55 protein-coding genes and 2 rRNA genes (1 of these 57 running past the window's edge) are annotated in these 56,621 nt (G+C 55.4%); 33 read left to right on the top strand and 24 right to left on the bottom strand.

The features are described from left to right. The first annotated feature begins 117 nt into the window (after positions 1-117). Positions 118-1,083: a polysaccharide deacetylase family protein gene (locus AC6I8V_RS19775; protein WP_497843861.1), complete on the top strand. Its 966-nt coding sequence runs from the start codon at positions 118-120 to the stop codon at positions 1,081-1,083. Here AC6I8V_RS19775 and AC6I8V_RS19780 read toward each other — a convergent pair. After that, positions 1,064-2,095 carry a glycosyltransferase family 9 protein gene (locus AC6I8V_RS19780; protein WP_497843862.1) on the bottom strand — a complete coding sequence of 344 codons (1,032 nt, stop codon included), beginning with the start codon at positions 2,093-2,095 and terminating at the stop codon, positions 1,064-1,066. The genes AC6I8V_RS19775 and AC6I8V_RS19780 overlap by 20 nt on opposite strands. Before the next feature lie 173 nt (positions 2,096-2,268). Between AC6I8V_RS19780 and AC6I8V_RS19785 the strand changes: the two genes are divergently transcribed. The 6 genes from AC6I8V_RS19785 (at position 2,269) to coaD (ending at position 8,159) form a co-directional block, all read left to right on the top strand. Further along, entirely contained in the window at positions 2,269-3,258 is a 990-nt protein-coding gene (locus tag AC6I8V_RS19785) for a glycosyltransferase (RefSeq protein WP_497843863.1), read from the top strand. 73 nt (positions 3,259-3,331) lie between these two features. Continuing rightward, positions 3,332-4,408: a putative lipopolysaccharide heptosyltransferase III gene (gene rfaQ, locus AC6I8V_RS19790; RefSeq protein ID WP_497843864.1), complete on the top strand. Its 1,077-nt coding sequence runs from the start codon at positions 3,332-3,334 to the stop codon at positions 4,406-4,408. Further along, positions 4,401-5,534 carry a glycosyltransferase family 4 protein gene (locus tag AC6I8V_RS19795; protein ID WP_497843865.1) on the top strand — a complete coding sequence of 378 codons (1,134 nt, stop codon included), beginning with the start codon at positions 4,401-4,403 and terminating at the stop codon, positions 5,532-5,534. Before rfaQ ends, AC6I8V_RS19795 begins: the two co-directional genes overlap by 8 nt. Before the next feature lie 92 nt (positions 5,535-5,626). Then, positions 5,627-6,901 carry a lipid IV(A) 3-deoxy-D-manno-octulosonic acid transferase gene (gene waaA, locus AC6I8V_RS19800; RefSeq protein ID WP_497843866.1) on the top strand — a complete coding sequence of 425 codons (1,275 nt, stop codon included), beginning with the start codon at positions 5,627-5,629 and terminating at the stop codon, positions 6,899-6,901. Beyond that, positions 6,901-7,677, top strand: a complete 777-nt coding sequence (locus AC6I8V_RS19805; RefSeq protein ID WP_497843867.1) for a glycosyltransferase family 2 protein — start codon at positions 6,901-6,903, stop codon at positions 7,675-7,677. Before waaA ends, AC6I8V_RS19805 begins: the two co-directional genes overlap by 1 nt. Then, complete coding sequence (gene coaD, locus AC6I8V_RS19810) at positions 7,674-8,159, top strand: pantetheine-phosphate adenylyltransferase (RefSeq protein WP_497843868.1); 486 nt, start codon at positions 7,674-7,676, stop codon at positions 8,157-8,159. The genes AC6I8V_RS19805 and coaD overlap by 4 nt, the downstream gene beginning before the upstream one ends. Here coaD and mutM read toward each other — a convergent pair. The 4 genes from mutM to radC form a co-directional block, all read right to left on the bottom strand. Continuing rightward, the gene (gene mutM, locus AC6I8V_RS19815) at positions 8,156-8,965 is read right to left on the bottom strand and encodes a bifunctional DNA-formamidopyrimidine glycosylase/DNA-(apurinic or apyrimidinic site) lyase (RefSeq protein ID WP_497843869.1); all 810 of its coding nucleotides are present in this window, start codon (positions 8,963-8,965) and stop codon (positions 8,156-8,158) included. The two genes, coaD and mutM, sit on opposite strands and share 4 nt — an antisense overlap. Before the next feature lie 69 nt (positions 8,966-9,034). Beyond that, a complete protein-coding gene (gene rpmG / locus AC6I8V_RS19820) occupies positions 9,035-9,202 on the bottom strand; it encodes a 50S ribosomal protein L33 (protein WP_001051798.1) in 168 nt (55 codons plus the stop codon). A gap of 11 nt (positions 9,203-9,213) precedes the next feature. Beyond that, positions 9,214-9,450 (bottom strand): 50S ribosomal protein L28, encoded by a 237-nt coding sequence (rpmB, locus tag AC6I8V_RS19825; protein ID WP_010616494.1) that lies wholly within the window; start codon positions 9,448-9,450, stop codon positions 9,214-9,216. A gap of 243 nt (positions 9,451-9,693) precedes the next feature. Beyond that, complete coding sequence (gene radC, locus AC6I8V_RS19830) at positions 9,694-10,350, bottom strand: RadC family protein (RefSeq protein ID WP_497843870.1); 657 nt, start codon at positions 10,348-10,350, stop codon at positions 9,694-9,696. A gap of 189 nt (positions 10,351-10,539) precedes the next feature. On the opposite strand from radC, the gene coaBC reads away from it, so the two are divergent. The 3 genes from coaBC (at position 10,540) to slmA (ending at position 12,910) form a co-directional block, all read left to right on the top strand. Then, the gene (gene coaBC, locus AC6I8V_RS19835; protein WP_497843871.1) at positions 10,540-11,760 is read left to right on the top strand and encodes a bifunctional phosphopantothenoylcysteine decarboxylase/phosphopantothenate--cysteine ligase CoaBC; all 1,221 of its coding nucleotides are present in this window, start codon (positions 10,540-10,542) and stop codon (positions 11,758-11,760) included. Then, positions 11,738-12,196 carry a dUTP diphosphatase gene (gene dut, locus AC6I8V_RS19840; RefSeq protein ID WP_497843872.1) on the top strand — a complete coding sequence of 153 codons (459 nt, stop codon included), beginning with the start codon at positions 11,738-11,740 and terminating at the stop codon, positions 12,194-12,196. Before coaBC ends, dut begins: the two co-directional genes overlap by 23 nt. Before the next feature lie 117 nt (positions 12,197-12,313). After that, on the top strand, positions 12,314-12,910 hold the full coding sequence (gene slmA / locus AC6I8V_RS19845) for a nucleoid occlusion factor SlmA (protein WP_497843873.1): 597 nt from the start codon (positions 12,314-12,316) through the stop codon (positions 12,908-12,910). Between the two features lie 80 nt (positions 12,911-12,990). Here the strand turns inward: slmA and pyrE are convergent, their stop codons facing one another. Further along, complete coding sequence (gene pyrE / locus AC6I8V_RS19850) at positions 12,991-13,632, bottom strand: orotate phosphoribosyltransferase (protein WP_497843874.1); 642 nt, start codon at positions 13,630-13,632, stop codon at positions 12,991-12,993. Between the two features lie 49 nt (positions 13,633-13,681). Further along, positions 13,682-14,398 (bottom strand): ribonuclease PH, encoded by a 717-nt coding sequence (gene rph, locus AC6I8V_RS19855; RefSeq protein ID WP_497843875.1) that lies wholly within the window; start codon positions 14,396-14,398, stop codon positions 13,682-13,684. Between the two features lie 145 nt (positions 14,399-14,543). Here rph and AC6I8V_RS19860 point away from each other — a divergent pair, with 145 nt between their 5' ends. Next, the gene (locus AC6I8V_RS19860; protein WP_497845891.1) at positions 14,544-15,728 is read left to right on the top strand and encodes a NupC/NupG family nucleoside CNT transporter; all 1,185 of its coding nucleotides are present in this window, start codon (positions 14,544-14,546) and stop codon (positions 15,726-15,728) included. A 32-nt stretch (positions 15,729-15,760) separates the two neighbouring features. On the opposite strand, the gene AC6I8V_RS19865 is transcribed toward AC6I8V_RS19860, so the two are convergent. Then, positions 15,761-16,204 (bottom strand): DUF3574 domain-containing protein, encoded by a 444-nt coding sequence (locus tag AC6I8V_RS19865; protein WP_497843876.1) that lies wholly within the window; start codon positions 16,202-16,204, stop codon positions 15,761-15,763. Positions 16,205-16,355: 151 nt separating this feature from the next. Between AC6I8V_RS19865 and AC6I8V_RS19870 the strand changes: the two genes are divergently transcribed. The 7 genes from AC6I8V_RS19870 (at position 16,356) to AC6I8V_RS19900 (ending at position 23,068) form a co-directional block, all read left to right on the top strand. Further along, positions 16,356-17,219, top strand: a complete 864-nt coding sequence (locus AC6I8V_RS19870; RefSeq protein WP_497843877.1) for a YicC/YloC family endoribonuclease — start codon at positions 16,356-16,358, stop codon at positions 17,217-17,219. A 412-nt stretch (positions 17,220-17,631) separates the two neighbouring features. Further along, positions 17,632-18,555 carry a kdo(2)-lipid IV(A) palmitoleoyltransferase gene (lpxP, locus tag AC6I8V_RS19875; protein ID WP_497843878.1) on the top strand — a complete coding sequence of 308 codons (924 nt, stop codon included), beginning with the start codon at positions 17,632-17,634 and terminating at the stop codon, positions 18,553-18,555. Between the two features lie 179 nt (positions 18,556-18,734). After that, the gene (locus AC6I8V_RS19880; RefSeq protein WP_497843879.1) at positions 18,735-20,156 is read left to right on the top strand and encodes an efflux transporter outer membrane subunit; all 1,422 of its coding nucleotides are present in this window, start codon (positions 18,735-18,737) and stop codon (positions 20,154-20,156) included. A gap of 149 nt (positions 20,157-20,305) precedes the next feature. Continuing rightward, complete coding sequence (locus tag AC6I8V_RS19885; RefSeq protein WP_497843880.1) at positions 20,306-20,701, top strand: polyketide cyclase; 396 nt, start codon at positions 20,306-20,308, stop codon at positions 20,699-20,701. A 436-nt stretch (positions 20,702-21,137) separates the two neighbouring features. Next, complete coding sequence (locus AC6I8V_RS19890; RefSeq protein WP_497843881.1) at positions 21,138-21,404, top strand: hypothetical protein; 267 nt, start codon at positions 21,138-21,140, stop codon at positions 21,402-21,404. A gap of 75 nt (positions 21,405-21,479) precedes the next feature. After that, complete coding sequence (locus tag AC6I8V_RS19895) at positions 21,480-22,124, top strand: oligosaccharide flippase family protein (protein ID WP_497843882.1); 645 nt, start codon at positions 21,480-21,482, stop codon at positions 22,122-22,124. A gap of 326 nt (positions 22,125-22,450) precedes the next feature. Then, a complete protein-coding gene (locus tag AC6I8V_RS19900) occupies positions 22,451-23,068 on the top strand; it encodes a trimeric intracellular cation channel family protein (protein WP_497843883.1) in 618 nt (205 codons plus the stop codon). Here the strand turns inward: AC6I8V_RS19900 and ligB are convergent. Continuing rightward, entirely contained in the window at positions 22,985-24,751 is a 1,767-nt protein-coding gene (ligB, locus tag AC6I8V_RS19905; protein WP_497843884.1) for an NAD-dependent DNA ligase LigB, read from the bottom strand. The two genes, AC6I8V_RS19900 and ligB, sit on opposite strands and share 84 nt — an antisense overlap. Positions 24,752-24,991: 240 nt before the next feature. Between ligB and gmk the strand changes: the two genes are divergently transcribed. Genes gmk through recG form a run of 5 tightly spaced genes read left to right on the top strand, consistent with a single transcriptional unit; the run spans position 24,992 to position 30,845 of the window. Beyond that, positions 24,992-25,615, top strand: a complete 624-nt coding sequence (gene gmk, locus AC6I8V_RS19910; protein ID WP_208716943.1) for a guanylate kinase — start codon at positions 24,992-24,994, stop codon at positions 25,613-25,615. A 54-nt stretch (positions 25,616-25,669) separates the two neighbouring features. Next, positions 25,670-25,945 (top strand): DNA-directed RNA polymerase subunit omega, encoded by a 276-nt coding sequence (gene rpoZ, locus AC6I8V_RS19915; protein WP_016191359.1) that lies wholly within the window; start codon positions 25,670-25,672, stop codon positions 25,943-25,945. A gap of 20 nt (positions 25,946-25,965) precedes the next feature. Further along, a complete protein-coding gene (gene spoT, locus AC6I8V_RS19920) occupies positions 25,966-28,071 on the top strand; it encodes a bifunctional GTP diphosphokinase/guanosine-3',5'-bis pyrophosphate 3'-pyrophosphohydrolase (RefSeq protein ID WP_497843885.1) in 2,106 nt (701 codons plus the stop codon). 3 nt (positions 28,072-28,074) lie between these two features. Continuing rightward, on the top strand, positions 28,075-28,770 hold the full coding sequence (gene trmH, locus AC6I8V_RS19925; protein WP_497843886.1) for a tRNA (guanosine(18)-2'-O)-methyltransferase TrmH: 696 nt from the start codon (positions 28,075-28,077) through the stop codon (positions 28,768-28,770). Next, positions 28,767-30,845, top strand: a complete 2,079-nt coding sequence (gene recG, locus AC6I8V_RS19930) for an ATP-dependent DNA helicase RecG (RefSeq protein WP_497843887.1) — start codon at positions 28,767-28,769, stop codon at positions 30,843-30,845. The genes trmH and recG overlap by 4 nt, the downstream gene beginning before the upstream one ends. Here the strand turns inward: recG and AC6I8V_RS19935 are convergent. After that, positions 30,842-31,327, bottom strand: coding sequence for a MarR family winged helix-turn-helix transcriptional regulator (locus AC6I8V_RS19935; protein WP_497843888.1), 486 nt, complete (start codon positions 31,325-31,327; stop codon positions 30,842-30,844). The two genes, recG and AC6I8V_RS19935, sit on opposite strands and share 4 nt — an antisense overlap. 70 nt (positions 31,328-31,397) lie before the next feature. Here AC6I8V_RS19935 and AC6I8V_RS19940 point away from each other — a divergent pair, with 70 nt between their 5' ends. The 3 genes from AC6I8V_RS19940 to AC6I8V_RS19950 all read left to right on the top strand — a co-directional run bounded on the left by AC6I8V_RS19940 (position 31,398) and on the right by AC6I8V_RS19950 (position 35,616). Further along, positions 31,398-32,333, top strand: coding sequence for a quinone oxidoreductase family protein (locus tag AC6I8V_RS19940; RefSeq protein ID WP_497843889.1), 936 nt, complete (start codon positions 31,398-31,400; stop codon positions 32,331-32,333). 92 nt (positions 32,334-32,425) lie between these two features. Next, a complete protein-coding gene (locus tag AC6I8V_RS19945; protein ID WP_497843890.1) occupies positions 32,426-33,814 on the top strand; it encodes a nucleobase:cation symporter-2 family protein in 1,389 nt (462 codons plus the stop codon). Between the two features lie 119 nt (positions 33,815-33,933). After that, on the top strand, positions 33,934-35,616 hold the full coding sequence (locus AC6I8V_RS19950) for an AsmA family protein (RefSeq protein ID WP_497843891.1): 1,683 nt from the start codon (positions 33,934-33,936) through the stop codon (positions 35,614-35,616). A gap of 37 nt (positions 35,617-35,653) precedes the next feature. Here the strand turns inward: AC6I8V_RS19950 and fabY are convergent, their stop codons facing one another. The 5 genes from fabY to typA form a co-directional block, all read right to left on the bottom strand. Then, positions 35,654-36,601, bottom strand: coding sequence for a fatty acid biosynthesis protein FabY (gene fabY, locus AC6I8V_RS19955; protein ID WP_497843892.1), 948 nt, complete (start codon positions 36,599-36,601; stop codon positions 35,654-35,656). Positions 36,602-36,660: 59 nt separating this feature from the next. After that, positions 36,661-37,098: a D-aminoacyl-tRNA deacylase gene (gene dtd, locus AC6I8V_RS19960; RefSeq protein WP_497843893.1), complete on the bottom strand. Its 438-nt coding sequence runs from the start codon at positions 37,096-37,098 to the stop codon at positions 36,661-36,663. After that, positions 37,095-37,961, bottom strand: a complete 867-nt coding sequence (locus tag AC6I8V_RS19965) for a virulence factor BrkB family protein (RefSeq protein WP_497845892.1) — start codon at positions 37,959-37,961, stop codon at positions 37,095-37,097. Before AC6I8V_RS19965 ends, dtd begins: the two co-directional genes overlap by 4 nt. A 6-nt stretch (positions 37,962-37,967) precedes the next feature. Then, positions 37,968-38,564, bottom strand: a complete 597-nt coding sequence (gene yihX / locus AC6I8V_RS19970; protein WP_497843894.1) for a glucose-1-phosphatase — start codon at positions 38,562-38,564, stop codon at positions 37,968-37,970. Between the two features lie 243 nt (positions 38,565-38,807). Continuing rightward, positions 38,808-40,628 carry a ribosome-dependent GTPase TypA gene (gene typA / locus AC6I8V_RS19975; protein WP_497843895.1) on the bottom strand — a complete coding sequence of 607 codons (1,821 nt, stop codon included), beginning with the start codon at positions 40,626-40,628 and terminating at the stop codon, positions 38,808-38,810. Between the two features lie 438 nt (positions 40,629-41,066). Here typA and glnA point away from each other — a divergent pair, with 438 nt between their 5' ends. The 4 genes from glnA to AC6I8V_RS19995 all read left to right on the top strand — a co-directional run bounded on the left by glnA (position 41,067) and on the right by AC6I8V_RS19995 (position 45,309). Further along, positions 41,067-42,476 (top strand): glutamate--ammonia ligase, encoded by a 1,410-nt coding sequence (gene glnA, locus AC6I8V_RS19980; RefSeq protein ID WP_084878041.1) that lies wholly within the window; start codon positions 41,067-41,069, stop codon positions 42,474-42,476. Positions 42,477-42,615: 139 nt separating this feature from the next. Next, positions 42,616-43,665 (top strand): nitrogen regulation protein NR(II), encoded by a 1,050-nt coding sequence (gene glnL / locus AC6I8V_RS19985; RefSeq protein WP_497843896.1) that lies wholly within the window; start codon positions 42,616-42,618, stop codon positions 43,663-43,665. Positions 43,666-43,672: 7 nt separating this feature from the next. Then, positions 43,673-45,082 carry a nitrogen regulation protein NR(I) gene (gene glnG, locus AC6I8V_RS19990; RefSeq protein ID WP_013511066.1) on the top strand — a complete coding sequence of 470 codons (1,410 nt, stop codon included), beginning with the start codon at positions 43,673-43,675 and terminating at the stop codon, positions 45,080-45,082. Between the two features lie 101 nt (positions 45,083-45,183). Further along, complete coding sequence (locus AC6I8V_RS19995) at positions 45,184-45,309, top strand: YshB family small membrane protein (RefSeq protein ID WP_497843897.1); 126 nt, start codon at positions 45,184-45,186, stop codon at positions 45,307-45,309. 31 nt (positions 45,310-45,340) lie between these two features. On the opposite strand, the gene hemN is transcribed toward AC6I8V_RS19995, so the two are convergent. Both hemN and yihI read right to left on the bottom strand, forming a co-directional pair. Continuing rightward, positions 45,341-46,714 carry an oxygen-independent coproporphyrinogen III oxidase gene (gene hemN / locus AC6I8V_RS20000; protein ID WP_497843898.1) on the bottom strand — a complete coding sequence of 458 codons (1,374 nt, stop codon included), beginning with the start codon at positions 46,712-46,714 and terminating at the stop codon, positions 45,341-45,343. 236 nt (positions 46,715-46,950) lie between these two features. After that, positions 46,951-47,469 carry a Der GTPase-activating protein YihI gene (gene yihI / locus AC6I8V_RS20005; RefSeq protein WP_497843899.1) on the bottom strand — a complete coding sequence of 173 codons (519 nt, stop codon included), beginning with the start codon at positions 47,467-47,469 and terminating at the stop codon, positions 46,951-46,953. Between the two features lie 638 nt (positions 47,470-48,107). Here yihI and yihA point away from each other — a divergent pair. After that, the gene (gene yihA / locus AC6I8V_RS20010; RefSeq protein WP_497843900.1) at positions 48,108-48,749 is read left to right on the top strand and encodes a ribosome biogenesis GTP-binding protein YihA/YsxC; all 642 of its coding nucleotides are present in this window, start codon (positions 48,108-48,110) and stop codon (positions 48,747-48,749) included. Between the two features lie 86 nt (positions 48,750-48,835). Here yihA and spfP read toward each other — a convergent pair whose 3' ends face one another. The 5 genes from spfP to AC6I8V_RS20035 all read right to left on the bottom strand — a co-directional run bounded on the left by spfP (position 48,836) and on the right by AC6I8V_RS20035 (position 54,283). Further along, positions 48,836-48,883, bottom strand: coding sequence for a small protein SpfP (gene spfP / locus AC6I8V_RS20015; RefSeq protein ID WP_071892919.1), 48 nt, complete (start codon positions 48,881-48,883; stop codon positions 48,836-48,838). Positions 48,884-49,159: 276 nt separating this feature from the next. Then, positions 49,160-51,946 (bottom strand): DNA polymerase I, encoded by a 2,787-nt coding sequence (gene polA, locus AC6I8V_RS20020; protein ID WP_497843901.1) that lies wholly within the window; start codon positions 51,944-51,946, stop codon positions 49,160-49,162. A 369-nt stretch (positions 51,947-52,315) separates the two neighbouring features. Then, entirely contained in the window at positions 52,316-52,945 is a 630-nt protein-coding gene (dsbA, locus tag AC6I8V_RS20025; RefSeq protein ID WP_497843902.1) for a thiol:disulfide interchange protein DsbA, read from the bottom strand. 29 nt (positions 52,946-52,974) lie between these two features. Further along, positions 52,975-53,961 (bottom strand): serine/threonine protein kinase, encoded by a 987-nt coding sequence (locus tag AC6I8V_RS20030; protein WP_497845893.1) that lies wholly within the window; start codon positions 53,959-53,961, stop codon positions 52,975-52,977. A gap of 46 nt (positions 53,962-54,007) precedes the next feature. After that, the gene (locus tag AC6I8V_RS20035; RefSeq protein ID WP_497843903.1) at positions 54,008-54,283 is read right to left on the bottom strand and encodes a YihD family protein; all 276 of its coding nucleotides are present in this window, start codon (positions 54,281-54,283) and stop codon (positions 54,008-54,010) included. A gap of 71 nt (positions 54,284-54,354) precedes the next feature. Here AC6I8V_RS20035 and mobA point away from each other — a divergent pair, with 71 nt between their 5' ends. After that, a complete protein-coding gene (gene mobA, locus AC6I8V_RS20040; RefSeq protein WP_497843904.1) occupies positions 54,355-54,930 on the top strand; it encodes a molybdenum cofactor guanylyltransferase MobA in 576 nt (191 codons plus the stop codon). Beyond that, positions 54,927-55,436: a molybdopterin-guanine dinucleotide biosynthesis protein MobB gene (gene mobB / locus AC6I8V_RS20045; protein WP_497843905.1), complete on the top strand. Its 510-nt coding sequence runs from the start codon at positions 54,927-54,929 to the stop codon at positions 55,434-55,436. The genes mobA and mobB overlap by 4 nt, the downstream gene beginning before the upstream one ends. Positions 55,437-55,505: 69 nt before the next feature. On the opposite strand, the gene rrf is transcribed toward mobB, so the two are convergent. Both rrf and AC6I8V_RS20055 read right to left on the bottom strand, forming a co-directional pair. Beyond that, positions 55,506-55,621, bottom strand: a 5S ribosomal RNA gene (gene rrf / locus AC6I8V_RS20050). Between the two features lie 103 nt (positions 55,622-55,724). Further along, positions 55,725-56,621: ribosomal RNA gene (locus AC6I8V_RS20055) — 23S ribosomal RNA — on the bottom strand; it runs 2,008 nt beyond the window's last position.

A 56,621-nucleotide genomic window follows, 5' to 3' on the forward strand; every position in this document is an offset into this window, starting at 1 on the left:
AAGCCAGGGATGCGCAGTAAATTACCGCTGGGTTAAGCGGCACCGGCACTTAAGACTTTGCCTGACCTTTTGAGCCAGAGTAGTATTGCCTCTTTTCAAGGCGTTCGGGAAGAAACTATGACGCAGCCTGCATTCCTCATCACCATTGACACTGAAGGCGATAACCTCTGGCGTAATCATCGCGAAATCACGACGCGAAATACCGCTTTTTTGCCGCGCTTCCAGTCTTTGTGCGAACGCTTTAGCCTGAAGCCGACCTGGTTAACCAACTACGAGATGGCAACCGATCCCGCTTATGTCGAGTTTGCGCGTGATGTCATTGCGCGTAATCAGGGCGAGGTAGGTATGCATCTGCACGCCTGGCACAGCCCGCCGGAAGCGCCGCTTACCGATGATGACTGGCGCTGGCAGCCGTACCTGATCGAGTTTCCGGACGATGTCCTGCGCGCCAAAGTGGCCTTTATGACGACTCTGCTGGAAGAAACCTTCCAGTGCAAAATGCGCAGCCATCGCGCTGGCCGCTGGGCATTTGACGAGCGTTATGCCGCCGCGTTAATCGAGCTGGGTTATCAGGTGGATTGCTCCGTCACACCTCGGGTCAACTGGCGCTTCAACCGGGGGGCGCCCCAGGGCAACGGCGGTACGGATTACACCGATTTTCCGCGCAGCGCGTACTTTATCGATCCGAACAATATTGCGCGCAGCGGAAATTCACCGCTGCTTGAGCTGCCGATGAGCATTCAATACAAATACTCGCCTTTCGTCAGCGCGCTCAAGCAGGGGATTTATAAGCTGCGCGGCAAACAACGCAGCCCTGCGGTGTACTGGTTGCGCCCCTCCGGCGGTAACCTGGCGAGCATGAAACGCGTTATCGAACAGTCGCTTGCTGAAGGCCATGACTACGTCGAGTTTATGCTGCACTCGTCGGAATTTATGCCGGATGGCAGTCCCACCTTCAAAAATGACAGCGATATCGAACGTCTGTACGACGATCTCGAGGGATTATTTAGCTGGGTAGCTCCGCGCTTCCTCGGCCAGACGCTGTCTGAATATCACGATAGTTTCAGACAACGACAGGCTTAAGCTGGAGTTGCTGCCAGGCCTGCCACACCGTCTCCGGCGAGATATCACTGCACTCGCCCGAGGCGGTCTGCATGATTTGGTACTCACCCGACCACGGATGCCAGAGTTGCGCATTGGTATCGCCAAAAAACACCACCTGCTTTTTATGCAATCCCGCGGCGATATGCATCTGCCCGCCATCACTGCATAGAATCTGTTCGCAACGGTCAAACCCGGCGATCAGTTCGCGGATCGATGCCGTGGCATAGCGCGCCACATGCGGTGAATTCACCTGCTGCATCAGCTCGTCAGCACGCGCCGCATCGCCCTGGTCGTTCGGGTCCAGTGCTCCCTGCGGCGACCAGAACAGCAGCACGCGCGCCTGTGGGTCGTTCAGCAACTGACGGATAAATGTCGCGTAAGCCGCCACCGGCCAGCGGCGTTTTGGGCTGCGGCTGCTGATATGCACGCCGTAAACCACGCCGGGAGTGCTGAACAGTTGCGCGACCCGCGCACTCGCCTGCGCACGCTCGGCATCGGAGAGATAGAGGTTAACCTGGGGCACCGCTGGGGCGTCGTTGGTCAGCGCGGAGAGATAAGAAAAGGTATGTTCCACCTGATGGTTGCCGTGGAAGTCCTCTTTGCGGAAAGGATGATCCAGCACGGCATCCGTCTGCGCGGCGCCGATAATATTATGCGCTCCCGCCATTTTCGCCAGACGCAGGCTATATTTGCATTCCACCGGATTCGCCAGAATGGTGGCGTCGAAGCGGGTTTTACGCAGCGCGAGCATAATCTTCACCCGCTGCCAGTACACCCCGAGCGTGGTTTCATTTTTACCGCGATGTTTGGCCTTTTTATAGACAAATAACCGATCGACATGCGGGTTGTTGCTCACCACATCCTCAGCAATTTTATTCACCAGCAGGGTCAGCTTCGCCTCGGGAAAGGCCTGTTTCAGACCTTCCAGCAGCGGCGTGGTGCATACCATATCGCCAATGTTATCGCGTCGGATCACTAAAATATTCTTCATGCTGCTGCCCAGGGTTAACTTATTTGTCCAAAAACCGGCCATGTCATGGTGTTTACGTGCCGAAAACACAGAAACTAACCATTTTTGACCATTAATGTGCAAAAAGTTCTAAATTTGCTCGTAATAATTAAAGTAAGGAATTTGTTAATTATTGATAAGAAAAAAACCGAACAATGTCGCTAAACACGCCTTTGCTGTCCGTCATCACCCCAATGTACAACGCTGGAGAGATGCTGGAATCCTTTATGCAATCGCTGCTGGCACAGACGCTGACCGCAATCGAGATCATCATTGTTGATGACGGTTCTACCGATGATTCCGGTCAGCATGCCGAGCGTTATGCGCAGCAGCATCCGCATATAAAGGTAATCCATCAACCCAATGGCGGCGTGTCGCGTGCGCGTAATGCCGGGCTGGCCGTGGCGCGTGGCAAATATGTCACCTTTCCCGACGCCGATGACACCATGAACCCGGTGATGTATCAGACGCTGGTCGAGATGGCGGAACGCGACAATCTCGATGCCGCACAGTGCAACGCCGAATGGTTTTTTAAAGCCAGTAAAACCATTAAGCCGCTGATTCCACTCGACCGCCTGACCAGCACCGGGGTACTGAGCGGCCCGGACTGGCTCAACACGGCGCTGAAAACCCATCGCTATATGCATGTGGTTTGGCTGGGTATCTATCGCCGTGAATTAATCGAACAGCAGCAACTCACCTTTGAACCCGGTCTGCACCATCAGGACATTCCCTGGACCACCGAATTCATGTTAAACGCTCAGCGTGTGCGTTATACCGATAAGGTGCTCTACCGCTATTACATGCACGACGCCTCGATCAGTAATCGCAAACGCAGCGGCGAGCGCAATGTGGTCTATCAACGCCATTACCTGAAAATTGCGCAAATGCTGGAAGAGATCAATGCCCGTTACCGGCATAAAGTGACAATCTATCCGGCGTTTCATTATCAGATCACGCGCGAAGCCCTGAGCGTCTGCCATAGCGTGCGTCGCGAACCGGATGCGCAGGCACGTCAGGCGATTATTCACGATATTTTTGCCACTCAGACGCATAAACGTATGCTGCGCAATGCACGCGGTCTCCGGCAATGGTATCAACTGCTGTTGTGGCTGAGCCGCATTTATCGCTGGCGTAAGAAATAAGCGCCGTCGCTGGCTTTCGCCCCTGGGGGGTTTGCCCTACAATCAGCTCACTGAATTTTGAGATCATTTGAGTATGGCACGCCCGATTCCAGACCACTTTGCACCCCAAAATATTCTGCTGATTAAGCTGCGCCATCACGGCGATATGCTGCTGACCACGCCCGTAATTAATGCTCTCCGCCAGCGTTATCCGCAGGCCAATATTGACGTCCTGCTGTACAAAGAAACGCGCCCGATGCTGGAAGCCCATCCGGCCATCCGCCAGTTGCATATCATCGATCGCAACTGGAAAAAGGAGGGAGGCTGGCGCAAGTTTCGTCATGAAATGGCGCTCCTTTCGGCGGTGCGGAACTGTCATTACGATCTGGTGATTAACCTGGCGGATCAGTGGCGAAGCGCCATCATCACCGCGTTTTCCGGCGCGCCGGTGCGTATCGGCTTCGCCTTTAAAAAGCGGGATAACGCCTTCTGGCGCTGGTGCCATAACCAGCAGGTGAGCACCGCCGATCACGGCAAACTGCATACCGTGGAACAGAATATGTCGGCGCTGACCCCACTCGGCATCAGTGCGGCAGGCGCAAAGGCGTCGATGCATTTCAGCCCCGCCGACCAGCAAAAAGTGCAGGCGGCGCTGGCGCAGCAGCAGGTCACGGGTCCGTATGTGGTGGTGCAGCCCACCTCGCGCTGGGTATTCAAATGCTGGGATGATGAAAAAGTCGCGCAGCTGATCGATACCCTGGCGGCTGATGGCCGCACGCTGGTGCTGACCGCCGCGCCGGATAAAGCAGAGCTGGCGATGATTGAACATATTCAGTCGCTGTGTCAGGCCACGCAGGTCGTCTCCCTTGCCGGCCAGTTCTCTTTGCCGCAGCTGGCAGCGCTGATCGCCGGCGCCCAACTGTTTATTGGCGTCGACTCTGCGCCGATGCATATGGCGGCCGCGCTGGATACCCCTTGCCTGGCGCTGTTTGGCCCTACCAAGCTGCAACACTGGCGGCCGTGGGGCGATAACAACCGCGTGATTTGGGCCGGTGATTACGGCCCGCTGCCAGACCCTGACGCGATCAATACCAAAACCGACCAGCGCTATTTGTCGGCCATTCCGGTTGCGGACGTGGTCGCTGCCGCAAGGAGCTTTTTGCATGACTAAGTTACGCCTGGCGATTGTCCGGCAGAAGTATCGCCCGGACGGCGGTGCCGAGCGTTTTATTTCGCGTGCCCTGGAAGCGCTGGATAGCGAGCAGCTCGATCTCAACATCATTACCCGCAGCTGGCAGGGCACACCCAATCCGGCGTGGCATCTGCACATCTGCAATCCAGCCAAATTTGGTCGGGTGTCACGCGAACGCGGTTTCGCCCAGGCGGCGCGCGCCTGCTGGGAGCGGGAAAAATTTGATATCGTGCAGAGCCATGAACGCATTGCGGGTTGCGATATTTTTCGCGCTGGCGATGGCGTGCATCGTGTCTGGCTGGAACAGCGCGCGCGTATCGTCTCACCGTGGCAGCGACTGAGCGCCACGCTCAGCCCCTACCATCGTTATGTGTTGCAGGCAGAAAGCGAAATGTTTACTGCTCCGTCGCTGAAGGCGGTGATCTGTAATTCTGAGATGGTGAAGCAGGATATTTTGCGTTGTTTCGCGCTGGATGCCGGGAAGATTCATGTGATTCACAACGCCATTGATAGCCAGCGTTTTCAGCCCGCAACAGAAGCGCAGCGTCACGCCGCACGCCAGCAGCTTAGCCTGCCGCAGGACGCGACGGTGATGATTTACGTCGGCTCCGGCTTTGAACGCAAAGGGCTGAAAGCGGCGATTGAAGCGGTTGCGCGCAGCGACCGCTACCTGGTTGTGGTTGGTCAGGATAAGCAGCTGTCACGCTACCAGCAGCTGGCAAATCAGCTTAACTGCCTGGATCGCCTGCGTTTTGTTGGCGTACAGCAGGATGTGCAGCCGTTCTATCATGCCGCCGATGCCCTGTTGTTGCCGACGCTCTATGATCCTTTTCCGAATGTGGTGCTGGAAGCGATGGCCTGTGGGCTGGCGGTCATCACCAGTACAGGCTGCGGCGGTGCTGAATTTATCCAGGCTGGTCAGGAAGGCTTCGTCTGTGATGCTTTGGATATCAATGCGTTAAATGAAGCCGTACTGGCGATCCCGTCACTTTCGGTGAATTCCGCCCTGGGCGAGGCCGCACGCCGCAGAATTGAACCTTACGGTCCGCAGCGACTGGCGCAGGCGCTAACCTCGCTTTATCAGCAAGTGCTACAGCCTGTTTGATGAAGTGGTATGAGCAGGCGTCAGGTTTCTGATAACATGCCGCCATCTCGATTTCTTATGCTTTTTGACGCGAACCTGTCGTAACGATAACTATGACGATTCTATACACAGCCCTGCTCTACCTGATCCAGCCTCTCATCTGGCTGCGCCTGTGGCTGCGCGGTCGAAAAGCCCCGGCCTATCGTAAGCGCTGGGCGGAACGCTATGGCTATTGCAGCGGGAAAGTGGAGCCGAACGGCATTGTGCTGCATTCGGTGTCGGTGGGGGAAACCCTTGCCGCCGTGCCGCTGGTACGTGCGTTGCGCCATCGCTACCCGACGCTGCCGATCACCGTGACCACCATGACGCCGACCGGCTCGGAACGGGCGCAATCGGCGTTCGGTAAAGACGTGCACCACGTCTATCTGCCATACGACCTGCCAGGCGCCATCAATCGCTTCCTTGATACCGTCAATCCCAGGCTGGTGATCATCATGGAAACCGAGCTGTGGCCGAACATTATCCGTATCCTGCACCAGCGCCAGATTCCGCTGGTGATTGCCAACGCCCGCCTGTCCGAGCGCTCCGCCAAAGGCTATAAGAAGCTGGGCGGCTTTATGCGCGATCTGCTGCAACGTATCACGCTGATCGCCGCGCAGAACCAGGAAGATGGCGACCGTTTTCTCAGCCTCGGCCTGAAGCGTTCGCATCTGGCGGTGACCGGCAGCCTGAAGTTTGATATTTCCGTCACCCCGGAACTGGCGGCAAAAGCGGTCACGCTGCGTCGCCAGTGGGCGCCGCGCCGTCCGGTGTGGATCGCCACCAGTACCCACGATGGTGAAGAAGCGATTGTGCTGGATGCGCACCGCCGCCTGCTGGCGCAATTCCCTGATCTGCTGCTGATTCTGGTGCCCCGTCACCCGGAACGTTTCAAAGATGCCTGTGACCTGACGCAGAAACGCGGTTTCAGCTTTACGCTGCGCAGCAGCGGCGAAATTCCTTCCAGTGCCACGCAGGTGGTGATTGGCGATACCATGGGCGAGCTGATGATGCTGTACGGCATTGCCGACCTGGCATTTGTCGGTGGCAGCCTGGTTGAACGTGGCGGCCATAATCCGCTCGAACCTGCCGCGCACGCTATCCCGGTGCTGATGGGGCCGCATATCTGGAACTTCAAAGATATCTGCGCCCGACTGCAACAGGCTGAGGGTCTGATTACCGTCACCGATGTGGTCTCGCTGGAAAAAGAAGTCGCCAACCTGTTGCAGGATGATGATTACCGCCGCTACTACGGCCGCCACGCGGTTGAGGTGCTGCACCAAAATCAGGGCGCATTACAGCGTCTGCTACAGTTACTCGAACCCCATTTACCGCCGCGAGCACACTAATGTCGCAACGCCAACGCCTCTCCGTGGTGATGATCGCTAAAAACGAAGCTGACCTGCTGCCGGAAGCGCTGGCCTCCGTCAGTTGGGCGGACGAGATTGTGGTGCTGGATTCCGGCAGTGACGACGCGACAGCCGAGGTGGCGCGTCAGCATGGCGCCCACGTCTATCAGGCCGAACCCTGGGCGGGCTTTGGTAAACAGCGCCAGCGCGCGCAGGCCAAAGCCTCCGGCGATATGATTCTGATGATCGATGCAGATGAGCGCGTCACCGCGCCGCTACGCAGCGCCATTGAGCAGGTACTGGCGCAGCCTCCGGCCCAAACCGTATACAGCCTCAGCCGCAGCAACCTGTTTCTTGGCCGTTTTATGCGTCACAGCGGCTGGTATCCAGACCGCGTCATGCGCCTTTATCCGCGACACCTCAACTATAACGACAATCTGGTACACGAGTCGCTGGAGACCCAGGGCGCGCCCGTGGTGGCGTTGCCGGGCGATTTACAGCATCTCACCTGTCGTGATTTGGTCGCGTTTCAGCGCAAGCAGCTGAACTATGCCGAAGCCTGGGCGCAGGAGCGCTTTCAGCGCGGCAAACGCTGCGGCCTGTTCTCCATCTTCAGCCACACCCTGGGCGCGTTTCTGAAAACGCTGCTGCTGCGGGCGGGTTTTCTCGATGGGAAGCAGGGCTGGATTCTGGCCGTGGTCAATGCACAGTACACCTTCAACAAATACTCGGCGCTCTGGGCGCTGCATCACACCTCAACACAAGGCCGCGTATGAGCACCAAAGCGATTTACCCCGGCACCTTTGATCCCTTTACCCTCGGTCATCTGGATATCGTGACACGCGCTGCGCAGATGTTTGATCGCATCGTGGTGGCGATTGCCGCCAGTCCGAGCAAGAAGCCGCTGTTCAGCCTTGATGAGCGTGTTGATATGGCGCGCCAGGTCACGGCGCATCTGAGCAATGTTGAGGTCGTGGGTTTTAGCGATCTGATGGCGAACTTCGCCAAAGCGCAGCAGGCCAATGTGCTGGTGCGCGGCCTGCGAGCGGTGTCGGATTTTGAGTATGAGCTACAGCTGGCGCAGATGAATCGCCATCTGCTGCCTACCCTCGAAAGCGTATTTCTGATGCCGTCCGAGGGTTTCTCGTTTGTCTCTTCTTCGCTGGTGAAAGAAGTCGCCCGCCACCAGGGCGATGTGCAGGCTTTCCTGCCCGCCGTGGTGCATCAGGCGTTGCTGAGCAAGCTGGCGCAGCCTTAATGCTGGCAGCGCGGACACCAGAAGGTGCTGCGCTGTCCATGCTTGCCACTGACGATTGGCGTGCCGCAGGCACGGCATGGCTCCCCCGCCCGACCATACACCTGTAATTCCTGCGCAAAGTAACCCGGCTTGCCGTCGGTTTGCAGAAAATCACGCAGCGTAGTGCCACCCTGCTCAATCGAGCGCAGCAACACCGCTTTGATGGTGTTGGCCAGCAGCATCGCTTCTTCTTTACTCAGGCTCATAGCGGGACGATCGGGGAGGATCCCGGCGGTAAACAGGGATTCGCTGGCGTAAATGTTACCGACGCCCACCACCACCTTGTTATCCATCAGCCACTGTTTGATCACCGTGCGTTTGCCGCGTGATTTTTCAAACAGGTAGTCACCGGAAAAATCGTCGCTGAGCGGCTCCGGGCCGAGATGCGCCAGCACGCTGCTGCCAGCTAAATCGGAGCACCACAGCCAGGCACCAAAGCGGCGTGGATCGGTGTAGCGCAGCACTTTGCCGTTGCTCATCACCAGATCGACGTGGTCATGCTTTGCCGCAGGCAGTTCGCCGGGCAACATGCGCAGGCTGCCGGACATGCCGAGATGAATGATAATCCAGCCAGTGGGCAGCTCCAGCAGCAGATATTTAGCGCGACGCTGAACGCTTAGCACCGGCTGATCGCTTAATGCGTGGATTTCACTGGAGACCGGCCAGCGCAGACGGGAATTGCGCACAATGGCGTGCAGAATGGTTTCGCCCACCATGTGGGGTTCAATGCCGCGTCGGCTGGTTTCTACCTCGGGTAATTCAGGCATCTCATCTCCTCAACGAACCGCAGAAACAAAAAACCCGGCCGAAGCCGGGTTTTTCGCAGAACACCAAAATTACTTAATTTTGGCTTCTTTGTAGATCACGTGCTGACGTACAACCGGATCGAACTTTTTCAGTTCCAGTTTCTCAGGTTTAGTACGTTTGTTCTTCGTGGTGGTATAGAAGTGACCTGTACCAGCAGAGGAAACCAGCTTGATCTTCTCACGAATACCTTTAGCCATGATTCAGTTCCTTAGTACTTCTCACCACGGGCGCGGATTTCGGCCAGAACCGTATCGATGCCCTTCTTATCAATAACACGCATACCTTTAGCAGATACACGCAGAGTAACGAAGCGCTTTTCGCTCTCAACCCAGAAACGGTGTGAGTGCAGGTTCGGCAGGAAACGGCGTTTCGTCGCGTTCATTGCGTGGGAACGGTTGTTACCGGTCACCGGACGCTTTCCAGTTACCTGGCAGACTCGTGACATGTCTATTCTCCAAAAATCAAATCAGCTCGAGCTTTAAAAACTAGGTTTTGGCCGCCTCGTCAGGCCTTAGCCCGCCCAGGCGAGTTCCATGTGAACCCGCTAAGCTGGCCCAAACGCCAAACCCGAGATTCTCAAAGGTGGCGTAGTATACGCCGGTCAGCGCTGGTGCTCAAGTCCCGAACAAATAAAGATCCCTATGGATCGGGTAAAAAGCCACCGTTTCCGCCGAATTAACGGTCAAAATTACAGCCATCCGCGCTCGGCAAAGGAGGTAAACTCGCCGTGACCGATCACCAGATGATCAAGCAAACGGATATTCAGCAGCGTGCAGGCTTTGGCGACACGGTCAGTAATTTCGCGGTCGGCGCGACTTGGCTCGGCAATACCGGAGGGGTGATTATGCGCCAGGATCACCGCAGCGGCATTGAGTTTTAGCGCTTCGCGCACAATTTCTCGCGGATGAACTTCAACGCTGCTAATCGAACCGGAAAACATTTTCTGCGCCTGTAAGACGCGATGCTGATTATCGAGGAACAGCGCCATAAAGATCTCCCGCTCCTGATGCGCCAGCACGCTTTGCAGATAGTGGCGCGTCACCTGCGGATTCTCCATCACGTTCTCACGCGCCAGCTGGCTGGCAAAAAAACGTCGGCCAAGTTCAGCAATCGCCTGTAATTGCGTCATTTTAGCGAGGCCAATGCCTTTGATGGTCGTTAACTCTTCCGGGCTGGCGCTCATGATGCGATACAACGAGCCAAATTCATTCAGCATCTGCCGCGCCAGCCGCATCACGCTGATGCCGCAGGAGCCGGTGCGCAGAAAAATCGCCAGCAGTTCCTCGTCGTTCAGCGCTTCAGCGCCTTTCAACACCAGCTTCTCCCGTGGTGCCAGTTCCATCATCGCGTCCTCCTCCCTGCGTTGCGGCTATCCTGAGCGCGAGACGTGAGGAAAGCCAGCCGGTTAAGGCGGTTTTCAGAGCCGCCTCGCAAAGGCCGCAGGCAGTGAAAAGGGGACGGATGGATTTTGTGGTAAAGTTGCCTCATCTGCCGCGCCCTGACGCGGCAAACTGTGTTGAGTTGAGGCGATAACATGACTGGATTAGCCGGAAAAAAAATTCTGCTGGGCGTGAGTGGCGGCATTGCTGCCTATAAAGCACCGGAACTGGTACGGCGGCTGCGCGATCGCGGTGCCGATGTGCGCGTAATGATGACTGACGCGGCCAAAGCCTTTATCACGCCGCTCAGCCTGCAGGCGGTGTCGGGATATCCGGTGTTCGACGATCTGCTCGACCCGGCGGCCGAGGCGGCCATGGGCCATATCGAGCTGGCGAAATGGGCCGACCTGATTGTGCTGGCCCCCGCCACGGCCGACCTGATTGCGCGCGTCACCGCCGGTATGGCCAACGATCTGGTCACCACCACCTGCCTCGCCACCGCAGCGCCGATTGCCGTGGTGCCCGCCATGAACCAGCAGATGTATCGCGCCGCCGTGACGCAGGAGAACCTGCAACGTCTGCACGATCGCGGCCTGCTGATTTGGGGACCGGACAGCGGCAGCCAGGCGTGTGGCGATATCGGGCCGGGCCGGATGCTGGACCCGCTGGCAATTGTGGCCCATGCGCTGGAATGGGCCTCGCCCGTCAACGATCTGCAACATCTCAACATTATGATCACCGCCGGTCCAACCCGTGAGGCGCTCGACCCGGTACGCTACATCTCCAACCATAGCTCCGGCAAAATGGGGTTTGCGATTGCCGCCGCCGCCGCGAAACGGGGGGCGAAAGTGACGCTGGTGGCGGGTCCGGTGACACTGCCCACGCCCGCGTGGGTGCAACGGGTTGATGTCACCAGCGCGCAGGAGATGGAAGCCGCTGTAATGGCGCAAATCAGCCAACAACATATTTTCATTGCCAGCGCAGCCGTGGCAGACTACCGGGCGGCAACCATTGCCGCGGAGAAAATCAAAAAACAGGGTGGCGATGATAACGTCACACTGCAACTGGTGAAGAACCCCGACATCGTAGCCGGTGTGGCTGCACTCAAAGAAGGCCGGCCTTATGTGGTCGGGTTTGCCGCCGAAACCCGTAATGTGGAAGAATACGCGCGGCAAAAACGGGTACGGAAAAATCTCGACCTGATTTGTGCCAATGATGTGGCGAAAGCAGGCCAGGGGTTCAATAGCGACACCAATGCTCTTCACCTTTTTTGGCAGGAAGGAGAGAAAGTCTTACCGCTCAATGATAAGACGCTCCTTGGCCAACAATTATTAGACGAGATTGTCAGCCGTTATGATGAAAAAAATCGACGTTAAGATTCTTGATGCGCGCGTGGGAACTGATTTCCCGCTGCCAACTTACGCAACCTCGGGTTCAGCCGGGCTGGATTTACGCGCCTGTCTGGATGACGCACTGGACATCACCCCAGGCAGCACCGTGCTGGTGCCGACCGGCCTGGCGATTCACATTGGCGATCCCAGCCTTGCGGCGGTGATTCTGCCGCGTTCCGGCCTCGGCCATAAGCACGGCATCGTGCTGGGTAACCTGGTGGGTCTGATCGACTCGGATTATCAGGGCCAGCTGATGGTTTCTGTCTGGAACCGTGGTCAGGAGAGTTTCACGCTGCATCCGGGTGACCGTCTGGCCCAGCTGGTGTTTGTGCCAGTGGTACAGGCCGAATTTAACCTGGTGGAAGATTTTGACGCCAGCGTGCGTGGCGCGGGCGGCTTCGGTCACTCTGGCCGTCAGTAACACGCGCTTTTCGCTTACGCCTCTGCCCTTTCTTCTTTTCCGCCCTGTGCGCGCTGAACACAGGGCAGAAGCGTGAGTGTTGCCTGTTTTTGGTGAATTTCAGGGGACTTGAAGGTCATGGCAGAAAAAAAGGTCGCGAAACGGAACCGTCGCGAAGAAATTTTGCAGGCTCTGGCGCAAATGCTGGAGTCGAGTGATGGCAGCCAGCGTATCACCACCGCGAAACTGGCGGCCAATGTGGGTGTTTCCGAAGCGGCGCTGTATCGCCACTTCCCCAGCAAAACGCGCATGTTTGACAGCCTGATCGAATTTATTGAAGACAGCCTGATTACGCGCATCAATCTAATCCTGAAAGATGAAAAAGAGACGGAAGCACGTCTGCGATTAATCGTGCAGCTCATCCTGGGATTTGGTGAGCGTAATCCGGGGCTGACGCGTATTCTGACCGGCCACGCGCTGATGTTTGAACAGGATCGTTTGCAGGGGCGCATCAATCAGCTGTTTGAACGCATTGAAGTGCAGCTGCGCCAGGTGATGAAAGAGAAGAAAATGCGTGATGGTGAGGGCTTTCAGACCGATGAAACCCTGCTCGCCAGCCAGCTGCTGGCACTCTGCGAAGGATTGCTGTCGCGCTATGTCCGCTCCGAGTTCCGTTACCGTCCCACTGCGGATTTCGATACCCGCTGGCCGCTGCTGGCTGCGCAGCTGGTGTAAACCCTTTCCGGACCGTAGCGGCGCGACTTATCGCGTCGTTACAGATAATGATGGCGGGCTGTTGCAGCCCGCCTTCTGCATCAGATACCGTACTCTTTACGATACGCGCGCACTTTTGCCAGATGGTCCGCCATCTCAGGCTTCTCTTCCAGGTAATCAATCAGCTCAGCCAGGGTAATAATCGCGGTGACTTTGCATTGATAATCGCGCTCTACTTCCTGAATGGCAGAGATATCGCTGCGGCCACGCTCCTGGCGGTCAAGCGAGATCAGCACACCGGCCAGGGTGGCGTTATGGGCGCTAATGATGTCCATCGATTCGCGAATCGCCGTACCGGCGGTGATCACGTCATCCACCAGCATCACTTTGCCCTGCAACGGACTGCCAACCAGCAGACCGCCTTCGCCATGGTCTTTGGCTTCTTTGCGGTTGAAGCAATACGGCACATCACGATCATGATGATCGGCCAGCGCCACGGCCGTCGTGGTGGCAATCGGAATGCCTTTATAGGCCGGGCCAAACAGCAGATCGAAATCCACGCCGCCATCCACCAGCGCCTGAGCGTAAAAACGACCTAACAACGCCAGATCGCGTCCGGTGTTAAACAGACCGGCATTGAAGAAATAAGGGCTTTTGCGCCCCGATTTCAGGGTGAACTCACCAAACTTCAGCACCCCTTTGTTCAGGGCGAACTCAATAAACTGACGCTGCCAGGCTTTCATTTCTCACTCCTCAAATAAAGAAAAGGCGACTCTCTGGTCGCCTGTTACATCAATCTGCTAATGCTGCTTTCTGTACCTGAATCAACTGCTCGATACCGCCGCGCGCCAGCGCCAGCAGTTCCAGCAACTCCTCATGGCTGAACGGCTCGCCTTCCGCAGTGCCCTGCACTTCAATCATGCGGCCATCTTCCAGCATCACTACGTTCATATCCGTTTCGGCAGCGGAATCTTCTACGTATTCGAGATCGCAACGCGCTTCGCCAGCGACGATGCCGACGGAAATCGCCGCCACCATGCCTTTCAGCGGGCTGGCTTTCAGTTTGCCATCGGCCACCAGCTTATTCAGCGCATCCGCCAATGCCACGCAGGCACCGGTGATTGACGCGGTACGGGTGCCGCCATCCGCCTGAATCACGTCGCAATCCAGCGTGATGGTGTATTCACCCAGCGCCTGCAAATCTACCGCAGCGCGCAGTGAACGGGCGATCAGACGCTGAATCTCCAGCGTGCGGCCGCCCTGCTTGCCTTTGGCCGCTTCGCGCGCCATACGGCTGTGGGTAGAACGCGGCAACATGCCGTATTCGGCGGTTACCCAGCCCTGACCCTGACCTTTGAGGAAACGTGGCACACCTTCGTCAACGGTGGCAGTGCACAGCACTTTGGTTTCACCAAACTCAACAAGAACTGAGCCTTCGGCATGTTTGGTGTAGTGACGAGTGAGGGTGACGGGACGCACTTGAGCGGCGTGTCGGCCTGCTGGACGCATGGTTTCTCTCCGGCTTGCTTAGGTTTGGCTGCGCATTATACGGACTTCCACTGCGGCTGTCCTGCCCTGCGGCGGCACAATCGTGGATGAAATTCCGTCCATGCTGTGGCTAAATGCGCGCTTTCCCACTTAAAAAAGATAAATGATGACAGCGATACTCCATTTCCTGCTGGCGCTGGTGGTGATCTTTGCCCTCGCGCTTTTGGTCAGTCATGACCGCAAACAGATTCGCCCACGTTTTATTATTCAGTTGCTGCTGGTGGAAGCGGCGCTCGGCTGGTTTTTCCTGCACTCAGCCAGCGGTCTGGCGGTGGTGAGCGCGGTCGGCGGCTTCTTCGAAACCCTGCTGACTTTCGCGGCACAAGGCAGCGATTTTGTGTTCGGCGGCATGAGCAAACAGGGGCTGGCGTTTATCTTCCTCGGCGTGCTGTGCCCAATTGTGTTTATCTCCGCGCTGATCGGCATTCTGCAACACTGGCGCATTCTGCCCTTGCTGATCCGCCTGGTCGGCACCCTGCTGTCGAAGGTCAACGGCATGGGTAAGCTGGAGTCGTTCAACGCCGTCAGCACACTGATTCTCGGCCAGTCGGAAAACTTCATCGCCTATAAAGGCATTCTCGGCGATATCTCTGCACCGCGTCTGTACACCATGGCCGCGACGGCGATGTCCACCGTGTCGCTCTCGATTGTCGGCGCTTATATGTCGATGATTGATGCAAAATACGTGGTCGCGGCGCTACTGCTTAACATGTTCAGCACCTTTATTATCCTGTCGATCATCAACCCAACCCGCGCGCAGGATGAAGAACATATCGCGCTGGATAAACTGCACGAAGATCAGAGCTTCTTTGAGATGCTGGGTGAATATATCCTCGCCGGTTTTAAAGTGGCGATGATCATTCTGGCGATGCTGATTGGTTTTATCGCGCTGATCGCGGCGGTAAATGCGCTGTTTGCGGCCGTGTTTGGCTACAGCTTCCAGCAGCTGCTCGGCTATGTGTTCTATCCGTTTGCCTGGCTGATTGGCATTCCGTCGGCTGACGCATTGCAGGCCGCCAGCATTATGGCGACCAAGCTGGTAGCCAATGAGTTTGTGGCGATGATCGAACTGAAGAAAGTGGCCGCAGAGATGACGCCGCGCGGTCTCGGCATTCTGTCGGTGTTCCTGGTGTCGTTCGCCAATTTCGCCTCAATTGGCATCGTTGCCGGTGCTATCAAAGGTCTGAACGAAAAACAGGGGAACGTGGTATCGCGCTTTGGCTGGAAGCTGGTGTATGGCTCAACGCTGGTGAGTTTGCTTTCGGCGGCGTTTGCCGGGCTGTTTATCTGAGGAAATCAGGCGGCCGATACGCCGCCTGGTTATCAGAAACCGACGCACACCAGGCCATCAACCCGCATCACGGATTCCTGATTGAAGCGTTTTTTATAGATATCACGCAACGCGTTGATGTTTTCTGAGCTGGCGCTATCCGGCGTATGAATCAGCATCAGCGCTTTGCTGTTTTCGCGCGCCAGCTTGCCGTTCTCACCCAGCCACTGCCCTTTCGCGTTGTATACCGAGAGACCCTCTTTGAAGCGCGGCGTCACGTCGCTGTCGACAAACTGCTGCCACTCCTGCTCGCTCACCGTGCCGCCCTGCGGCTGACTCATGCCAAACCACAACGTGGTTTGCATCATCATTTCTCCCCCGGCACACACCGGCGTCGGTCTGGTCGCAGCCGCAGAAGGTGTGGGTGCAGTGGAGTGTGTCTGGCAGCCTGCCAGCAGCAATGCCAGTGCAAACGTCGCGATAAATTTTGTTGCCATACAGATTTCCCTGAACTGAATGCCCGTCGCTATCATAGGTGTCTGGTTTGAAAAGGCCAGCGCTTAGCTGTCTGTATTTCAGGCTTTTACCTGTCATGCCATAGCGTACATCGCTATAATTCACTAAATTTTCTTCACACGAGTATCGCTTATGATCCGCAGTATGACCGCTTACGCCCGCCGCGAAGCCAAAGGCCACTGGGGCAGCGCCGCCTGGGAGCTACGTTCCGTTAACCAGCGCTACCTGGAAACCTACATCCGCCTGCCGGAGCAGTTCCGCAGTCTGGAACCGGTAATCCGCGAGCGTATTCGCAACCGCCTGACGCGCGGCAAAATCGAGTGCAACCTGCGTTTTGATGCCGATCCCGGCTCCCAGGGTGAACTGATGCTGAACGAATCGCTGGCGAAACAGCTGGTTCAGGCAGCTAACTGGGTGAAATTGCAGAGCGACGAAGGCGCTATCAACCCGCTGGATATCCTGCGCTGGCCGGGCGTGATGTCTGCCCAGGAGCAGGATCTTGACGCCATCAATGCCGAACTGCTGGTCGCGCTGGATGGCGCGCTGGATGACTTTATTGCCGCACGCGAAAGCGAAGGCACAGCGCTGAAAGCGCTGATTGAGCAGCGTCTCGAAGGCGTGAGCCGTGAAGTGAGCAACGTGCGCGCGCAGATGCCGGAAGTGCTGAAGTGGCAGCGCGAACGTCTGGTGACCCGGCTGGAAGAAGCCGAAGTTCAGCTGGAAAACAATCGTCTGGAGCAGGAACTGGTGATGATGGCGCAGCGTATTGATGTCGCCGAAGAGCTGGACCGCCTTGAGGCGCATGTGAAAGAGACCTACAACATCCTGAAAAAGAAGGAAGCCGTGGGCCGTCGCCTCGATTTTATGATGCAGGAGTTCAACCGTGAGTCGAACACCCTGGCGTCTAAATCGATCAATGCCGATATCACCGCCTCAGCCATTGAGCTGAAAGTGTTGATTGAACAGATGCGCGAGCAGATTCAGAATATCGAGTAAAATCAATTAACTGATTGTAAAATGCGCAAACCCGCCCTGTCGTGATCACTCTGCGGCAGGGTTATTGCCTGGTAGACGATCTTTTTTCATCATGCAATGTAAATAATGCGTAAAGAGTCGTACCCACCAGTGTCTTTCTGTGCCATCGTTTCTCCGCTTCAGTTGGTATGAAAAACACTCGTCTTACCAGTAATTCTATGTAAATTAAGACCTATCTGTTCACCCCAGCGACAATTCTTCGCGATAATTGCCTGCTCAATGAATCCGCTCAATCCTGAAGATTGCAGAGTTTAGGTTTCTTTGAAGGCACTATTTGCTAATCTGCTGGTCGAATTTAAGACTGCTGTACCGCCTTGGGAACTCATGGACCTGCTTCTTTGTGCGATACATTCACCTATCACATGAAGGCGCTATGAAAAAAACCGGGCAATTCTGCTCTAAACTCCTCCACCCGCGCTACTGGTTCACCTGGTTTGGGCTGGGTGTATTGTGGCTGCTGGTGCAGCTTCCCTACTCTGTACTTATCCGTCTTGGTGCTGCGGCAGGCAAGACCTCACGTCATTTCCTGAAGCGTCGCGAACGCATTACCCGTCGTAATATCGAACTGTGCTTCCCTGGCATCAGCGAAGAAGAGAAAGAAGTCATGATTGCCGGCAACTTTGCCTCGCTGGGCATGGCGCTGGCAGAAACCGGTATCGCGTGGTTCTGGTCCGATCGTCGGGTACGTCAGCTGTTCCAGGTGAGCGGTATGGCTAACCTGCAAACTGCACAGAACCATAAGCGCGGCGTGATGGTCATTGGCGTGCATTTTATGTCGCTTGAACTGGGTGGCCGTATCACCGGGTTATGCCAGCCGATGATGGCGATGTATCGCCCGCATAATAATCAGGCGATGGAATGGGCGCAGACCCGCGGGCGTATGCGTTCCAACAAAGCGATGATTGACCGTCGCGATCTGCGCGGCATGGTCCAGGCGCTGAAGCAGGGCGAAGCGGTATGGTTCGCACCGGATCAGGACTACGGTCCGAAAGGCAGCGTATTCGCGCCGTTGTTTGCGGTAGAGAAAGCGGCAACCACCAACGGCACCTTTGTGCTGTCGCGTCTGGCGCGTCCGGCGATGCTGACGATTGTGCTGATTCGTAACCCACTGAAAAACGGTTACCAGCTGATCATCCAGCCAGAGCTGGAGAACTATCCGTATGACGACGAGTCCGCCGCCGCGGCTTATATGAATAAAGTGATCGAGCGTGAAATCCTGCGCGCCCCGGAGCAATATCTCTGGCTGCATCGCCGCTTTAAAACCCGTCCGCCGGGTGAAGCCTCACTCTACGTCTGACCGAATGCAGCAGGCTGCGGCCTGCTGCTAACCTGCCGTTTTTCCTCACTGAAAACATTTCACAACCATTCTTAACGAAAAACAGGTTTGTCAAAATTTGCACAGCCTTTTGTAATGGGCGCCATTTCCTCTTCCTGACCAAAATTATGACGCTGCTTTTCACTTCACATCGGCGAGCTATGCTCGCAATTGCTGTTGCCAGCGCGCTGCTGGCAGGTTGTGCCAACTATCACGGCTTACACACCAGTAACCATATGGTTGACGCCAATTCATTACAGGCGCAGGACACGCTGAAAAATGCACACTTCAGTGCAGCCAACTGGCCGAAAACGCAGTGGTGGCAGAGCTTTGGCGATCCTCAGCTTGACCACTTAATTAATGATGCGATGGCCGCCAGCCCGGATCTGCAGGTCGTCAATGCCCAGGCTGATAAAGCCAACGCGCAGGTCATTGCCGCCAACGCCGAACGCTATCCGGATATCGACCTCAACGCCGGCATTACCCGTTCACGCGTGGCAAAAGTGGACGATCCTTTGTTGCAGGGTAAAACCTACAGCACGCTGCGTACCGCCAACGTTGGTCTGAGCTACACCTTCGATTTATGGGGTGGTAAGAAAGACGCCGCCGAAGCCGCACTCGGTCAGGCTCGCGCCAGTGAACTGGATCGCCAGGCGAGTCAGTTAACCCTCGCCGCGAACGTCGCGCGCGCATGGAATAACCTCAACCTGGCATGGACCAACGCGGACCTGGCAAAACAGAATGCCGATCGCGCCGACGGTATCGCCAAAATCCAGCAGCAATATGTCTCTGCCGGACTGACTTCCGACTACCAATATAAGCAAGCGCTGTCAGAGCAAAAGACCGCGGAAGCTACGCTGACTGAAGCGAGCCAGGACGTCACCGATGCCGGCATTCAGCTTTCCACGCTGATTGGCAAGGGACCGGACTACTGGCACAACCTGAAGCCAGCAAAACTGAACGTCCCCACCGCAGCCCTGCTGCCGGGTAGCATTCCCGCAGACCTGCTGGGTCGCCGTCCGGATGTGGTCGCTGCCCGCTGGCGGGTTGAAGCCGCAGCAAAAGACATTGCCGCAACCAAAACCGAGTTCTATCCCAACATAAACCTGGTGGCGGAGGCCGGTACGCGTTCGCTGCTCGGCGATGCGCTGTTTGGTGCACCGAGTCGCTTCTTTAATGTAGGTCCAAGCCTGTCGCTGCCTATCTTTGATGCCGGTAAACGTCGTGCTGATCTGGCTGAGAGCGATGCCAACTGGGATCTGGCCGTAGCGCAGTACAACAAACTGCTGATCGGCTCGCTGGGTAATGTCAGCGATACCATCACGCAGTTGCAGTCCATTCAGAACCAGCTGGCACAGCAGGAGAGTGCGAACCAGTTAATTCACAGTTCCTGGGACGACCTGCATCGCGAATACACCGCCGGTCTGCGTCCGTATCTTGATGTCCTGACCATTCAAAATCAGTTAATCGAATCCGACCAGAAACTGGCGGCGCTTAAAGCGCAGCAGATCAATCTGGCGGTGGTGTTGATTGAAGATTTAGGTGGCGGATTCCAAAACGGCGAGGCTGTGCCTCACAGCTAAGCGACTCAACAGTGAAGAACGTGGCGGGTTCCTGTTACCGCTGCGCTTTTTCCGGAAACCACTTCTGCACCACACTTCCGGCACCGGGCCGTATCCAGCCCGGTTGCCGCGTGCTTTAATGCCTCTTTGTCCGCCCAACAGGAGGTCCCATGTTGCCATCTCAGACAGTGACTCTGACCATTCCACGTAACTGGTTAGATTTATATGAAACCATCTGGAAACCCGAGTGTTTCGCTAAATGGGCGAGCGGGCTAAGTACCAGCACGCTGACGCAGGAAGGGAATGTGTGGAAAGCCAAAGGACCAGAAGGCACGGTGAAGATTCGTTTTACCCCGCATAATCCGTTTGGCGTGATGGATCACTGGATTGATACCGGCATCGGTAAGGAGATCTACATGCCAATGCGGGTGATCGCTAATGAACAGGGTGCCGAGGTTGTGATGGTGGTTTATCGCCAGCCGCTAATGTCCGATGAGAAGTTTGCCCAGGATGTTGCCTGGGTAAAACGTGATCTGGATAACCTTCTCCACTTATTAACCCATTAGAATCAATGCATTATATGTGATTATCTACTCTACGCTGCGTTGGGTGTAATCGGCACGATTAAACAATTTTTTTACACAAAAGCCTTTAACGGTTTTGCTCTTTGTGCGGCTGTTTTCCCCCTTAATCACCAGTTTGGCTAAAGATTCCTCACCAGGAAAAATCCTGGTGGGGAAGACGCTAACCACCCCGGGCGCCTCTGATTTCTCGCTGTTTTTTTTATCCGGATTACCCTGTGGGAATTCCGGGCCTGGGTAATGTCGAAAAAGACTAATAAATGCTACACCCATGGACTTATATATTCTGATGCAAAGTCTGAAACCATTTATTCCTGAGTCTCATTTATAGGAGTTTTCTCATGGTGTTAATTTAAATAAAACACGGTATAACTCCCTTACACACAGCAGTACTTAATAATAACAACAGCAGGGTAATAACATGGAACGCTCAACCTATCCTTTATTATCAGAAAAAGAATTTGTTGAGACGGCCAGACGGATTCTGATCGGGAAATATAACAATCAAAAAGGATTTTATTGTGATCTGGCGGATTTCCTCCTGACCGGAGGAGATACCGCCATGACACAAAAACAATTAAACACCAGGGGCATATCTTTAAATTCAGAACATCATTTAATTAAATGCATCATTACATGGCAAACGCTGAAAGGCATTTCAGGGTTGCGCCAGGATTCGCTGCATTGATGAAATCTGTGCTCTGGCCTTATCGCCCGGGCGACCCTTAATTTGCACTGGTACATGTACCATAACGAGCAGAGTATGGCGATACGAGAAAAAAATCTGGCCGGAGCCAAATGGTCAATTCTGTCATCCATTAAAATCGTCGGTATTGGTGTATTACAACTTTCACTTCTGGCACAAATATTACAGGCAAATGAGTTAGATTTACTCGCGATTGCCATTGTGATGTTATTGATTATTGATACACTTGCTGACCGTGGCTTCGGAAATTCCGTTATCAGGAATCAAAATTTAACCGTCAGTGAACTTTCGCTTCTTTATTGGGGCAATGTGTTATCTGGCTTATTTATTTTCGCGGTGCTATTTATTGGCAGCGATCTTTATAGCCGAATGATGAATCAGCCGGAAATGGCGGTCATGCTGGAAATGATATCGGTAATTTTTATCATTATTCCGCAGGGACAACATTATCGCGCCATATTGCAGCGGGAAAAACAATTTACACGCATTGCCTTTACGGAAACCTCGTCAGTGCTGGTCGGACTGGGCGTGACCCTATTCACCGTATGGCTGACACCCTCGGTGCTGTGCGCCATCTGGGGCTACCTGGCAATGGTCTCGATCCGTATGCTGGTCTACTGCTACTACGGCCGTTCCTGGTTCCAGCCAGAATACCGTTTTAGCCTGAAAGGTTTCGCCAATGTGCGAGCAAGAAACGGATAATAAAAACAAGTCTGTATGGTGGGCTCTGGGCATCTGAGAGGATGCGTTCGCGTGCTGGTAACCAGCACGCTTTTTTCTTTTCCTCCTCCTGCCGCTTTCCTCCTGTCTCAGCCGCACGTATCCCCATCTGATTAAGCCGCCATGAGCATTTTCGCATCATATTTTATAATGCGAATAACGCGTCGATACCCGACCATCCCCGCTAAACAAGGCAATTAGCGCTATTATTATCAAATCAGCTAATCCGATTCCGCTGTTTTAGAAAAACTCAGTGGTCTACACTCGGGGAAATCTTTAGCCTTGCCGCCAATTATATGGAGTGCTCTATGCTGTTAACCGTTCTCTACATTATTGGTATCACCGCCGAAGCCATGACCGGCGCGCTGGCGGCAGGCAGGCGTAAAATGGACCTGTTCGGCGTGATTATTATTGCTTCCGTCACCGCCATTGGCGGCGGATCGGTGCGCGACATTCTGCTGGGCCACTATCCGCTGGGCTGGGTGAAACATCCCGAATACATCATGATTGTGGCCGCCGCCGCAGTGGTGACGACCGTAGTAGCGCCGCTGATGAACCATCTGCGTAAAGCCTTTCTGGTGCTGGATGCGCTGGGCCTGGTGGTGTTCTCCATCATTGGTGCTCAGGTTGCGCTGGATGGCGGCCATGCAGCAATCATTGCCGCCATCAGTGCGGTGATCACCGGCGTGTTCGGCGGCGTGTTACGCGATATGTTTTGCAACCGCATTCCGCTGGTTTTCCAGAAGGAACTGTATGCCGGTATCGCGTTCGCATCAGGCTGGATTTATATCCTGCTGCTGAAAACCTCACTGGCGAATGAAATGGTGGTGATCATTACCCTGCTATTCGGGTTTATCGCCCGCCTGCTGGCGCTGCGATTCCGTCTCGGGCTGCCCATTTTCAATTATCCTCATCCCGATCACTGATGCGCCAGGCGGAATATCCTGCTGCTGCAAAAAAGTGATGAGCTGCTGCAGGTGCGGATCCTGCAGCATCGCCACAATACGCTGTGCCAGCGTGCTGCCAATGCCCGGTAACTGTTGCCACTCTTCGGCCGTTCGCGCCTGAAGCTGCTGCCACTGGCTGTCCGGCATTGCCTGAAGCGCCGCACGGGGTATGGGCAGACCCAGGGCGCTCACCCAGCGGCGCAGCGGTTGCTGACGCGTTAAATTAAAGCGATGCCAGATTTGCTGCGCGCGCGCCGATGAAATGCCTTCGACCTGAGAAATCTGTTGCGCCGTGAGGTCCAGCCAGGAAAACAGATGGCTGATGGCCCCATGATCGAGCAGGCGCTGCCAGGTACTACGTTGCACGCCATTGATATCCAGCACCGATTTCTCGCTCAGCCAGCTCAGGCGCGAGAGGAACTGCGCCCGGCACGGTGCGCTGAATGTCAGGCAACTGAGACCATTAAATCCGCTGCTTTCCGGCGTTGGCGGATAGTCGCGCTGCGCCACGCGCCAGATCACCCGTTCAATACGCGGGATGCCCAACCCGGCGAGGGTGAGCGTCACCTGATCGCCCGCAATCACATCCAGCTCGCGCCAGCGGCGCAGTGACCCGATATTTACCCGGCGCACAGTTTTATCTTCCAGCTGTACCGGGATCAGATTCAGCACAACCGCGATTTTCCCGGTGCGTCCAACGTTAAAATCCACGGACTTCACTTCACTGCTGACCTCCGGGGGTGGGAACTTCCACGCAACTGACCAGTCGCCCTGGCCTGGCTGCCAGTCACGCCCGACACGGCCAGGTGACTGATGAATCACGATTCCGTCGCTGGCAAACGGCGATGACGCGTGAAACCAACGGTCACGCCAGACTGCCACCTCTTCCGCATTACTGACGCGCTGGCTCCATTGCTCCGTCAGACCGAATCCCCAGCGCGATAATTGCGTTAAACGCTCCGTCATTGATGCCGGGCCATCCGGCCAGGCCCAGATAAAGATGCCGAGCTGCGCCAGCAACGGGCTGGTGTCGCGGCGCATCATCGCTCCCGCAACCTGGGCCCTGGCATTTTTACCTCCGTCGCGTGCCTGCTGATGATCGGTCATTTGCAGGAACAGCTCCCCCTGAAGCACCAACTCAGCCTGGGGGGTGGCGATCTGCTGCGGAATAGCCGGGATCTGTGCAGCCTTCTCCCGCCACTCTTCACCACGCAAACCATCTCCACGGCTGATAAAGGAAACCAGCTGCCCCTGACGATAAACCAGCGTGACGGCCACGCCATCGACCTTCGGCTGCACCCACAATGCCGCCTTACCCTGCATCCACTCCGCCACGGCCCGCTTATCGCGCAACTTGCGCACGCCGGTATGCGCCACCGGATGATGCGTGCTGCCGTTGGTAGTGGGTTGCGCCGCATAAGACGGCTGGGAGGATGTGAAGCAGTGCTGCCACTGTTGTAGCCGCTGTTGCAGAGTGTCGTAATCGGCATCACTGATCAGGTTTTGTCCCTGCCGATAGTAGGCATCATCCCACTGGCGTAGCTGGGTTTGTAATTGCGTGATCTCCTGTCCGGCGCGCGCGGGCGACCAGTTGGGGCAAACCCCCTGAGCCGACAGACTTGCGCTGAATAACCAGCACACTAAAGCAATGCATCCTTTCATCTTCGCTCTCCTTTTTTATCTATTGGAGAGCGCAATCCCACTGACTGCCAGCAGCAAACCGGGATGATGGAAACTGGCTTCCGGCGTTTTTTACGCGTTTACAGCGCTGAACAATGCAGCTGGCGCGGCTTCACAAAAAAAGAAATGCTGCTGGCGCGGCAGCAAACGCTGCGTGCGGCCCGTAAGCCGTGTATACTGTGCAGGAAATCGACTCCGCTCTTTACTCAATTCAAGATAACCATGGCTCAAGGCACGCTCTATATTGTTTCTGCCCCCAGCGGCGCAGGTAAATCCAGCCTGATTCAGGCGCTGTTAAAGACACAGCCGTTGTACGATACGCAAGTGTCTGTTTCCCATACCACCCGTGGCGTGCGCCCCGGCGAAGCTCATGGTGAACATTACTTTTTCGTATCGAAACCGGAATTTGAAGCCATGATTGCCGAGGATGCCTTCCTTGAGCATGCGGAAGTGTTTGGCAACTATTACGGTACCTCGCGCGCCGCCATTGAACGTGTACTGGCGACCGGTGTTGACGTATTTCTCGATATCGACTGGCAGGGCGCCCAGCAAATTCGCCAGAAGATGCCGGCCGCACGCAGCATTTTTGTGCTGCCGCCGTCTACCGAGGAGCTGGATCGCCGCCTGCGTGGTCGCGGTCAGGATAGCGAAGAGGTAATTGCCCGTCGTATGGCCCAGGCCGTGGCGGAAATGAGCCACTATGCCGAATACGATTATTTAATTGTGAATGATGATTTCGATCTGGCGCTGTCTGATCTGAAAACCATTATTCGCGCAGAACGTCTGCGTATGAGTCGCCAGAAATCGCGACATGATGCTTTAATCAGCAAACTATTGGCAGTCTGAATTCACTTTCAGTATTATGCCCAGTCATTTCTTCATCTGTGGAGTAGCACACCTATGGCACGCGTAACCGTTCAGGACGCAGTAGAGAAAATTGGTAACCGTTTTGACCTGGTGTTGGTCGCTGCACGTCGTGCACGTCAGATGCAGGTAGGCGGCAAAGATCCGCTGGTTCCGGAAGAGAACGATAAATCCACCGTTATCGCCCTGCGCGAAATCGAGGAAGGCCTGATCACTAACCAGATTCTGGATGTCCGTGATCGTCAGGAACAGCAAGAGCAGGAAGCCGCTGAGTTACAAGCCGTTACCGCTATCGCTGAAGGTCGTCGTTAACAGCACTCTGCAGGTCAACCTTGTATCTGTTTGAAAGCCTCAATCAACTGATTGAAAAATACTTGCCTGAGGAGCAAATCAAGCGCCTCAAGCAAGCTTATCTTGTTGCGCGTGATGCCCACGAGGGTCAGACACGCTCCAGCGGTGAGCCTTATATCACCCATCCTGTAGCCGTTGCCTGCATTCTGGCCGAGATGAAACTCGACCACGAAACGCTGATGGCGGCGCTGCTGCACGATGTTATCGAAGATACCCCCGCCACTTACCAGGATATGGAACAGCTGTTTGGCAAAAGCGTTGCCGAGCTGGTGGAAGGGGTGTCAAAACTCGATAAGCTGAAGTTCCGCGATAAGAAAGAAGCCCAGGCTGAAAACTTCCGCAAAATGATCATGGCGATGGTGCAGGATATCCGCGTCATTCTGATCAAACTGGCTGACCGCACCCATAACATGCGCACGCTCGGTTCGCTGCGACCGGATAAACGCCGTCGTATAGCACTGGAAACCCTCGAAATTTATAGCCCGCTGGCCCACCGTCTCGGTATTCATCACCTGAAAACCGAACTGGAAGAGCTGGGCTTTGAAGCGCTTTACCCGAACCGTTATCGGGTAATTAAAGAGGTGGTAAAAGCGGCGCGCGGTAATCGTAAAGAGATGATCCAGAAGATTCTTTCTGAGATTGATGGTCGCCTGCAGGAAGCGGGTATTGCCTGCCGCGTCAGTGGCCGTGAAAAACATCTCTATTCGATCTACCGCAAAATGCACCTGAAAGAGCAGCGATTTCACTCGATCATGGATATCTATGCTTTTCGCGTCATCGTGAAAGATTTAGATACCTGCTATCGCGTGCTCGGCCAGATGCATAGCCTGTATAAACCGCGTCCCGGACGTGTGAAAGATTACATCGCCATCCCCAAGGCGAACGGCTATCAATCCCTGCATACCTCGATGATTGGCCCGCACGGCGTGCCGGTCGAGGTGCAGATCCGTACTGAAGATATGGATCAGATGGCGGAAATGGGGGTTGCTGCGCACTGGGCCTATAAACAGGCCGGTGAAAGTGGCACCACCGCGCAGGTACGTGCTCAGCGCTGGTTACAAAGCCTGCTGGAGCTGCAACAAAGCGCGGGTAGCTCATTTGAATTTATCGAGAGCGTGAAATCGGATCTGTTCCCGGATGAGATCTACGTGTTCACGCCAGAAGGCCGCATTGTCGAACTGCCCGCAGGGGCGACGCCGGTCGACTTTGCCTATGCCGTCCACACCGATATCGGCCACGCCTGCGTAGGCGCGCGTGTTGATCGCCAGCCTTATCCGCTGTCGCAGTCGCTCACCAGCGGCCAGACTATCGAAATCATTACTGCGCCAGGCGCACGCCCTAATGCCGCCTGGCTCAACTTTGTCGTCAGCTCCAAAGCGCGCGCCAAAATTCGTCAGTTGCTGAAAAACCTCAAGCGCGAGGATTCAGTCAACCTCGGCCGTCGTCTGCTCGGCCATGCGCTGGGCGGCAGCCGCAAACTGGCGGAGATTCCTGCGGAGAATATCCAGCAGGAACTTGATCGCATGAAGCTGGCCAGCATGGACGATTTACTGGCAGAAATTGGCCTCGGTAACGCGATGAGCGTCGTGGTCGCCAGAAATCTGCTGCAATCCGGCGCTGAACCGCTGATCAGTAATAAGCGCAACAAGCTGCCGATTAAAGGCGCTGACGGCGTGCTGATCACCTTTGCCAAATGCTGTCGCCCGATTCCAGGCGATCCCATCGTCGCGCACGTTAGTCCGGGTAAAGGTCTGGTGGTGCATCACGAATCCTGCCGCAATATTCGCGGCTACCAGAAAGAACCGGAAAAATTCATGCCGGTTGAATGGGATATCGTGACCGATCAGGAATTTGTCGCCGAGATTAAAGTCGACATGTTTAACCATCAGGGGGCGCTGGCCAACCTGACTGCGGCGATCAACACCGCCGATTCCAACATTCAAAGCCTCAATACCGAAGAGAGAGACGGTCGCGTTTATAGCGCCTTTATCCGTCTGACCGCGCGCGATCGCGTCCATCTGGCTAACATTATGCGTAAAATCCGCGTAATGCCGGATGTGATTAAAGTCCACCGAAACCGTAATTAGTGCATGAACGCTCAACGTTTTGCTCGTATTCGCGAGATGCTGGCCCTGCGCCAGCACGATCTCACCGTCTGCATGGAACAGGTGCATAAGCCGCACAACGTCTCGGCGGTGATCCGTACGGCTGATGCCGTGGGCATCCACGAAGTCCATGCGGTATGGCCCAGCGTACGTATGCGTACCATGGTCTCCGCCTCTGCGGGCAGCAACAGCTGGGTCAAAGTGAAAACCCACCGCAATATCGCCGAAGCCGTCACCCATCTGAAGGATCAGAAGATGCAGGTGCTGGCGACCAATCTCTCCGCCAAAGCGGTAGATTTCCGCGAGATCGATTACACGCTGCCAACCTGCATCCTGATGGGTCAGGAAAAAACCGGCATCACCGCTGAAGCCCTGGCGCTGGCCGATCAGGACATCATTATCCCGATGGTCGGCATGGTGCAGTCGCTCAACGTGTCGGTGGCTTCCGCCTTGATTCTGTATGAAGCGCAACGTCAGCGGCAAAATGCCGGGATGTACCAGCGTACTTACAGCCTGCTGGATGAAGAGGAGCAGCAGCGTTTGCTGTTTGAAGGTGGCTACCCGGTGCTGGCGCGTGTTGCGAAGCAAAAAGGGCTGCCCTATCCGCACATCAACGACGCAGGCGAAGTGGAAGCCGATGCCGACTGGTGGGCGACCATGCAAGCGACGGGCAAAAAATGAAAGGCCGTCTGCTGGATGCCATCCCGCTCAGTACCCTGACCGGCGTCGGCGCCAGCCAGGCGGCGAAACTGGCTAAAATCGGCCTGTTCACCATCCAGGATCTGCTGCTGCATCTGCCGCTACGCTACGAAGATCGCACCCAACTCTATCGCATAAACGACCTGCTGCCGGGCATCTGGGCCACGGTGGAAGGCGAAGTGCTGCACAGCGAAATCACCTTTGGCCGCCGCCGGATGCTGGTGTGCCAGATCAGCGACGGCAGCGGTGTGCTGACCATGCGCTTCTTCAATTTCAATGCCGGGATGAAAAACAGTCTGGCAACCGGTCGCCGCGTCACCGCTTATGGCGAGATCAAACGCGGTCAGCGCGGCGCAGAAATTATTCACCCGGAATACCGTATTCAGGGCGAGCACAGCGGCGTGGAGTTGCAGGAAACGCTGACGCCGGTCTATCCCACCACCGAAGGTATTCGTCAGGCGACGCTGCGCAACCTGACCGATCAGGCGCTGACGCTGCTGGAAACCTGTGCCATTGCCGAGTTGCTGCCACAGGAACTGAGCGGCGGCCTGATGAGCCTGCCGGATGCCCTGCATACCCTGCATCGTCCACCGCCGGATTTACGTCTCAGCGAGCTGGAAACCGGCCGCCATCCGGCGCAGCACCGTTTGATTCTGGAAGAGTTGCTGGCACATAACCTCAGTATGCTGGCGGTGCGCGCGGGCGCGCAGCGTCATCACGCGTTGCCAATGCCTGCCCGCCATGAACTGGTCGATAAACTGCTGGCGGCGCTGCCCTTCTCACCGACCGGTGCGCAGCAGCGCGTGGTCGCTGAAATCGAACGCGACCTGGCACATGATTTCCCGATGATGCGCCTGGTGCAGGGCGATGTTGGCTCGGGCAAAACGCTGGTGGCGGCCATGGCCGCGCTGAATGTGATTGCCCACGGCAAACAGGTCGCGTTGATGGCCCCCACCGAACTGCTGGCCGAACAGCACGCCAATAACTTCCGCCAGTGGTTTGCCCCGCTCGGTATTGAAGTGGGCTGGCTGGCGGGCAAGCAAAAAGGCAAAGCGCGTCAGGCGCAGCAGGACGCCATTGCCAGCGGCCAGGTGGCCATGGTGGTGGGCACACATGCGCTGTTCCAGGAACAGGTGCAGTTCAAAGGCATGGCGCTGGTGATTATCGATGAACAACACCGTTTTGGCGTCCACCAGCGTTTAGCGCTATGGGAAAAGGGCGAAGAACAGGGTTTCCATCCGCATCAGCTGATCATGACCGCCACCCCGATCCCGCGCACCCTGGCGATGACCGCCTATGCCGATCTGGATACCTCGACGATTGACGAACTGCCTCCGGGCCGTACGCCGGTCACCACCGTCGCCATTCCCGATAGCCGCCGCAGTGAGATCATCACGCGGGTGCAGAACGCCTGTCATGAAGGACGCCAGGCATATTGGGTGTGTACGCTGATTGAAGAATCCGAGCTGCTGGAAGCACAGGCGGCAGAAGCAACCTGGCAGGAGCTGAAAGTGGCGCTGCCGGGCTTGCAGGTCGGGCTGGTTCATGGCCGCATGAAGCCAACCGAGAAGCAGGCGGTGATGCAGGCGTTCAAAGCCAATGAGATTCAGCTGCTGGTGGCGACCACGGTGATTGAGGTGGGGGTGGATGTGCCCAATGCCAGCCTGATGATTATCGAGAACCCGGAGCGTCTTGGTCTGGCGCAGTTGCACCAGCTGCGCGGCCGTGTTGGTCGCGGTGCCGTCGCCTCGCATTGCGTGCTGCTGTACAAAGCGCCGCTGAGCAAAACGGCGCAGAAGCGTTTGCAGGTGCTACGCGACAGCAACGACGGCTTTGTTATCGCTCAGCATGACCTGGAAATCCGCGGCCCCGGCGAACTGCTCGGCACACGTCAGACCGGCAACGCCGAGTTCAAAGTCGCCGATTTGCTGCGCGATCAAAGCATGATCCCCGAAGTTCAGCGCGTCGCCCGCCATATTCACCAGCATTATCCCGAACAGGCGCAGGCATTGATTGAACGCTGGCTGCCGGAAACCGAGCGCTACAGCAACGCCTAACCGGCGTTGTTATGGCGGTCCAGCGCGGTGAAATCCGCGACGAATTTCTGCAACAACCGCGCCAGCTCGGTACGCTCATCCTCCAGCCAGTGCTGGAAAACCCCATCATAAATTTGCGCGCGCGCCGCATCGATTTTATCGGTCATCGCTTTCCCAGCCGCCGTGATGGCGGCTTCGTTCACCCGCTTATCCTTGAGGCTTTTCTGCCGCTGCGCCAGCCCAATCTCCTCCAGTTTCGCCACCTGCCGACTCACCGTGGTGTAATCACGCCCCACCCGGTCAGCCAGTTCGACCACGCCGATCGGGCCAAAACGGCTGATCTGCACCAGAAGCGGAAACAGCGCGCGATCCAGCTGAATATTGGATTCTTTAATCAGTAATTCATCGCGTTGCGGACGGTTAAAGGTACCAACGATGGTCAGCAGCGCATTGTGCAGATCATCGAAGGCTGTACTATTATGTGTATTTTGCACACTTTTCATTGACGGCATCCCGAGGCAGGCATAATGTGTGCATAATACACATATATCCCGATTAACTGAAGGTGAAAACATGAAAGCAGCGATAGTTTCCGCAGCAGGCGAACTGCCGGTATACGGTGATTTCCCGGAGCCTCAGGCTGATGACGGCCAGGTGGTGGTCACGGTGAAAGCCGCAGCCATCAGCCAGCTGGCCAAAGCGCGTGCCGCCGGGACACACTACAGCTCCACCACGCAATATCCATTTATTACCGGCATCGATGGCAGCGGTTATCTGAGCAATGGCGACCCGGTGTACTTCCTCGCATTTAACGCCCCCTGGGGCAGCATGGCGGAGAGAACCCAGGTTACGGTCGATAGTATCGTGCCGCTACCACCGACGCTGGACCCGGTGCTGGCTGCCGCGCTCGCCAACCCCGGCATGTCATCCTGGGCGGCGCTGACCCGACGGGCGCAGCTGCGCGCGGGCGAAACCGTGCTGATCAATGGCGCCACCGGCACCTCTGGCGGGCTGGCGGTGCGCATCGCCCGCCATCTGGGCGCCGGGAAAATTATCGCCACCGGTCGCAACCGTGAAGTGCTGGAGCAGCTGCGCGCCCAGGGGGCCGATATCACGCTGACGCTGGATGCGCTACCCACGGCGCTGCCTGCGCTGATGGCTGAAGGTATCGACGTGGTGCTGGATTATCTCTGGGGTCAGAGCGCTCTCGATATCATGCAGGCGGCAGTGGCCGGTGGCGAAAAGGTGGTGCGCTTTGTGCAGATTGGTTCGCTGAGCGGCCAGGAAATCCCGCTGCACAGCAAATTGCTGCGCTCCTCAGGCCTGACGCTGATGGGCAGCGGCCTCGGCAGCGTATCGCACCCGGAGCTGGTCGCCTGTATTGGCGAGCTGCTGGCGGCGGCGGCAGAGAGCGATTTCTCCATCCCATTCCAGATGCGTCCGCTCAGCGAAGTGAACCACGCCTGGGGCGAGGATGACAGTCGCTGCCGCACCGTCTTTACCCTCTGACCGGCAGGAAGTAAAAAGGGGCTTTGCAAACGTTTGCTTTCATTCGGCATCGGTTTAAAATCGCCCCTTTGTTGTGATTGAGAACGTCCACCATGTCCGTCAATACCGCTGAGTCCCGCCAGCCTGCCCGTGCCGCCGTCGCGGCAAACAGTGAACTGATTTATCGTCTGGAAGATCGTCCACCGCTGCCGCAAACCCTGTTTGCCGCCTGTCAGCATCTGCTGGCGATGTTTGTTGCGGTGATTACCCCCGCGCTGCTGATCTGCCAGGCGCTGGGTTTACCCGCGCAGGATACGCAGCACATTATCAGCATGTCGCTGTTCGCTTCTGGCGTGGCATCGATTCTGCAAATTAAAACCTGGGGACCGGTCGGTTCTGGCCTGCTGTCGATTCAGGGCACCAGCTTCAACTTTGTCACCCCGCTGATTATGGGTGGCATGGCGCTGAAAAACGGCGGCGCTGACGTGCCCACTATGATGGCGGCGCTGTTCGGCACGCTGATGGTTGCCTCCTGTACTGAGATGGTGCTGTCGCGCGTGCTGCATCTGGCGCGCCGCATTATCACCCCGCTGGTCTCCGGCATTGTGGTGATGATCATTGGCCTGTCGCTGATTCAGGTCGGCCTGACCTCCATCGGCGGTGGCTTTGCGGCCATGAGCGACCACAGCTTTGGCGCACCGAAAAACCTGCTGCTGGCCGGCGCAGTGCTGCTGGTGATTATTCTGCTGAATCGCCAGCGCAATCCGTATCTGCGCGTGGCTTCGCTGGTGATCGCCATGGCTGTCGGCTATCTGCTGGCGTGGGCGCTGGGTATGCTGCCAGCAACGGCCGCGCCGACCAGTCAGCCGCTGGTTGCCGTGCCGTCGCCGCTTTATTACGGCCTGGGCTTTGACTGGAATCTGCTGATCCCGCTGATGCTGGTATTTATGGTTACCTCGCTGGAAACCATCGGTGATATCACCGCCACCTCTGACGTTTCCGAGCAGCCGGTGAGCGGCCCGCTGTATATGAAACGCCTGAAAGGCGGCGTACTGGCAAATGGCCTCAACTCTTTTGTATCCGCATTGTTCAATACGTTTCCGAACTCCTGCTTTGGCCAGAACAATGGGGTGATTCAGTTGACCGGCGTGGCCAGTCGCTATGTCGGATTTGTGGTGGCGCTGATGTTGATCGTGCTCGGTCTGTTCCCGGCGGTCAGCGGCTTTGTGCAACATATCCCGGAACCGGTACTCGGCGGCGCCACTATCGTGATGTTTGGGACTATCGCCGCATCGGGTGTGCGCATCGTTTCGCGTGAGCCACTGAACCGTCGCGCCATCATGATTATTGCGCTATCGCTGGCGGTGGGCCTGGGCGTTTCTCAGCAGCCGCTGATTCTGCAATTCGCGCCAGACTGGCTGAAAACCCTGCTTTCATCGGGCATTGCCGCGGGTGGCATTACCGCAATTGTGCTTAACCTCATCTTCCCGCAGGAAAAGTAATAGCAACGGCAGGCTACGGCCTGCCTGTTATTTATCCGCTTTTACATCCAGGCTGTTGAGCTGTAACGGTAATTCAGGCATAACAGCATCTCACCGGATAAAAGATCGGGATGGATGCGATGAAATTTCTTGGCAAGTTTTTCCTTACCTTACTGCTGCTGATTCTGCTGGCCCTGGTTGTCTTGTATGTGTTGCTGCAAACACAATGGGGCGCGGGCTGGTTTAGCCGTTGGGTGAGCGATAAAACGGCCTGGCATCTCTCTCTGAGCAAAATCGAACACAACTTCTCTTCGCCCTCCCACATCATCCTTGATGACTTTAGCTTTGGTCACGACGGTCAGCCTGCGGTGCTGGTCGCCAAACGTGTCGATCTCGGACTGGCGCTGGTGCAGTTCAGCGATCCACTGCATTTCAGCAGCATTGAACTGCGCGATGGCGAAGTGAACCTGGCTAACCTGACGCCGGATAACGCCCTGCCGATGCAGGCCAACCGCCTGCAACTCAATAATATGCGCATCGACAGCCCCGGCAGCGCGCTACCCATGTACGCGCGCCAGGTGAACGGCGGCATTGTGCCGTGGAAGCCGACGGGCAGCGATATGATGGGCAGCGATGCCCAGTTCCAGATGAGCGCCGGGGAGATGACCCTGGATGGCGTCAAAGGCAATAACGTGCTGTTGCAGGGCAACGTGGCGCAGCGTCGTCTGGTGCTGAGTAACATTGGCGCCGATCTGGCGCGCGGCTCGATGACCGGCAATGCCGAGCGCGACGCGCAGGGCAACTGGAAGATTAACCAGCTGCGCCTCAATGATATCCGCATGCAAACCCATAAAAGCCTGCCTGACTTCCTCACGCCGCTGAGCGACGTCCCTTCCGTCAGCATTAGTCGCCTCGATATGACCGATGCGCGCCTGCAGGGGCCAGACTGGGCGGTGACCGATCTTGATTTAACCCTGAAAAACCTGACGTGGCGCGGCAATGACTGGCAGAGCGATGACGGCTCGCTGGCGATGAACGCGGGTAACTTTATTAACGGCGCTTTTGAGCTGAACGATCCGATCGTCAATGCGGATTTTTCGTCACAGGGCATCGCACTGACGCAGTTCAGTTCACGCTGGGCCAACGGCGTGATCCGCGCCAGCGGCAGCTGGACGCGCAGCGACAAACGTCTGACGCTGGATGAGCTGGCGGTTGCCGGGCTGGAATATACCCTGCCGCAGAACTGGCGCGATCGCTGGCAGCAGGCGTTGCCAACATGGCTGGATAGCGTGCTGGTAAAACGCGTGACCGCCAATCGCAACCTGATCATTGATATCAATCCGACGTTCCCGTTCCAGATGACGGCGCTGGATGGCAACGGGGATAACCTGCTGCTGGCTCGTCAGCAGCAATGGGGGATCTGGGCGGGTAAAGCCAGTTTTAACGCGGCCGAAGCCACCTTCAATCGTACCGATTTGCGCCATCCGTCGATCAGCTTTAACGCGGATGACCAGCAGATTCAGGTCAGTGAGTTGAGCGCCTTTAACGGCAACGGTTTGCTGGAAGGAACGGCTACCGTCGGCCAGCAGGCGCAGCGTCCGTTAACGCTGAATCTGAAAGGCCAGGCAGTCCCGGCGAATGTGTTGCAGAACTGGGGCTGGCCCGCGCTGCCGCTGAGTGGGAATAGCAATTTGCAGTTGCAGATCAACGGCTCACTCAGTGCCGCTGCGCCGCTGCGGCCGAGTGTCAATGGAAGCCTGTCGGTAACCACGGATACGCAGTCGGTGCAGCAGACCATACATGGCGGGCAGGTTCACCCGTAAAGCGAGGAGCCGGTCGCCCTCAATGGCGACCGCGACCTTAATCAATACGCGCGCCGGACCCACCCTCTTCCAGTGGTCCCTGCGGATCGGCAGGCAGCACGATATAGACCCCTTCAAACACCGCCCCTAACTCTTCATCGCCAAACAGCTCAACCTCCATCTGCACGCGCGCTTTACGCCCACGCGCCAGACGGTCGAGATCGCCGCTGAGCGAGCCAAGGTCAGCAATCGCGCCCGGACGGCCGCTGATTGGCTTGCTGTACCGAATATGCGCATCGGCGAGGATGATGGTGCCGCCCAGATGACGTTCGCGCAGCAGCAGCCAGATCAATCCCCAGCCGGTGAGTGTGGCCAGCGAGAACAGGCTGCCGGCAAACAAGGTGTGATGGGGGTTTTGGTTGCCGGTTTCCGGCATGGTGGTAACAAATTTCTGTCCGGTGTACTGGAGAATGCGCACACCCATTTTTTCGCTCAGCGGGATATGTTCATACCATGCCTGCTGCAACTGTCCACACCAGTCGGCGCGGTGCAGGATATCATCGAGCGTTACTACCGGTTTGATCATCAGGAAATGGCGTACCGGCGTGGTTTGTGGCGCGGTGATTTCGCCCTGGTTGACGTATCCCAGCTTGGCAAAAAACTCGACGGCATCTTCGCGCGCGCTACAGGTCACGCGTTTCGCCCCTTCCTGACGCGCCACGGACTCCAGCGTCATCGCCACCAGCGTACCCAGCCCTTTGCCCTGCACGGAAGGGTGCACGGCGAGGAAACGGATCGCCGCTTCGTTTTCAGCGTTGATATACAGCCGTCCAACCGCCACCGGTTTACCCTGCTCATCCACCACCATCTGGTGATGAGCCAGCGCATCCCAGGCATCACGTTCGGAACCCTGCGGCTGGCGCAGCGGCTTTCGTAACATTTCCCAGCGGAACTGGTAGTACATATCCAGTTCTTCGGCAGTTTGCGGTACGCGAAGATGATACATAAAGTGATTCTCTCGTTCGGAGCTTGCGTGGCCGATCCCTTGCCGCTCTGCTGAAAACCTCACACCTGCAACCAAAAGGTCACCGGACCATCGTTAACCAGCTCAACCTGCATATTGGCGGCAAAGCGGCCGTTGGCGGTAGTCACGCCCTGCTCACGGCAGCATGTGCTGAAATAGTGATAGAGGCGCTCGGCTTCAACCGGTTCCGCGCCGCCAGAGAAGGAAGGCCGCATCCCTTTTTGCGTGTCAGCGGCCAGCGTGAACTGTGAAACCACCAGCACGCTGCCGCCCGCCTGCTGTACGTTGAGATTCATTTTGTCGTTCTCGTCACCAAAGATGCGATAGCCCAGCACCCGCTCGCACAACCGTTGTGCTTTTTGTTCGTCGTCGCCCTTTTCAACACCCAGTAATACCAGCAAACCGGCGCCAATCTCTCCCACAATCGCGTTGTCGACGCTGACACTGGCGCGACTGACGCGTTGAATTAAAGCAATCATGTTTCCTCTCGTTCTTTTTCTCGTTCGCGCTGTTTTAGCTGACGATAATCGTCCAGCGTGACGGTAATTTCCGCGCCTAACAACACAATACACCAGGTCCAGTAAACCCACAGGAACAGAATCGGGATTACCGCTAACACCCCGTAAATTAACTGATACGAAGGGAACATCGTAACATAGAGCGCGAAACCCTTTTTGCCCAGCTCAAAGAGCAGGCCCGCAACAATCGCACCCACCAGCGCATCGCGCGGGGGGACACGACGCGTAGGCACAATGCTATACAGCAGCCAGAATGCGAGGATCGAGAGTAACAGGGGAAAGATGCGCAGCACTTGTTCGATCAGGCTGTAGACGCCAGAAGCGTTCACCCAGCGCAGCGACAGCAGATAAGAACTGATGGCCAGACTGGCCCCCGCCAGCAGCGGGCCAAGCGTCAGAATCATCCAGTACACCGCAAACGAGTACACCATGGGGCGCTGTTTATCGCTGCGCCAGATAGTGTTCAGCGCACTGTCGACGGAGTGCATCAGCAGCAGCGCCGTGACAATCAGGCCAACCGCCCCCACGGCGGTCATCTTGTTAACGTTAGCGACGAACTGCTCCAGATAGCGCTGGATGGTATTGCCTGCCGCCGGCATAAAGTTGGTGAAGATGAAGTTTTTCAGCTGAACGCTGATATCGGAGAACACCGGAAACGCGGCAAACAGCGCAAACACCACCGCGATCAGCGGCACCAGCGCCAGCAAAGAGACGTAGGCGAGGTTACCCGCCTGCGTCGTCATTTTGTCTTCATCAATCCGCCGCCACAGCAGCTTTACCCACAGGAAAAACGCATGTGAGGAGTGGCGCAGATGTCGCAGCAGCTTCACTCAGAGACGACCTGCAAGCCAGTCAGGCACGGTTTTGCTGTCGGTGACCAGCACGCTTTCAATGCCGAGAGCGCGTGCCGCTTCGATATTCGCGCGGTTATCATCAAAGAACACCGCCTGATCAGCGGTAAAGCCTTCGTGTTCCAATACATGCTGATAGATGCGTGCTTCCGGTTTGCGCATACCGATATCCTGCGACATATACAGCTTGTCGGCCGCCTGTTGCACCTCGGGAAATTGCGTCGGCCAGAACTCATAATGCAGCTGGTTGGTATTGGAGAGGATCACCACGCGATGACCATTGGCGCGTAGCTGGTTCATCAGCGCCAGCGTCTCCGCGCGTACGTCGACAAACACCGCCTGCCAGCCTGCGGTGAACTGTTCATAACTGAGTGCGACGTCCAGCTGTTCGCACAGCCGGGCGGCGAACTGCTGATCGCTGATTTCACCGCGTTCGTGTTGTTCGAAGGCGTCATCCATGCGAAAGCGACTTTGCAGCAGCGCCAGCGGCACCCGCCCCAGGTCACTCCAGACACCCAGCACACGGTTAAAATCAATATCAACAATCACATTGCCTAAATCAAAGATGTAGAGCATGACGCCTCCTTTATATTCCCTGGATCATTCACTCTAGCGGCAAATGTGGAGGCTGAACAGGCGGCGCGGCGCTGATTTCCGCGATCTGGAAGCGTGCGCACCCTTCACCTTCCCCGCCTGGCGGCGGTTGAGCGACGAAAACATTACCTGACGTTATCAGATTACTTCCCAGCGGAGCGCAGCGGCTTTCGGCCATAAAAAAAGCCCCGCATAGCGGGGCTTCTTCAATACGTTCGTTATCGCTTAGTCTTTACCGCCGCGAGACGCACGCTTACGGTCGTTCTCGGTCAGGTGACGTTTACGAATACGGACTGACTGTGGAGTCACTTCTACCAGTTCGTCGTCATCGATAAACTCGATAGCCTGCTCCAGCGTCATCTTCTGCGGTGGAACCAGAGTGGTCGCTTCATCAGTACCTGACGCACGCATGTTGGTCAGTTTCTTACCGGTCAGGCAGTTTACAGTCAGGTCGTTAGAACGGCTGTGAATACCGATGATCTGACCTTCGTAAACTTCTGCACCGTGACCCAGGAACAGCTTACCGCGATCTTGCAGACCGAACAGGGCGAAGGCTACCGCTTTACCCTGACCGTTGGAGATCAGCACGCCGTTCTGACGCTGGCCCACTTCGCCCGGACGCACGTCGTCGTAGTGGCTGAAGGTGGAGTACAGCAGACCCGTACCCGAGGTCATGGTCATAAATTCGTTACGGAAGCCGATCAGGCCACGGCTTGGGATCACGTAGTCGAGACGTACGCGGCCTTTGCCATCCGGATCCATGTTTTTCAGGTCGCCTTTACGCTCACCCATCGCCTGCATCACAGAACCCTGATGGGTTTCTTCGATGTCGAGGGTCACGTTTTCAAACGGCTCCTGCTTACGGCCTTCGAATTCACGGAAGATAACTTTCGGACGGGATACCGCCAGTTCGTAACCTTCACGACGCATGTTTTCGATCAGAACGGACAGGTGCAGCTCGCCACGACCGGAAACGCGGAACGCGTCAGCATCTGCGGTTTCTTCCACACGCAGCGCAACGTTGTGTACCAGCTCTTTGTTCAGACGCTCCAGAATCTGGCGCGACGTAACGTACTTACCTTCTTTACCGCAGAACGGCGAGGTATTTACGTTAAAGAACATGGTTACCGTCGGCTCATCAACGCTCAGGGCTGGCAGCGCTTCCACATTCTGCGTGTCGCAGATGGTGTCAGAGATGTTCAGCTCACCCAGACCGGTGATTGCAATGATGTCGCCAGCTTCAGCCAGGTCAGTTTCGATACGTTCCAGACCGAGGTGGCCCAGCACTTTACCGACTTTCGCGTTGCGGGTTTTGCCTTCGCTATCGATGACAGTAACCTGCTGGTTCGGCTTCACTTTACCGCGTTTAATACGGCCGATGCCGATAACGCCCAGGTAGTTGTTGTAGTCCAGCTGAGAGATCTGCATCTGCAGCGGAGCTTCAACTTCAACCAGCGGCGGAGAAACGTGGTCAACAATCGCCTGATACAGCGGGGTCATGTCGTCTGCCATGTCGGTGTGATCCAGACCGGCGATACCATTCAGCGCTGAGGCGTAAATGATCGGGAAGTCCAGCTGCTCGTCAGTCGCATCGAGATTAACGAACAGGTCAAATACCTGATCAACCACCCAATCCGGACGTGCGCCTGGACGGTCGATTTTGTTGATCACCACAATCGGCTTCAGGCCGTGGGCGAACGCTTTTTTGGTCACGAAGCGGGTTTGCGGCATCGGGCCATCCATCGCATCGACAACCAACAGCACCGAGTCCACCATGGACATCACGCGCTCAACTTCACCACCGAAGTCGGCGTGTCCCGGGGTATCAACGATGTTGATACGGTAATCATTCCATTTGATTGCGGTGTTTTTCGCGAGGATGGTAATCCCACGCTCTTTCTCCAAATCGTTGGAGTCCATCACACGCTCAGTCGCTTCGGTACGGGCGTCGAAAGTACCGGACTGTTGCAGCAGTTTATCAACCAGGGTGGTCTTACCATGGTCAACGTGCGCGATGATGGCGATGTTACGCAAATTTTCGATCACAGCTTTGCCTCAGGCATTATAGAAATAACGCGGTATTGTACACGGATTAAGCGGAAGACTGAACACGATCACAGATTTCGCCTAAAGTTTCTTAGAGTGCTGGTTTTTAGCACCAATTGCGGTGCATTAATCTGCACTGCAATGGCATTTTGCACCGAAATGGTGCCTAAATATGCTTACAAGGCACCATTTCGGTGCACCGCTTCCATCCTGGTGCAGCCACCGACTCACGACAGGGCGCATTACAGCGCGATTTTACCCACACTTTAAAAGTTGGCACAGAATTCGCTTTAGTATACCTAAGCGAAAACGACAGTTGCACAACGGTTGAAGAGCTTGCCGAGATCTTTGGTTAGGAGATGTCAGAATCCATGGCACATTCCAGGCAACTAAGTTCTCTCACCACGACGACAATGACAATTTCCAGGAGAGTTGAGTATGTCCGCTGAACACGTTCTCTCGATGATGAACGAGCACGAAGTTAAGTTTGTTGACCTGCGTTTTACCGATACCAAAGGTAAAGAACAGCACGTTACTATCCCTGCTCATCAGGTTAACGCTGACTTCTTCGAAGAAGGCAAAATGTTCGATGGCTCCTCCATCGGTGGCTGGAAAGGCATTAACGAATCAGACATGGTGCTGATGCCGGACGCAACCACTGCCGTTCTGGATCCGTTCTTCGAAGACCCGACGCTGATCATCCGTTGTGACATCCTTGAGCCAGGCACCATGCAGGGCTACGATCGCGACCCGCGTTCCATCGCAAAGCGCGCTGAAGATTTCCTGCGTTCATCTGGCATCGCTGATACCGTACTGTTTGGACCTGAGCCGGAATTCTTCCTGTTCGATGACATCCGTTTCGGTTCTTCTACTTCAGGTTCACACGTTGCTATCGACGATATCGAAGCAGCATGGAACACCGGTAAAGAATACGAAGGCGGTAACAAAGGTCACCGTCCGGGTATCAAAGGCGGTTACTTCCCGGTTCCTCCGGTTGACTCAGCTCAGGACATCCGTTCTGCCATGTGTCTGACCATGGAACAGATGGGTCTGGTGGTTGAAGCTCATCACCACGAAGTAGCAACTGCTGGTCAGAACGAAGTGGCTACCCGCTTCAACACCATGACCAAAAAAGCTGACGAAATTCAGATCTACAAATACGTTGTTCACAACGTTGCTCACGCTTACGGCAAAACTGCAACCTTCATGCCGAAGCCGATGTTCGGTGACAACGGTTCAGGTATGCACTGCCACATGTCTCTGTCTAAAGGCGGCGTGAACCTGTTCTCTGGCGACAAATACGGCGGCCTGTCTGAAACTGCTCTGTTCTACATCGGCGGTATCATCAAGCACGCTAAAGCCATCAACGCCCTGGCAAACCCGACCACCAACTCCTACAAGCGTCTGGTCCCAGGCTATGAAGCTCCGGTAATGCTGGCTTACTCTGCCCGTAACCGTTCTGCTTCAATCCGTATCCCGGTTGTTGCCAGCCCGAAAGCGCGTCGTATCGAAGCACGCTTCCCGGACCCGGCTGCTAACCCGTACCTGGCATTCACCGCTCTGCTGATGGCTGGCCTCGACGGCATCATCAACAAGATCCACCCGGGCGATGCTATGGACAAAAACCTGTATGACCTGCCGCCGGAAGAAGAAGCTGAGATTCCAAAAGTAGCGGGTTCTCTGGAAGAAGCGCTGAACTGCCTGAACGAAGACCGCGAGTTCCTGACCCGTGGTGGCGTGTTCACTGACGACGCTATCGACGCTTACATCGAACTGCGTAAGTCTGAAAACGACCGCGTTCGCATGACGCCGCACCCGGTAGAGTTCGAGCTGTACTACAGCGTTTAATTTCCAGAAGATTTTTTGTTGCCGTGGAAACTTTCAGCCCATCTTCGGATGGGCTTTTTTCACCACGAATTCATCGTTCATATGACGGGTTTTACGCCCAAAGACTATAATGCACTAAATTAGTGCAGAGGAACGCTGTATGGCAACTGGCACGCTGCCCGATGCGGGGCAGATTCTCAACTCCCTGATTAACAGTATTTTGCTGGTTGATGACGATCTTGTTATTCACTACGCCAATCCAGCGGCGCAGCAATTACTGGCTCAAAGTTCACGAAAATTATTCGGCACGCCGTTACCAGAATTAACGGGCTATTTTTCGCTGAATATTGAGGTGATGCGCGAGAGTCTAGAGGCTGGCCAGGGCTTTACGGACAGCGAAGTGACCTTAGTGGTTGATGGCCGCGCGCATATTATGTCGCTCACGGCACAGCGTCTGCCCGATGGCTTTCTCCTGCTGGAAATGGCGCCGATGGATAATCAGCGACGTCTCAGTCAGGAACAGATTCAGCATGCTCAGCAGGTCGCCGCCCGCGATTTGGTACGTGGTCTGGCTCACGAAATTAAAAATCCGCTGGGAGGTTTACGTGGCGCCGCGCAGTTATTATCCCGCGCCCTGCCCGACCCTTCGCTGAATGAATATACCAAGGTAATTATTGAGCAAGCCGATCGCCTGAGAAATCTGGTGGATCGTTTACTTGGCCCGCAGCAGCCCGGTTTGCATGTAACCCAAAGCATCCATCAGGTGGCTGAGCGCGTGGTCAATCTGGTGTCGATGGAGTTGCCGGATAACGTTTCGCTGGTGCGTGATTACGACCCCAGCCTGCCGGAATTGCCACACGACCCGGATCAAATTGAGCAGGTTCTGCTGAATGTAGTACGCAACGCGCTTCAGGCGTTGGGTGAAGAAGGCGGCACAATTATTATCCGCACCCGCACGGCGTTCCAGCTGACGCTGCATGGTGTGCGATATCGCCTGGTGGCACGCATTGATATCGAAGATGACGGCCCAGGCATTCCGGCTCAACTGCAGGATACGCTGTTCTATCCGATGGTGAGCGGGCGCGAAGGCGGCACCGGTTTAGGTCTGTCGATTGCCCGCAGTCTGATCGATCAGCATTCGGGAAAAATAGAATTTAACAGTTGGCCTGGTCACACCGAATTCTCGGTTTACCTGCCTATTCGCCAGTGAGGTTTCTATGCAACGAGGGATAGTCTGGATCGTCGATGACGATAGCTCCATCCGCTGGGTGCTTGAACGTGCGCTCACTGGAGCCGGTTTGAGCTGTGCAACCTTTGACAGCGGTAACGAAGTGCTGGAAGCGCTTTCGACCAAAACCCCAGATGTTTTATTGTCAGATATTCGCATGCCGGGCATGGATGGGTTGGCGCTGCTGAAGCAAATTAAACAACGTCATCCCATGCTGCCGGTCATCATTATGACGGCACACTCCGATCTGGATGCCGCCGTTAGCGCTTATCAGCAGGGGGCATTTGATTACCTGCCGAAGCCGTTCGATATCGATGAAGCGGTGGCGCTGGTTGAACGCGCTATCAGCCATTATCAGGAACAGCAGCAGCCGCGCAATCAGCCGGTGAGCGGCCCGACCACCGATATCATCGGTGAAGCGCCCGCGATGCAGGACGTTTTCCGCATTATTGGCCGTCTGTCGCGCTCATCCATCAGCGTGCTGATCAACGGTGAATCCGGCACCGGTAAAGAACTGGTGGCACATGCCCTGCATCGCCACAGCCCGCGTGCCAAAGCGCCGTTTATCGCCCTGAATATGGCGGCAATCCCGAAAGACCTGATTGAGTCCGAACTGTTTGGCCACGAGAAAGGCGCGTTTACCGGCGCTAATCAGATTCGCCAGGGACGTTTTGAGCAGGCCGATGGCGGAACGCTGTTCCTCGATGAGATTGGCGATATGCCGCTCGACGTGCAGACACGCCTGCTGCGTGTGCTGGCTGATGGTCAGTTCTATCGTGTTGGCGGCTATGCGCCGGTCAAAGTGGATGTCCGTATCATTGCGGCGACCCACCAGAACCTGGAAATGCGCGTGCAGGAAGGCAAGTTCCGTGAAGATCTGTTTCATCGTCTGAACGTGATTCGTGTGCATCTGCCGCCGCTGCGTGAGCGCCGTGAAGACATTCCGCGTCTGGCGCGCTACTTCTTACAGGTTGCTGCGCGTGAACTGGGCGTGGAAGCGAAGATCCTGCACCCGGAAACCGAAGCGGCGCTGACGCGTCTGCACTGGTCAGGGAACGTGCGCCAGCTGGAAAACACCTGTCGCTGGTTGACGGTGATGGCGGCGGGCCAGGAAGTGTTGATTCAGGATCTGCCAGCAGAACTGTTCGAATCCAGCACCCCGGAAAGCCCGGTGCAGTCGCTGCCGGATAGCTGGGCCACGCTGCTGGCGCAATGGGCGGATCGCGCGCTGCGTTCCGGTCATCAAAACCTGTTGTCAGAAGCCCAGCCGGAGATGGAGCGCACGCTGCTCACCACGGCTTTGCGTCATACCCAGGGCCATAAACAGGAAGCGGCACGCTTGCTCGGTTGGGGTCGCAATACCCTGACGCGCAAACTGAAAGAGCTGGGAATGGAGTAAAAGTGTAAAAAGGCTGTTTGTTGCACAATTTTTACGCTTGCCCCATCTGTACAGACCGGTGCCGTTCAGTATCATACGGGCGGCAATCGGGAGAAGAGAACATGTTCCAGTCAGTCATCCAGATGATCACGCACAATGTCGCGGCGATCGGCAGCGCGGCCAGCCATTCACCGCAGGCCGCCATTGCAGCCGTGCTGTGCGCCATCACAGTGAGTCTGTTCAGTTAACAGAAAGGGAGCGCTACGCTCCCTTTCTTGTTTATATCACCCGCGAAAACTGCTGCTGTCGCGCCTTCTGCCGCAGATACGCATCAAAGCACATACAGATATTACGAATCAGCAAACGGCCAATCCCGGTAACGGTTAAACCGTGCGCATCCTGCTCCAGCAGACCATCGGCCACCAGCGGTGCCAGCAACGCCAAATCCTCAGCAAATCGGCTGTTAAATTCGATAGGCCATTGCGCCTCAACGGCTGCGTAGTCGAGCGCGAAGTTGCAGATCAGCGCCTTGATGACATCGCGGCGCAGGCAATCATCGTCACTCAGCGTCAAACCGCGCCACAGCGCGTTGCCCTGGGTTTCCACACTGGCGTACCAGGTTTTCAGCTCTTTGTGGTTCTGCGCGTAGCTGTCGCCAATCATGCTAATTGCCGAGACTCCCAGGCCAAGCAGATCCGTTTCCCCCTGGGTGGTGTATCCCTGGAAATTACGGTGCAGCTTACCGGCACGCTGGGCTACCGCCAGCTCATCGTCCGGGCGCGCGAAGTGGTCCATGCCAATAAACTGATAACCTTCGCCGGTTAAGGTGGCGATAGTCTGTTGCAGAATCGCCAGCTTTTGCCTCGCGCTGGGCAGCTCATCTTCTTTGATTTTGCGCTGCGCCGCGAATAGCGCGGGCAGATGCGCGTAGTTGAAGACGCTAAGACGGTCAGGATTGAGGGCGATAACGCGTTGCAGCGTGAAAGCGAAGCTCTCCGGCGTTTGCAGCGGCAGGCCGTAGATAAGATCGATGCTGACCGAGCGGAAGCCCTGCTCGCGTGCGCGCTGCACCAGCGCAAAGATCATCGCCTCGTCCTGCACGCGATTAACCTTCTCCTGCACCGCTTTGTTGAAATCCTGCACCCCCATGCTAAGGCGGTTGAAGCCCAGCGCGCGCAGGTGATCGATCATCTCCAGCTCGATTTCCCGCGGATCGACCTCGATCGACATTTCCACATCATCGGCAAGAGTAAAATGGCTGCGCAACAATGCCACCAGCCGGCTGACCTGCTGCTGGTTGAGGAAGGTCGGTGTGCCGCCGCCCCAGTGCAGCTGCGTAACAAGACGACCGGCAAATAGCGGCGCGCGCTGTCGGATCTCCTGCTCCAGTACATCAAGATAGCGATCGGCCTTGTGCAGCTGGCGCGTGACGATTTTGTTGCAGCCGCAGAAGTAGCACAAGCGATGACAAAACGGGATGTGGACGTAAAGCGAGAGCGGGCGATCAGGGTAGCGCGCGACGGCCTGCTGAAAATCAGCGTCGCCAAAATGCTCACTGAATTCCAGCGCGGTGGGATAAGAGGTGTAGCGTGGACCCGCGTAATTGTACTTTTCAATTAACCGCTGATCCCATTCAATCTGCTGCGATGACATGCTCAATCCTTACGGTGACGTTGTCGGAGAATGGGTCGCGATACAGAAGAATGAACAGGGCGTCGGGCAACAACCCGGCGCAAACGCGACTTCCGACGCGACAGGCGGCGTAGTTTAAACAATAAGCCGATTAGATAACATGTCAGCAGCAGCGCTAAAATTGATCCAGGCCAAAACATCGGTGAATACCTGTTAAGCGTGGCATACGCAAAAGCGCATGCCGATCAAAACCGGTGTTAATTGCCTTTCAGCAGACGCATCATATCTTCTTCCGCCTGCTCATCGTCGGCGTCATCATCAAGCTCGATGCCAAGTATCTCCATCAGCTCGTCGATGCGGTCCAGAGTTTCATCCAGCCATGCCTGCTCTTCAGCGCTTAGCGTCTCACCGTTTTCGAGGCGATCCAGCAAGGTGTCCAGGCGCTCGTCGTTTTCCAGCTTTGCCAGTTCTTCCTGCGGCGTCAGACGGACTTTTTCCGCTTTCGGCTTAGGTGCTGGTTTTTTCACGGGCTGCGCCGTCTGGCCATCGGCCACTAAAGCAACCGGCTTCTTGCTGCCAAGGCGTGGATCCTGACCTTGTTTACCCTGCCCTTTACCAGCAGCTTGTTTTTCCGGATTCGCACGGCTACCCGCCGTATGACCACGGTGCTTTTTATCGCGTTTACGATCGCGCGCTTCCTGATTCAAATCTTCACGTGATTTGCGTTTCGCTTTCGCAGCAGGTTTGCCACGCGGGGCTTGTGCAGGTTGCTTCATGGTGTCGGGTCTCGGCGGTTTTTAATCAGTATACACCCGTCATATTTCAGCTGGCAGATGCGTTGACGCCCCCAGGGATGGCTGAGCTTACCGTCTTTCTGCGCCGCGAATTATTCAGAGTAGAATTGCGGCGAAATCTAGCAGAAAGCAGGCAAAGAAAAAAGGCGACAGCCTATGCTGTCGCCTTATTTCGCACCTTCTACTGAAGGAATCATGAGATAAATCCATTATGGCTCGCAACGTCCCGGTTATTCCTTCGCCACATCGCTCCTGCGAATCTCCGTGTCCTTGTCCGATTCGTGCCTGAATCGCTTCCTGCCTTGCTCCTCGTCACCCCCGACACTCCTGAGCACATCATCCTGATGGGTGCATCCATGCACTGACAACAAATGTAGACCAATAGGTAAAATGAACAAGAGAGACTTGTCTTTGATTTAAAGAGAAAAAGTCGGATATTTCATTAACACATTGAATATAAAAGATAAATAACCCATCCCTTGTTACTTGTATCGGTAATGACTGGCAGCACTTATCGCATATCTCTTACAAAATGGCGCGTTAAGACGCTATTGGGCACTTTTGCGCCATAACAGGTATACTCTGCGCCATTGCCTGAATCATTTAGCTGGAGTTTTACTTTGTCTGCTTTGAACTATCACGTTACCCATTTTGTTCTCAGTGCCCCGGATATTCGCCACTTGCCCGCTGACAGCGGCATCGAAGTCGCCTTTGCCGGTCGCTCAAACGCCGGCAAATCCAGCGCGCTGAATACCCTGACGAATCAGAAAGGCCTGGCGCGCACCAGTAAAACGCCGGGACGTACCCAGCTGATCAACCTGTTCGAGGTTGTGGAAGGCAAACGTCTGGTGGATTTACCCGGTTACGGCTACGCAGAAGTCCCGGAAGAGATGAAGCGCAAATGGCAGCGTGCGCTGGGTGAATACCTGCAAAAACGTCAGGCGCTGAAAGGTCTGGTGGTGTTGATGGATATTCGCCATCCACTGAAAGATCTCGACCAGCAGATGATTGAGTGGGCGGTGCAGAGCGAGATCCCGGTGTTAATGCTGCTGACCAAAGCCGACAAGCTGGCTTCTGGCGCGCGTAAGGCACAGCTGAATATGGTGCGCGAAGCGGCACTGGCTTTTCAGGGCGATGTGCAGGTGGAGATGTTCTCTTCACTGAAGAAGCTGGGTGTCGATAAGCTGCGTCAAAAACTGGATATCTGGTTTAGTGAGCTGGAACCGGCTCAGGAAGGCGATGGCGACGACGCCACTGCGTAAACGCCAGCGGGTTTAATCGCCCGCATTTTTCAGATAACGCCCAATAAAAAACGCCCCAGTCATAAATGACTGGGGCGGCTAAATATTCAGCCAAATCCGATTACGTGAAGTAAAAGGTCTGAAAGATAGAACATCTTACCTCTGTACCCTACGCGATAAACTTTACCTGATTTTTCCTGACCAACAAAGGGTTTTTTGTTGTTAACTTTCAGGAATCGACATCATTTTTACCAGGTCCGTCACAAAATTACGCACCCACTGTAGTTTAATTACTAAAAAAATGCTTAGACGTTAAGTAGTTACAAAACGCGCATTTTACAGGCGGCTTTTGCGCGTTGCTGAACCGATTAAGTAAACTTTTTTCTTATGACAATGTCATAAGCGGCATTTCACCGCCTATGGGCTGTTTCTTAATGTGCCTGGTCCCAGTTATCGCCAGTGCCCACCTCAACCTGCAACGGTACGTCCAGCTTCATACTGCCTTCCATCAGTTGACGGATCTTGTCGCTGGCGCTGGTCACCGCATCCTGATGAATCTCAAACACCAGTTCATCGTGCACCTGCATGATCATTCTCACCGCATCATCATTCTGCTGTAGCAGCCAGCCATCGACCGCAATCATCGCACGCTTGATAATGTCCGCCGCCGTTCCCTGCATTGGTGCGTTGATCGCCGCGCGTTCTGCCGCTTTACGGCGGATGGCATTGCTGGAGTTGATATCCGGCAGCCATAAACGACGGCCATCCAGCGTCTCGACATAGCCTTTCTCAGCCGCCTGCGCGCGCGTCTCTTCCATATAGCGCAACACGCCCGGATAGCGTTCAAAGTAGAGATCCATATACTTTTTCGCTTCACCCGCGCCAATATTGAGCTGGCGTGACAGGCCGAATGCGCTCATGCCGTAGATCAGGCCAAAGTTAATGGCTTTCGCGCTGCGACGTTGCTCACCAGATACCTTGCTAAGCGCCACGCCAAACACTTCAGACGCGGTGGCGCGGTGAATGTCTTCCCCTTGTGCGAAAGCGTCCAGCAGCCCCTTGTCCTGCGACAGATGCGCCATGATGCGCAGTTCAATCTGCGAGTAGTCCGCCGCGACAATGCGCTTATCCGGCCCGGCAATAAACGCCTGGCGAATACGGCGACCCTCGTCATTACGCACCGGGATGTTTTGCAGGTTAGGATCGGTGGAAGAGAGACGGCCGGTTGCCGTCACGGCCTGGTGATATGAGGTGTGCACACGGCCGGTGAGGGGATTGATCATCAGCGGCAGTTTGTCGGTGTAAGTCGATTTCAGCTTCGACAGACCGCGATGTTCCAGAATCACTTTTGGCAGCGGATAGTCGAGCGCCAGTTCCGCCAGCACTTCTTCGCTGGTTGATGGCGCGCCGCCTGGGGTTTTCTTCGTCGGCTTAATCCCCTGTTTCTCAAACAGGATGGTTTGCAGCTGTTTGGTTGAGGAGAGATTAAAGGGTTCGCCAGCCAGCTCGTGCGCTTTCAGCTCCAGCTCTGCCAGACGCGCCGTTAGCTCCTGTGAATGCTTCGCCAGGATGTTCGGATCAATCAGTACGCCGTTACGCTCGATACGGGAGATGACCTTCAGCAGCGGCATCTCAATCTCTTCGAAGATCTTTTTCGGACCCGCTTCTTTCTCCAGCTCTGGCCACATCTTCAGGTGCAGCTGCAATGTGACATCGGCATCTTCCGCGGCGTAGTGCGCAGCCTGCTCGATGGCAATCTGATTAAACGTCAGCTGCTTTTTGCCCTTACCGGCAATCTCTTCAAAGGTCACGGTTTTATGGTTCAGCCAGCGAGCCGCCAGGCTGTCCATATCGTGCCTGCCAGCCACGCTATTCAGGCTGTACGACTCCAGCATAGTGTCGAATTTGATGCCGTTCAGCTCGATATCATAGTTCTTCAGCACACCACGATCGTATTTGAGATTTTGCCCGACTTTAGCGGCCTTATTATCTTCCAGCAGCGGTTTCAGCTGCGCCAGTACCGTTGCGCGATCCAGCTGATCGGGGGCATCAAGATAATCATGCGCTACCGGCAGATAGGCGGCTTCGCCTGGCGCCACGGCGAACGCGATGCCGACGATGCTGGCGCTGAGCGTATCCAGTGAGTCTGTTTCCAGATCAAAAGCAAAAACGTCACTGTGCTTCAGCTTCTCCAGCCAGCTGGCAAAGGTGGCTTCATCAAGAATGGTGACATAGCCATCGGACGACAGCACGCTTGCGGTTTCTGTCGCCGCAGCAGACTCATCCGGCAATGCCTGCTGCGCCTGCGCGTTGCTCTTTTTGCCCTGCAACCATTTACCTTCCTGTAGGTCCGCCAGCCAGCGTTTGAATTCATAGCGGCTGAACAGGGTTTGCAGCACCGTCACATCTGGCTCGTTAACCGTCAGCTGTTCACAGGTCAGCTCCAGCTCCACATCGGTTTTGATGGTCGCCAGCTGATAGGAAAGGAACGCCATATCGCGATTCTGTTCCAGCTTCGCCGCCATGGTTTTAGCACCGCGGAAAGAGAGATCGGCCACTTTATCCAGGTTGTCGTAGATGGTCTGCATCCCCCCCAGCCCCTGCAACAGCGCCTGAGCCGTCTTCTCGCCCACGCCTGGCACGCCGGGAATGTTGTCCGAGCTGTCACCCATCATGGCGAGGAAATCGATAATCAGTGAGGGCGGCACACCGTATTTCTGCTCAACTTCTTCCGGACCCAGCACCGTATTGTTCATGGTGTTGATGAGCGTAATGCCTGGCGTAACCAGCTGTGCCATATCCTTATCACCGGTGCTGATCAGCACCGCGCGGCCCTGCTTTTCGGCTGCCAGCGCCAGGGTTCCAATGACGTCATCCGCCTCTACACCGGATACCGCCAGCAGCGGAAGCCCCATCGCTTTTACCATTTCATGCAGGGGGGCGATCTGCGCACGCAAATCATCAGGCATCGGTGGACGGTGAGATTTGTAGTTCTCAAATAACTCATCGCGGAATGTTTTGCCTTTCGCATCGAAGACCACAGCGACGTGGCTGGGTTGATACTGCATCAACAGGCTTTTCAGCATGTTGAGCACACCATACATGGCGCCTGTTGGCTCGCCTGCGCTATTGGTCAGCGGCGGAAAGGCATGATATGCCCGGTAGAGATAGGAGGATCCGTCTACCAGAATCAGGGGATTTTCTGCAATGTGCGCCATAAGTTTGATTTTTCTTCGTTGCGATTAAGAGGCCTATAAGGATGCCATAACCAGAGGCGAATGTTGAATTTGCGCCGGGAGAAGTCGTGCTTTTTCGTCGTTACGCGGGATGGATCGCAAGGATCGAATTGTGGATAACTTTGTGCGTAAATTTCATAACGTATTGTTATTTACGTTATTCGCAAGTAATTTACACATAAAAAATATTACAATTCAGCCAGTTACCAACTTGCTGTGATACGGGACATCTTTTTGAAAAGACGATCGTCCATGTGGATATTAACCACAAAGTTAACCGCAGGAGGGAATATAAAGGGAATACGGACTAATAAAAAACGCCGACTTAGTCGGCGTTCTTAACTGATCAAATCAGTTCTTTTCTACCAGGAATTTAACGACGTTGGCGTAATCAGCAACGAAATTATCCATAGAACTGGTATCGAGACCGCCGTTGTTGACCATATATTTGCCATTGATAAACACGGCCGGTACGCCTTGCAGATTAACGTCAGAAGCTGCCTTCTGCTGCTGTGCAACCAGCGCTTTTACAGCGAAGCTATTCCACGCCGCATCATAATCTTCAGAAGAAATACCCGCCGCTTTGATAAAGGTATCTTTCAGGCTGGCCGCATCGGTTACGGTCTGCGTTTTCTGAATGCCGTCAAAGATCGGGGCCGAGACTTTATCTTCAACACCCAGCGCCATCGCCACTGCCCATGCGTGTGTTACCACCGGACCAAAATCGCCACCGAGGAAATCAACGTGGTATTTGGTCACTTTAGTGTTGGCCGGCAGGTTCTTTTTCATGGCATCGCTGACATGGTAAACGCGTTCGAACTGATAGCAATGCGGGCAGAAGAAGGAGAAAAACTCCATTACCTGCGGTTCACCAGCGATGGGTTTCGGCAGCGTGACATACTGCTTACCATCGTTAAATTGTGCGGCAGAGACACTAAATGCCAGCATCAAACCTACCAGCGCGAACCAAATCTTTTTCATCGTGAAAAATTCTCCTGACTACTTCTTCATTAAAATTGCGGGCTAAGCTGCAACGGCGGTTCGTGTAACAGCTTCTCCTGCTCGGTAAAAAGTGCAATTTGCCGACGCCAGAAATCCTCATCTGTCATCCAGGGGAAAGCGCGCGGAAAAGCAGGATCCTGCCAGCGGCGCACGACCCAGGCTAAATAATAAACCATGCGCATCGCGCGTAAAGGCTCAATCAGTGACAATTCATGACTATCGAAGTCACTGAATTCATTATAAGCCTCCAGCAAAATATCCCACTGAATACGTTGCTCCTGACGATCGCCGCTGATCAGCATCCACAGATCCTGTACCGCCGGTCCGGTGCGCGCATCATCAAGATCGACAAACATCGGTCCATCACGCCATAGAATATTGCCGGGATGGCAGTCACCATGCAATCGCAGCGGCTGCCAGCGCGTATGCCAGCATTGCTGCAAAGTGTGATTCAGTTTATCCACCGCAGCCAGTAATGGCGCTTTGAGGGCGGCAGGCACCAGAAGGCTTTGCTCCAGTTGCTGACGTGGTTGCAGAATATATTCATCTAAACCGATTGTCGGGCGTTGCTGAAAATCATCCTGGCGACCGGTTTGGTGGATACGCCCCAGAAAACGGCCAACCCACTCCATCTGTTCTTCATTATCGGTTTCGTACTGCCGTCCACCCAGGCTGGGAAATACCGCAAACATAAAGCCTGCGTGGCTATTCAGGGTATTTCCCTGTAATTCCAGCGGTGCGGCGACCGGTACTTCATCCGCCAGTAAATCATGGGCAAACTGGTGTTCTTCCGCAATCTGACCGGCGCTCCAGCGCTGCGGGCGATAGAACTTCACCACGTAACGACGTTTTTCATCATCGCTGAATTGATAGACGCGGTTTTCATAGCTGTTGAGGGCGGTTAAACCAGATTCGACGCGCAGACCCGTCTCCCAAAGTGCATCAAGGATGACATCAGGATTCAACGTCTGGAAATTAAAGGCGGCTTCGCTCATCATTTGGCCTATGTGTTACCTTTGCTGTTAACGCGCAAGGATAACACTACTCATCGTCCTTAATCACACCGCGTGCACGTAATAGCGCCGTTTTGAAGTCCACTTCATAATCCTTTTTCAGACCGGGAATTTCAGCATCACTGGCGGCCTCACGCATTTTGAGATGGTAAATCAATATGTCGTCGGTTAATTCACTTAATGGGCCACTGAAACCTGATTCCTGCGCCAGTTTTTGTAAAAATGCCAACAGGTTAAGATCAGACTCTTTCTGCCATGCCGGTTGCAGGAGTTCGAGCAGTTCATTCAAACGGTGATATTTCATGATTGATTCCTTTATGCAGGTGTTGGGCTGCCAGCCTGTAAGTATCGTCCAGTATCGGTGAGGAGACGCACATGACAGCATTAACCGGCGTGATTCTGGCGGGTGGCCGCGGACGCCGTATGGGGGGTGAGGATAAAGGGTTGCTGCTTTTGCAGGGTGAACCTCTTTATCAACACGTTCTGCGACGTTTCAGACCACAGGTCAATATTGTGTTGATAAGCGCCAACCGTAACATTGATCGCTATCACTCAAGTGGCTGTCAGGTTGTCACCGATTCACTGCCGGATTATCCCGGACCGCTGGCGGGTATGCTGAGCGGTTTACGTCACAGCAAAACTGAATGGGTTGCCTTCTGTGCCTGTGATACGCCCTGGATCCCGGACGATTTCGTTGCGCGCTTGTGGCAGCAAAAAGCTGATGCGCCCGCGGTGTGGGTGAAGTCTTCCGAGCGCGATCATCCGGCATTGGCGCTGGTGAATCGCGCATTAGCAGATAATCTCGAAGCCTGGCTGTTAAGCGGGGAACGGCGTCTGATGCAATTTTTACGGGAAAATGGCGGCCATGCCGTAGCCTTTAGCGACCCCGAATCAGCATTTCGCAATATCAATACGCCTGATGATTTGCGTGACGAGGAAATACCATCATGACGCTACCTTTGCTGGCGATTGCCGCCTGGAGCGGCACCGGTAAAACTACTCTGCTGGAAAAGGTCATCCCATTGCTTAAAGAGCGTGGTGTCCGCCCAGGATTGATCAAACATACACATCATCATATGGATGTGGATACACCGGGGAAGGATAGTTATGTGTTGCGCAAAGCCGGGGCCGATCAGGTGATCGTTGCCAGCCGCCAGCGCTGGGCATTGATGTGCGAAACACCGGAGGAGCCGCTGAGTCTGACGCAACTGGCGGCACGTATGGACAGCTCTGCGCTTGATTTGGTGCTGGTTGAGGGATTTAAAGATGAGCCGGTTGCGAAGATCGTGTTGTGGCGGGCGGGTATTAAGGGAGAGATTACAGATCTGCTGGATGAGTATGTGATTGCCGTGGCTAGCGATGCAGATCTCAGCATCCCGGTTCCATTATTGGATATTAATCAACCGGATCAGGTTGCTGAGTTCATCGCTCAATGGCTTAATTTACCTGAAAATTAACGATTTTTGCCGATCTGCAGACGTAAAAAAGCCCTGAACTTGCGTTCAGGGCTTTTCCACTTAATTGATGCCTGGCAGTTCCCTACTCTCGCATGGGGAGACCCCACACTACCATCGGCGCTACGGCGTTTCACTTCTGAGTTCGGCATGGGGTCAGGTGGGACCACCGCGCTACAGCCGCCAGGCAAATTCTGTTATCCGCACCGCCCTCTCAGGCCATGCGAACCAATCCGTTTGAACTAAGCTGAAAATTCTCTGGTCTCTCAACCAAAACGCCTCTGGCGTTGTAAGGTTAAGCCTCACGGGTCATTAGTACCGGTTAGCTCAATGCATCGCTGCACTTACACATCCGGCCTATCAACGTCGTCGTCTTCAACGTCCCTTCAGGACTCTCAAGGAGTCAGGGAGAACTCATCTCGGGGCAAGTTTCGTGCTTAGATGCTTTCAGCACTTATCTCTTCCGCACTTAGCTACCGGGCAATGCCATTGGCATGACAACCCGAACACCAGTGGTGCGTTCACTCCGGTCCTCTCGTACTAGGAGCAACCCCCCTCAATTCTCCAGCGCCCACGGCAGATAGGGACCGAACTGTCTCACGACGTTCTAAACCCAGCTCGCGTACCACTTTAAACGGCGAACAGCCGTACCCTTGGGACCTACTTCAGCCCCAGGATGTGATGAGCCGACATCGAGGTGCCAAACACCGCCGTCGATATGAACTCTTGGGCGGTATCAGCCTGTTATCCCCGGAGTACCTTTTATCCGTTGAGCGATGGCCCTTCCATTCAGAACCACCGGATCACTATGACCTGCTTTCGCACCTGCTCGAGCCGTCACTCTCGCAGTCAAGCTGGCTTATGCCATTGCACTAACCTCCTGATGTCCGACCAGGATTAGCCAACCTTCGTGCTCCTCCGTTACGCTTTGGGAGGAGACCGCCCCAGTCAAACTACCCACCAGACACTGTCCGCAGCCCGGATCACGGGCCTACGTTAGAACATCAAACATTAAAGGGTGGTATTTCAAGGTTGGCTCCACGCAGACTGGCGTCCACGCTTCAAAGCCTCCCACCTATCCTACACATCAAGGCTCAATGTTCAGTGTCAAGCTATAGTAAAGGTTCACGGGGTCTTTCCGTCTTGCCGCGGGTACACTGCATCTTCACAGCGATTTCAATTTCACTG

This window comes from Pantoea sp. X-Soil-TKNS-1207 (assembly GCF_059730485.1).

Coding starts and splice junctions, on each gene's coding strand:
- coaD (WP_497843868.1), top strand. CDS start 7,674: ATGAGCACCAAAGCGATTTACCCCGGCACCTTTGATCCCTTTACCCTC.
- AC6I8V_RS19900 (WP_497843883.1), top strand. CDS start 22,451: ATGCTGTTAACCGTTCTCTACATTATTGGTATCACCGCCGAAGCCATG.
- AC6I8V_RS19895 (WP_497843882.1), top strand. CDS start 21,480: ATGGCGATACGAGAAAAAAATCTGGCCGGAGCCAAATGGTCAATTCTG.
- AC6I8V_RS20030 (WP_497845893.1), bottom strand. CDS start 53,961: ATGAGCGAAGCCGCCTTTAATTTCCAGACGTTGAATCCTGATGTCATC.
- AC6I8V_RS19940 (WP_497843889.1), top strand. CDS start 31,398: ATGAAAGCAGCGATAGTTTCCGCAGCAGGCGAACTGCCGGTATACGGT.
- hemN (WP_497843898.1), bottom strand. CDS start 46,714: ATGTCATCGCAGCAGATTGAATGGGATCAGCGGTTAATTGAAAAGTAC.
- AC6I8V_RS19890 (WP_497843881.1), top strand. CDS start 21,138: ATGGAACGCTCAACCTATCCTTTATTATCAGAAAAAGAATTTGTTGAG.
- rpmB (WP_010616494.1), bottom strand. CDS start 9,450: ATGTCACGAGTCTGCCAGGTAACTGGAAAGCGTCCGGTGACCGGTAAC.
- yihI (WP_497843899.1), bottom strand. CDS start 47,469: ATGAAGCAACCTGCACAAGCCCCGCGTGGCAAACCTGCTGCGAAAGCG.
- rpoZ (WP_016191359.1), top strand. CDS start 25,670: ATGGCACGCGTAACCGTTCAGGACGCAGTAGAGAAAATTGGTAACCGT.
- slmA (WP_497843873.1), top strand. CDS start 12,314: ATGGCAGAAAAAAAGGTCGCGAAACGGAACCGTCGCGAAGAAATTTTG.
- radC (WP_497843870.1), bottom strand. CDS start 10,350: ATGATGGAACTGGCACCACGGGAGAAGCTGGTGTTGAAAGGCGCTGAA.
- dtd (WP_497843893.1), bottom strand. CDS start 37,098: ATGATTGCTTTAATTCAACGCGTCAGTCGCGCCAGTGTCAGCGTCGAC.
- AC6I8V_RS19885 (WP_497843880.1), top strand. CDS start 20,306: ATGTTGCCATCTCAGACAGTGACTCTGACCATTCCACGTAACTGGTTA.
- mutM (WP_497843869.1), bottom strand. CDS start 8,965: ATGCCTGAATTACCCGAGGTAGAAACCAGCCGACGCGGCATTGAACCC.
- AC6I8V_RS19805 (WP_497843867.1), top strand. CDS start 6,901: ATGTCGCAACGCCAACGCCTCTCCGTGGTGATGATCGCTAAAAACGAA.
- coaBC (WP_497843871.1), top strand. CDS start 10,540: ATGACTGGATTAGCCGGAAAAAAAATTCTGCTGGGCGTGAGTGGCGGC.
- pyrE (WP_497843874.1), bottom strand. CDS start 13,632: ATGAAAGCCTGGCAGCGTCAGTTTATTGAGTTCGCCCTGAACAAAGGG.
- rfaQ (WP_497843864.1), top strand. CDS start 3,332: ATGGCACGCCCGATTCCAGACCACTTTGCACCCCAAAATATTCTGCTG.
- ligB (WP_497843884.1), bottom strand. CDS start 24,751: ATGAAAGGATGCATTGCTTTAGTGTGCTGGTTATTCAGCGCAAGTCTG.
- AC6I8V_RS19950 (WP_497843891.1), top strand. CDS start 33,934: ATGAAATTTCTTGGCAAGTTTTTCCTTACCTTACTGCTGCTGATTCTG.
- AC6I8V_RS19865 (WP_497843876.1), bottom strand. CDS start 16,204: ATGGCAACAAAATTTATCGCGACGTTTGCACTGGCATTGCTGCTGGCA.
- dut (WP_497843872.1), top strand. CDS start 11,738: ATGATGAAAAAAATCGACGTTAAGATTCTTGATGCGCGCGTGGGAACT.
- glnG (WP_013511066.1), top strand. CDS start 43,673: ATGCAACGAGGGATAGTCTGGATCGTCGATGACGATAGCTCCATCCGC.
- AC6I8V_RS19870 (WP_497843877.1), top strand. CDS start 16,356: ATGATCCGCAGTATGACCGCTTACGCCCGCCGCGAAGCCAAAGGCCAC.
- AC6I8V_RS19795 (WP_497843865.1), top strand. CDS start 4,401: ATGACTAAGTTACGCCTGGCGATTGTCCGGCAGAAGTATCGCCCGGAC.
- lpxP (WP_497843878.1), top strand. CDS start 17,632: ATGAAAAAAACCGGGCAATTCTGCTCTAAACTCCTCCACCCGCGCTAC.
- recG (WP_497843887.1), top strand. CDS start 28,767: ATGAAAGGCCGTCTGCTGGATGCCATCCCGCTCAGTACCCTGACCGGC.
- trmH (WP_497843886.1), top strand. CDS start 28,075: ATGAACGCTCAACGTTTTGCTCGTATTCGCGAGATGCTGGCCCTGCGC.
- AC6I8V_RS19785 (WP_497843863.1), top strand. CDS start 2,269: ATGTCGCTAAACACGCCTTTGCTGTCCGTCATCACCCCAATGTACAAC.
- AC6I8V_RS19880 (WP_497843879.1), top strand. CDS start 18,735: ATGCTCGCAATTGCTGTTGCCAGCGCGCTGCTGGCAGGTTGTGCCAAC.
- AC6I8V_RS19945 (WP_497843890.1), top strand. CDS start 32,426: ATGTCCGTCAATACCGCTGAGTCCCGCCAGCCTGCCCGTGCCGCCGTC.
- fabY (WP_497843892.1), bottom strand. CDS start 36,601: ATGTATCATCTTCGCGTACCGCAAACTGCCGAAGAACTGGATATGTAC.
- AC6I8V_RS19775 (WP_497843861.1), top strand. CDS start 118: ATGACGCAGCCTGCATTCCTCATCACCATTGACACTGAAGGCGATAAC.
- AC6I8V_RS19860 (WP_497845891.1), top strand. CDS start 14,544: ATGACAGCGATACTCCATTTCCTGCTGGCGCTGGTGGTGATCTTTGCC.
- mobA (WP_497843904.1), top strand. CDS start 54,355: ATGACAGCATTAACCGGCGTGATTCTGGCGGGTGGCCGCGGACGCCGT.
- polA (WP_497843901.1), bottom strand. CDS start 51,946: ATGGCGCACATTGCAGAAAATCCCCTGATTCTGGTAGACGGATCCTCC.
- glnL (WP_497843896.1), top strand. CDS start 42,616: ATGGCAACTGGCACGCTGCCCGATGCGGGGCAGATTCTCAACTCCCTG.
- dsbA (WP_497843902.1), bottom strand. CDS start 52,945: ATGAAAAAGATTTGGTTCGCGCTGGTAGGTTTGATGCTGGCATTTAGT.
- AC6I8V_RS19780 (WP_497843862.1), bottom strand. CDS start 2,095: ATGAAGAATATTTTAGTGATCCGACGCGATAACATTGGCGATATGGTA.
- rpmG (WP_001051798.1), bottom strand. CDS start 9,202: ATGGCTAAAGGTATTCGTGAGAAGATCAAGCTGGTTTCCTCTGCTGGT.
- glnA (WP_084878041.1), top strand. CDS start 41,067: ATGTCCGCTGAACACGTTCTCTCGATGATGAACGAGCACGAAGTTAAG.
- yihX (WP_497843894.1), bottom strand. CDS start 38,564: ATGCTCTACATCTTTGATTTAGGCAATGTGATTGTTGATATTGATTTT.
- AC6I8V_RS20035 (WP_497843903.1), bottom strand. CDS start 54,283: ATGAAATATCACCGTTTGAATGAACTGCTCGAACTCCTGCAACCGGCA.
- AC6I8V_RS19935 (WP_497843888.1), bottom strand. CDS start 31,327: ATGAAAAGTGTGCAAAATACACATAATAGTACAGCCTTCGATGATCTG.
- gmk (WP_208716943.1), top strand. CDS start 24,992: ATGGCTCAAGGCACGCTCTATATTGTTTCTGCCCCCAGCGGCGCAGGT.
- AC6I8V_RS19995 (WP_497843897.1), top strand. CDS start 45,184: ATGTTCCAGTCAGTCATCCAGATGATCACGCACAATGTCGCGGCGATC.
- mobB (WP_497843905.1), top strand. CDS start 54,927: ATGACGCTACCTTTGCTGGCGATTGCCGCCTGGAGCGGCACCGGTAAA.
- waaA (WP_497843866.1), top strand. CDS start 5,627: ATGACGATTCTATACACAGCCCTGCTCTACCTGATCCAGCCTCTCATC.
- rph (WP_497843875.1), bottom strand. CDS start 14,398: ATGCGTCCAGCAGGCCGACACGCCGCTCAAGTGCGTCCCGTCACCCTC.